The organism is Rhodopirellula sp. UBA1907, assembly GCF_002337565.1.
Classification (GTDB): Bacteria; Planctomycetota; Planctomycetia; order Pirellulales; family Pirellulaceae; genus Rhodopirellula; species Rhodopirellula europaea.
The window spans coordinates 1-57,671 of record NZ_DDGH01000073.1; the positions used below are offsets into that span (position 1 = coordinate 1).

The 57,671-nt window shown below is 55.9% G+C and carries 36 protein-coding genes (1 of these 36 running past the window's edge); 12 read left to right on the forward strand and 24 right to left on the reverse strand.

The features are described from left to right. Positions 1-180: 180 nt before the first annotated feature. Complete coding sequence (locus B2R17_RS15785; RefSeq protein ID WP_286764731.1) at positions 181-4,170, reverse strand: DEAD/DEAH box helicase; 3,990 nt, start codon at positions 4,168-4,170, stop codon at positions 181-183. A gap of 502 nt (positions 4,171-4,672) precedes the next feature. Between B2R17_RS15785 and B2R17_RS15790 the strand changes: the two genes are divergently transcribed. Next, positions 4,673-5,389, forward strand: a complete 717-nt coding sequence (locus tag B2R17_RS15790) for a HEAT repeat domain-containing protein (protein ID WP_339888476.1) — start codon at positions 4,673-4,675, stop codon at positions 5,387-5,389. A 79-nt stretch (positions 5,390-5,468) separates the two neighbouring features. Here the strand turns inward: B2R17_RS15790 and fae are convergent, their stop codons facing one another. From fae to B2R17_RS15820, 6 genes are all read right to left on the reverse strand, one after another. Further along, positions 5,469-6,017: a formaldehyde-activating enzyme gene (gene fae / locus B2R17_RS15795; RefSeq protein WP_286764733.1), complete on the reverse strand. Its 549-nt coding sequence runs from the start codon at positions 6,015-6,017 to the stop codon at positions 5,469-5,471. 235 nt (positions 6,018-6,252) lie between these two features. Beyond that, positions 6,253-11,436: an SdrD B-like domain-containing protein gene (locus tag B2R17_RS15800; protein ID WP_339888480.1), complete on the reverse strand. Its 5,184-nt coding sequence runs from the start codon at positions 11,434-11,436 to the stop codon at positions 6,253-6,255. Between the two features lie 158 nt (positions 11,437-11,594). Continuing rightward, positions 11,595-12,755 carry a WD40 repeat domain-containing protein gene (locus B2R17_RS15805; RefSeq protein WP_286764735.1) on the reverse strand — a complete coding sequence of 387 codons (1,161 nt, stop codon included), beginning with the start codon at positions 12,753-12,755 and terminating at the stop codon, positions 11,595-11,597. Positions 12,756-12,917: 162 nt separating this feature from the next. Beyond that, the gene (locus tag B2R17_RS15810) at positions 12,918-13,949 is read right to left on the reverse strand and encodes a hypothetical protein (protein ID WP_286764736.1); all 1,032 of its coding nucleotides are present in this window, start codon (positions 13,947-13,949) and stop codon (positions 12,918-12,920) included. Between the two features lie 16 nt (positions 13,950-13,965). Further along, a complete protein-coding gene (locus tag B2R17_RS15815; RefSeq protein ID WP_286764737.1) occupies positions 13,966-14,901 on the reverse strand; it encodes a 3'-5' exonuclease in 936 nt (311 codons plus the stop codon). 147 nt (positions 14,902-15,048) lie between these two features. After that, a complete protein-coding gene (locus tag B2R17_RS15820) occupies positions 15,049-15,852 on the reverse strand; it encodes a hypothetical protein (RefSeq protein ID WP_286764738.1) in 804 nt (267 codons plus the stop codon). Between the two features lie 295 nt (positions 15,853-16,147). On the opposite strand from B2R17_RS15820, the gene B2R17_RS15825 reads away from it, so the two are divergent. Then, a complete protein-coding gene (locus B2R17_RS15825; protein WP_286764739.1) occupies positions 16,148-18,757 on the forward strand; it encodes a hypothetical protein in 2,610 nt (869 codons plus the stop codon). Continuing rightward, positions 18,747-24,518, forward strand: a complete 5,772-nt coding sequence (locus B2R17_RS15830; protein ID WP_286764740.1) for a WD40 repeat domain-containing serine/threonine-protein kinase — start codon at positions 18,747-18,749, stop codon at positions 24,516-24,518. The genes B2R17_RS15825 and B2R17_RS15830 overlap by 11 nt, the downstream gene beginning before the upstream one ends. Positions 24,519-24,536: 18 nt before the next feature. On the opposite strand, the gene B2R17_RS15835 is transcribed toward B2R17_RS15830, so the two are convergent. The 3 genes from B2R17_RS15835 to B2R17_RS15845 are packed head-to-tail and all read right to left on the reverse strand — an operon-like array spanning position 24,537 to position 29,253. After that, positions 24,537-26,747, reverse strand: a complete 2,211-nt coding sequence (locus tag B2R17_RS15835; RefSeq protein ID WP_286764741.1) for an HlyD family efflux transporter periplasmic adaptor subunit — start codon at positions 26,745-26,747, stop codon at positions 24,537-24,539. Further along, complete coding sequence (locus B2R17_RS15840) at positions 26,744-27,868, reverse strand: efflux RND transporter periplasmic adaptor subunit (protein ID WP_286764742.1); 1,125 nt, start codon at positions 27,866-27,868, stop codon at positions 26,744-26,746. The genes B2R17_RS15835 and B2R17_RS15840 overlap by 4 nt, the downstream gene beginning before the upstream one ends. Further along, positions 27,868-29,253 carry a biotin/lipoyl-binding protein gene (locus B2R17_RS15845; protein ID WP_286764743.1) on the reverse strand — a complete coding sequence of 462 codons (1,386 nt, stop codon included), beginning with the start codon at positions 29,251-29,253 and terminating at the stop codon, positions 27,868-27,870. The genes B2R17_RS15840 and B2R17_RS15845 overlap by 1 nt, the downstream gene beginning before the upstream one ends. 260 nt (positions 29,254-29,513) lie before the next feature. Between B2R17_RS15845 and B2R17_RS15850 the strand changes: the two genes are divergently transcribed. Continuing rightward, the gene (locus tag B2R17_RS15850) at positions 29,514-31,370 is read left to right on the forward strand and encodes a TolC family protein (protein ID WP_286764781.1); all 1,857 of its coding nucleotides are present in this window, start codon (positions 29,514-29,516) and stop codon (positions 31,368-31,370) included. A 424-nt stretch (positions 31,371-31,794) separates the two neighbouring features. On the opposite strand, the gene prmC is transcribed toward B2R17_RS15850, so the two are convergent. The 3 genes from prmC to rpmE are packed head-to-tail and all read right to left on the reverse strand — an operon-like array spanning position 31,795 to position 34,013. Further along, positions 31,795-32,685: a peptide chain release factor N(5)-glutamine methyltransferase gene (prmC, locus tag B2R17_RS15855; protein ID WP_286764744.1), complete on the reverse strand. Its 891-nt coding sequence runs from the start codon at positions 32,683-32,685 to the stop codon at positions 31,795-31,797. Positions 32,686-32,688: 3 nt separating this feature from the next. After that, positions 32,689-33,771 carry a peptide chain release factor 1 gene (gene prfA / locus B2R17_RS15860; RefSeq protein ID WP_286764745.1) on the reverse strand — a complete coding sequence of 361 codons (1,083 nt, stop codon included), beginning with the start codon at positions 33,769-33,771 and terminating at the stop codon, positions 32,689-32,691. After that, positions 33,768-34,013, reverse strand: a complete 246-nt coding sequence (rpmE, locus tag B2R17_RS15865; RefSeq protein ID WP_007328932.1) for a 50S ribosomal protein L31 — start codon at positions 34,011-34,013, stop codon at positions 33,768-33,770. Before rpmE ends, prfA begins: the two co-directional genes overlap by 4 nt. A gap of 438 nt (positions 34,014-34,451) precedes the next feature. On the opposite strand from rpmE, the gene B2R17_RS15870 reads away from it, so the two are divergent. Further along, entirely contained in the window at positions 34,452-35,501 is a 1,050-nt protein-coding gene (locus B2R17_RS15870; RefSeq protein ID WP_286764746.1) for a DUF1559 domain-containing protein, read from the forward strand. 118 nt (positions 35,502-35,619) lie between these two features. Here B2R17_RS15870 and B2R17_RS15875 read toward each other — a convergent pair whose 3' ends face one another. Next, on the reverse strand, positions 35,620-36,069 hold the full coding sequence (locus B2R17_RS15875; protein ID WP_286764747.1) for a hypothetical protein: 450 nt from the start codon (positions 36,067-36,069) through the stop codon (positions 35,620-35,622). Positions 36,070-36,459: 390 nt separating this feature from the next. Here B2R17_RS15875 and glgX point away from each other — a divergent pair, with 390 nt between their 5' ends. Both glgX and B2R17_RS15885 read left to right on the forward strand, forming a co-directional pair. After that, a complete protein-coding gene (gene glgX / locus B2R17_RS15880) occupies positions 36,460-38,661 on the forward strand; it encodes a glycogen debranching protein GlgX (protein ID WP_286764748.1) in 2,202 nt (733 codons plus the stop codon). Positions 38,662-38,848: 187 nt separating this feature from the next. Next, on the forward strand, positions 38,849-41,914 hold the full coding sequence (locus B2R17_RS15885; RefSeq protein WP_286764749.1) for an FG-GAP-like repeat-containing protein: 3,066 nt from the start codon (positions 38,849-38,851) through the stop codon (positions 41,912-41,914). Positions 41,915-41,982: 68 nt separating this feature from the next. Here the strand turns inward: B2R17_RS15885 and ispH are convergent, their stop codons facing one another. After that, positions 41,983-42,933 (reverse strand): 4-hydroxy-3-methylbut-2-enyl diphosphate reductase, encoded by a 951-nt coding sequence (gene ispH / locus B2R17_RS15890; RefSeq protein WP_008664659.1) that lies wholly within the window; start codon positions 42,931-42,933, stop codon positions 41,983-41,985. Between the two features lie 241 nt (positions 42,934-43,174). On the opposite strand from ispH, the gene hpnC reads away from it, so the two are divergent. From hpnC to B2R17_RS15910, 4 genes are all read left to right on the forward strand, one after another. Next, positions 43,175-44,176 carry a squalene synthase HpnC gene (hpnC, locus tag B2R17_RS15895; protein ID WP_286764750.1) on the forward strand — a complete coding sequence of 334 codons (1,002 nt, stop codon included), beginning with the start codon at positions 43,175-43,177 and terminating at the stop codon, positions 44,174-44,176. Further along, positions 44,173-45,183 (forward strand): phytoene/squalene synthase family protein, encoded by a 1,011-nt coding sequence (locus B2R17_RS15900; protein ID WP_286764751.1) that lies wholly within the window; start codon positions 44,173-44,175, stop codon positions 45,181-45,183. Before hpnC ends, B2R17_RS15900 begins: the two co-directional genes overlap by 4 nt. Further along, positions 45,180-46,631 carry a hydroxysqualene dehydroxylase HpnE gene (gene hpnE / locus B2R17_RS15905; protein WP_286764752.1) on the forward strand — a complete coding sequence of 484 codons (1,452 nt, stop codon included), beginning with the start codon at positions 45,180-45,182 and terminating at the stop codon, positions 46,629-46,631. The genes B2R17_RS15900 and hpnE overlap by 4 nt, the downstream gene beginning before the upstream one ends. 86 nt (positions 46,632-46,717) lie before the next feature. Next, positions 46,718-49,231 (forward strand): FAD-dependent oxidoreductase, encoded by a 2,514-nt coding sequence (locus B2R17_RS15910; protein WP_339888189.1) that lies wholly within the window; start codon positions 46,718-46,720, stop codon positions 49,229-49,231. Here B2R17_RS15910 and fliO read toward each other — a convergent pair. The 9 genes from fliO to B2R17_RS15955 all read right to left on the reverse strand — a co-directional run bounded on the left by fliO (position 49,200) and on the right by B2R17_RS15955 (position 57,083). After that, on the reverse strand, positions 49,200-49,901 hold the full coding sequence (gene fliO / locus B2R17_RS15915; RefSeq protein WP_286764754.1) for a flagellar biosynthetic protein FliO: 702 nt from the start codon (positions 49,899-49,901) through the stop codon (positions 49,200-49,202). The genes B2R17_RS15910 and fliO overlap by 32 nt on opposite strands. Next, complete coding sequence (gene fliN / locus B2R17_RS15920; protein ID WP_007326461.1) at positions 49,898-50,323, reverse strand: flagellar motor switch protein FliN; 426 nt, start codon at positions 50,321-50,323, stop codon at positions 49,898-49,900. Before fliN ends, fliO begins: the two co-directional genes overlap by 4 nt. 16 nt (positions 50,324-50,339) lie before the next feature. Next, positions 50,340-50,897, reverse strand: a complete 558-nt coding sequence (locus B2R17_RS15925; protein WP_286764755.1) for a dihydrolipoamide acetyltransferase — start codon at positions 50,895-50,897, stop codon at positions 50,340-50,342. A 9-nt stretch (positions 50,898-50,906) separates the two neighbouring features. Further along, positions 50,907-51,662: an OmpA/MotB family protein gene (locus B2R17_RS15930; protein WP_008664651.1), complete on the reverse strand. Its 756-nt coding sequence runs from the start codon at positions 51,660-51,662 to the stop codon at positions 50,907-50,909. Further along, positions 51,662-52,423 (reverse strand): motility protein A, encoded by a 762-nt coding sequence (locus B2R17_RS15935; protein ID WP_007326458.1) that lies wholly within the window; start codon positions 52,421-52,423, stop codon positions 51,662-51,664. Before B2R17_RS15935 ends, B2R17_RS15930 begins: the two co-directional genes overlap by 1 nt. An 18-nt stretch (positions 52,424-52,441) precedes the next feature. Then, positions 52,442-52,687, reverse strand: coding sequence for a flagellar FlbD family protein (locus B2R17_RS15940; protein ID WP_007326457.1), 246 nt, complete (start codon positions 52,685-52,687; stop codon positions 52,442-52,444). Positions 52,688-53,031: 344 nt separating this feature from the next. Beyond that, positions 53,032-54,471 carry an aldehyde dehydrogenase family protein gene (locus B2R17_RS15945; RefSeq protein WP_286764756.1) on the reverse strand — a complete coding sequence of 480 codons (1,440 nt, stop codon included), beginning with the start codon at positions 54,469-54,471 and terminating at the stop codon, positions 53,032-53,034. A 64-nt stretch (positions 54,472-54,535) separates the two neighbouring features. Further along, positions 54,536-55,678: a hypothetical protein gene (locus B2R17_RS15950; RefSeq protein WP_286764757.1), complete on the reverse strand. Its 1,143-nt coding sequence runs from the start codon at positions 55,676-55,678 to the stop codon at positions 54,536-54,538. A 163-nt stretch (positions 55,679-55,841) separates the two neighbouring features. Then, entirely contained in the window at positions 55,842-57,083 is a 1,242-nt protein-coding gene (locus B2R17_RS15955) for a carboxypeptidase-like regulatory domain-containing protein (protein WP_286764758.1), read from the reverse strand. 216 nt (positions 57,084-57,299) lie between these two features. On the opposite strand from B2R17_RS15955, the gene B2R17_RS15960 reads away from it, so the two are divergent. Next, on the forward strand, positions 57,300-57,671 hold the 5' portion of the coding sequence (locus tag B2R17_RS15960; RefSeq protein ID WP_286764759.1) for a hypothetical protein. The gene runs 30 nt beyond the window's last position; only the first 372 of its 402 coding nucleotides appear in the window; it begins with the start codon at positions 57,300-57,302; the stop codon falls past the right edge of the window.

Below are 57,671 nucleotides of genomic sequence, written 5' to 3' on the forward strand. Positions count from 1 at the left end.
CGTACGCCTGAACGGCGTCGCTTGAGCTCTCCCCCAACTTCGTTTTGGGAGAGGTGCGACATTTCAAATCTGCCGAATTGCGGTGTCAGAAAACTGCACGACCTCGACGCTGGGAAAGAGGTGGCGGATTGATTCGAGTCAGGTTGGCAGGAGGCTTTCGGCAACCGGCGTTCTCTCTCTCTACAGAATTAACTTCATGAGTTCTTCGGCGGAGAGTTTCGCGGATGATTCGGTGCCTTCGAGCAGGCTGTCGGCGAGGTCGCGTTTGCTTTCATGGAGTTTTAGGATTCGTTCTTCAATGGTCCCTGTGGTGATGAATCGGTACACCGTGACGGGCCGCTGTTGTCCCATGCGGTGGGCGCGGTCGGACGCTTGGTCTTCTACCGCGGGATTCCACCAGGGGTCCATGTGGATCACATAGTCGGCTGCCGTCAGGTTCAGCCCCACGCCTCCGGCTTTCAAGCTGATCAAGAACACATCGCCTTCGCCGTCCTGGAAGGCATCCACGCTGGTCTTGCGTTTCTTCGCTGGCGTGCTGCCGTCCAGGTACTGATATGAAATTTTTCGCTCATCGAGCCGGTCTCGCAAAAGTTGCAGGTGGCCGACGAACTGGCTGAACACCAACACCTTGTGACCGCCCGCGATCAGATCCGTCACCGTTTCGGTAAAGCGTTCCAGTTTTGCCGCTTCCAAGCCAGCATTGGGGTCGACTAAATCGGGATGACAACAGAACCGGCGCAGACGCATCAATTCCGCCAGGATCTTGATGTGCATGGGGCGGTCGTCGTCACTGTCCTCCAAGTTTTGGAGTGCCTTTTGACGAATGGCTTCGTACATCGCGGCTTCGTTTTCACCCAATTCGATCGGCACGGTGATTTCGGTTCGCGGTGGTAGTTCATCTAAAACTTGTGACTTCGTCCGTCGCAGAATGAACGGTGCGATCAATTGCTTGAGTTGGCGTTGAACGTCGCGGCGATGATCGCGTTCAATCGGAATGGCAAAGCGTTCTTGAAACGACTCCGAGGAACCGAGTAGTCCTGGGTTGATGAATTGAAACAGGTTCCACAGTTCACCCAAATGGTTTTCCATGGGCGTGCCGGTGAGCACGATTCGGAAATCCGCTTCGAGCCCCATCGCCGCTTCGCTACGTTTGGTCTCCGCGTTCTTGATCGCTTGGGCTTCATCGAGAACCAGCGTCTGCCAACGTCGGGATTGTAATTTCTGGGCTTCGTTGGCCAGCAAACCGTAGCTGCAAATCAGCAGGTCTCGTTTTCCCAAGGACTCAACAACCGTTTCGCGATCCGCTTCGCTGAACAGGATCGGACGAAGTGAGGGGGCAAAGCGTGCGATTTCGGAAACCCAGTTGGCGGCCACCGAAGTCGGCGCGACCACCAATGCCGGACCTGACTTGCCGCGGTTGAGTAGGACCGCGAGGCACTGCAGCGTTTTCCCCAATCCCATGTCATCGGCCAGGCAGACGCCAGCGCCCAGGTGAGCCAAACGGGACATCCATTTGAAACCGTCAACTTGGTAGTCACGTAGTTCGGCGTTCAGAGTTTTGGGCACTTTCGGCCGGACTCGGTCGGCCGATTCGATTCGCTTGATCTGGGATTTCCATTGTTGGTCGGCGGTCAGGTCCGCGTTGCCAGTCAGTTCGGCGATCGCGGTGGTGCGAATGGTGGGAAACCGCACTTCGTTTTGGCGGCGATCCGTGTACGCGGCCATCGTTTCCAGTCGCTTGCGAAAGTGTTCGGTCAACGCCACAAATCGCCCGTCGTTGAGCTGCACAAATCGGGACGTGCTGGTGCTAGCTATCTCCAGCAGATCCATCATCTCGATGGCCAATTTGCTATCGACGTGCAGCTGCCCCGAAGCGGCGAACCAGTCTTGGCCCCCATTGATCTTGATCTTCCAGTCCGACTCATCCGCGGACCCAGCGATTTGAAAGGATTGCCCCTTGGGCCAGTGCAATGTCAAACGTGATTCTTCGACCAGCGATTCCAGTTCCAGCAGCGCTTCGAGAGCCTCCGCGGCGGTGGGCAGGTCGATGACATCGGCACCGGCTTGCTCACCCAAAAAGTCACAATCGTTTTGCACCGCACGAAGGTGTTCTGATTCCGCCTCCAGATCCCGGCGAGTTGATCGCATCTGACCGTCAATCTTGGTGACGACCGTTCGACTGCCTTGACCCGGAACGAAGAAACCGCCACTGTCGCCAAAGGGGCGAGTGAAGAACGCGATTTGCAGACCTTGATCGTAAGGAGTCAAGTGAGCGTGGATGGCGTTGTCGGCGACGACTTGTTCCGCACCCTCGGCAGCGACTTCGATCTCCGAATGCAACGGCGCGATCGGTGCCAGTGGCCGCACCGCGTCGAGCAGCTGATCGACGGCGGAATCGGGCACCGTTAAACCGTCGGACAACATGGATGCCAGTTTCAACTGCGCGTCGCTGAACTGAACAATCGAAAACTTTGACGTGCTTTCGCGATGGACCAGCAAATGACAGTCACGGGATGTTGGTCGAGGTGACAAGGAAATCGTTGCGCCACCCTCGGACGATTGCTCGACCACCAAACGAGCCTGACCCTTTTCGATTTCAATTGGCGATCGGGAGTCGTCGTCCATGAACAGACAAGGGTGATCGACCAGGGCATCGACCAACAACGCGGTTTCAAAGTAGTAGCGATATTCGGTGTACCCGTAGTGGTCACGTGAAGTGTCGCAACGCAGCGAGCCGCAAATCTTTCGGTCCGCTGGCTTCAAGAAATTAAACTCGGCGAGTCGACTCGGGTCATAGATTCGCTCCAAAGCAATGGGGCGACCTTTGGACCAGCCCTTTTTGCCATAGCTTTGGTGAACTGGCCGACAATCGAGGTGGTGGCCATTGGCAGCAATGGTCACCAACCATGCCAAACGGTCGCTCTCTCGCGGCGTTGCGGGGCCCGTCTGCTTCGCGGGGGAAGACGCGGGCTGGTAACTCGCCGCAAAAGCTTGCAAGGCGCCGAGCTGCTTTTTCCAGATGGGTGTTCGCTCGAACTGACCGGCCATCGGTGATGTGCCGGTGGCGTTGTACAGTTTCTCGATCGTTTTCTTCGTCGACTGATTTGGTTTGAGCTCGTTGGCGAGGGTCATCGCTTCGGCAGCCAGCCAATCCAGTCCCGAGGTGCGATACAACTTGCTGACTTTGGCAAGGTTTTTCAGTTCACTGGCTGCATTTTCGGCGTTGGAACAAATTTCACGCACATAACCGCTGAGCAACGTTGCCAAGGGGCGAGATGCATCATCGGTCCAACTGACTTGGATGTGCTGGATCAGTCCTGGGTCTTTTAAGAAGTCGCAGCCGCTTAAGACGGCATCACATCCAAGCAGCAGATCCTGATCCAATTTCTTGATGCGTCGCTGGATGATTTTTTCGGCCGTCGCGGTCGCCTGAGGATCGGACTGCCTGAGCAATAGCAGCGCGTAATACAGTCCGGCGAAGGTTTGGCATGCCGTCGAGGACGAGCTTTTTCCAAGCGATGCAGCTGGCATTGCGGTGGCAAATTGTTGGATCGCTTGATCTCGGTCACCTTGCAGAAGGCAGACCAGCCCGAGAATTTCGGGGCGTTGCTTTTTCAGCAGTTCCGCCAACGGTTGCAACGTCGAGCAGCGACCCGCGGCAAACAATAAATCGGTGCCCACGGAAACGGCGACTTCGTCGTCGGGAGAAGAACGTTTCAACCAAGCTTCGACATGATCCATCATCCCCGTCGAGCCATTCGCCGTGTGCAACAGGGACGGTCCGAAGACCGGCCAGTAGGCGTCTTGAAGTTCGATAGGCAGGCCTTCGTAGACGGTTTCGTCAAAGGGAGTTAGCAGGCCCAGTTTTCGTGTTTGGATCGCCTCATCAGTGACAAGCTCGAAATAGCTTTCCACATCGCCTTGATAGAAAGCCAGCCGTTGATTCTTCTGTTTTTCTGACTGGTAAGTTTGTCTCCACCGGAATCGGTGGTGAGTCGCAAATGTGTTCACGGTGACCAGCAGTTCCGAGAACGTTCCCTCGTGGATGGATGATCTCAGTACCGCGTCGGCCACGGACGGCAGAATGTGGAACCGCAGGTTGGATTGGGACTGAATGTAACCGGTGTCTTGCAACCGTTTCAGCACCGGTTTGAGGATTGTCTGGGTCACTTTGGGGGGCGTCGGTTTCCCGGCTTGGCTCAAGCAAGGTAACGCGTGCCGCACCATTTTCGTTAGATCCGGCAGGTCGACGGTGTCAAAGGCGATGGCAAGAAGCTGACACGCCAACTGCTCCAGTCCCCCGAGGGATTCAAATTTTGTTTTCAGACCGTGGGATGACAAAGGCAGGGCTCCACTTCAATCTAGTATCGGGTCGGGAAGTAGGTGTCAGGTGCCTCTCGCAAGAGCGGCCCAACGATGGGGAAACAGAGATCGAGAATCGAAACTTCGACTAGCAGGCGATATCTTCAAAGGGAAAAGGATAGCGTTCCCGCCGGACGGTGCCTAACCGACGCTGGTTCCACCTCTTTCCTGTTTCAACCTCTTTTGGGGACAGGCTCTATCAATGAGAAACACACCCGTGAAACATGGTGGGAATGAATTGGGGTTTTTCTCATCCGCTTGCTTTTGTTACGTCGAAGGTTGAATTGTTCAATGAATCTTCCCGTCTCGGATGAACCGCATGGCGAGTCGCCTTTTCCAGTCGATCGTTCCGTTGATGCCTGTCGTCGTGTTAGCACCCGTTTTGGTGCTGTCCGGGGGCTGTCACGATGGTCCCATGTACGCACTCAAGCACGCCAATCCGTACTTCACAATGCGGCAGTGGAAGGCGGACGAGGCGATCGGTGTGACGGATCACAAACGTCGCGAAGAATTGCAGACGCTGGCGAATTCGATGTACGGCATGCCCGCCGAGCGTCAACAAACCTGGACGCCGCACCTGGAACAGATCTACGAAAACGATCCCAGCGCTGAGATGCGTCGATTGGCAATCTTGGCCGCGGGACGTTCCAAAGACGCGACCACCATTGATTTGGTCGCGAAAGGTTTGAAAGATGACAACCTGAAGGTTCGCATGGAAGCGTGTCGCGCTTTGGGTGAGCGTTCCGAAGAAAGAGCGGCTCAGTTGCTGGCTTCGATCGCCGGTGAATCGCAAGACCAAGATGTCCGGCACGCCGCGATTGCGGCTCTGGGGAAACACCCCGGTGAGATCTCAAACAATTCGCTCAAACTCGCTCTTCAAGACCGGGATCCTGCCACGCAGGACTTGGTGATCGAAACGCTTCGCGAGAGCACCGGAAAAGACTTGGGCAACGACCCTGCGGAATGGATCGCCGCCCTGAACGGTCAGCCGAGTGAAGAACCTGCCAGCGGATCAATATTCCGGTAACGAGCCGGACAAGACGCTTCGAACTGTCGTTGGTGTCTTCGATCGGACGGTGCCAATTGGTGACAGGTCCACCGACAAATCAGATTTTGCCGTCGAGACCCATCTGGTAATACTTGTGGGTGATCTTGTCTTGGTTCTCTAGCAACCAATCGATCGATGGCTCGTTGTTCATCGCTTTGTTGATTGCCTGCGTCATCGCTTTGCGATGGATTTCGAACAAGGCTTTGTGGTCCAAGTTGTCGTCATCGATGACACCGGGATTCAACCACACGCTGCAGATGATGCCGAGGTCGTTAGCTTTTTCCTTGGGGATGTCGCCGGCACGCACCGCATCCAAAACGCCATTGGCGATCGCGGCTTGAACGGTGCCCATCAGGATGTTGGTGTAGCGGCTGCTTTTGACCGTTACTTTGCTGACGCACAACGTCACCGGGCGGACTTGGATGTCCGTGTTCAGAATTGCGAAGACTTTGGAGTGACCCATCGATTGGTCGCCCGTCAGCGTGGCCAGGGCGGTGCCAACGGGGCCGTCGAGTTCGCCGATGACGACCTCGGGTTCTGCGGCGGTGAAAGGCGGGCCACCGGCGACGAGAGATTCACCAGTGCGAAGGATGATGCGATCCGACATTCAATCAGCTCAATCATGGAGGAGGAGTGGGACTTCTTTCAAAGTCACGTTCAAACGGACCGCAGGGTAAGCGAATCCGTGCTCCTGTTCCAGGCAATGAAGGCCGCGGTTGGAGCGACCATCAAACGCCAATTTGGTTTGCTGACCGTAGGATGGACTTCCGAGTCCGTCACAAGTAGCGGGCACCGACGGACTTGGAAGTCCATCGTACGGTTTGGCCGGATGGTTTCAGGGATCAGCCGGCGTTGGTGTAGTAGCCGGGGTCATCCTTGTTGTCGCCATCGAAGTCGCCGACGATCGGTTGCGAATCGGCGGACTCTCGCATCACGACAATGCGTTTGTCATTGGCCGTCAGCTTGCGATCTCCGTCGCTGTCGATGATCCACACGTCACCTCGGACCACGCCGATTTCATCGATGCCGTCGCCATCGAAGTCACCGACGATGGGTTCGTCACCGGGGCGACCAAAGTCGTGAGGTTTGGTTTTGCCAGTCCAACGACCATCGGCATCATCATCGAGCAACCATTGGCCGCCGCGGAAGACACCGATTTGGTCGATGCCGTCGCCGTTCCAGTCACCCGCGATGGGCGTGTCGACTTGTTCGCCATACTGGAAGACGTGGTCCACCGCATCCGCCAGCAACCCGCCGTCTTCACCACGCATCAACATGCGTTGTTGGTCTTCGTTGGCGGTCGTTTCGCGAGGAACCAGTTCTTCGCGTGTCAGGCCACGTCGGCGAATGTTGGCGGGGTCGGGCAAACCAGGGTCGCGTCGGATACGAGCCCAGTCGTTTTCCCAACGGCGTCCAAAAATTCCGATGTCGTCTTTGCCGTCTCCGTCCCAGTCACCCACAACGGGGCGATCCAGTTCGGTCCCCAGACGGACCCACATGTCACCAGCGTCCCAGGTGCCGTTGCCGTTGAGGTCGACGAACCATTGTCCACCCATGTACAGCACGGCTTCGTCGACGCCGTCGCCATTGAAGTCGCCCGTGAGCGCCGTGGCGTCAGGGTGTCCCATTTGAATGTGTGAACCCGTTTCAGGTTGCGATGCCAACGTTCGAACGGTGGGTGTTTGGATGTGCCAAAGCCCCGCCATCAAATCATTCCGCAACAAGGAACTCGGCAGCTTGCCTTTTCGATCGCCTTCTTCATTGCCGTCGCCATCGAGACCCAGTCGATAGTTGGCGGGACGAATCAGATCACCGTCATCTGAGAACTCGTCCGCTTGCACGATCGCCGAATCGACACCGTCGCCGCGAGGGAAGCCACCGTTGATCACACTGAGGTGCCAACTGACCTGCCACTCATCGGCGAAGAAGAATTGCTGGTTGGGATCCAAGTGGATTCCAAATGCCATTGGCCGGATCAGAGTTTCGAACGTCTCGATGGGTGCCAACGGCCGGGTGATCGGATCCTCGGTTGGGTACTCTGGCGGTGGGAAGACTGGTGGGTCTTCGATCGCGATTTCGCTGAAGTTGTTGTTGGCGCTGGTTTGGCCCGCACCGACGAACAGTTGCAAGATTGCATCGAACTTTGGATCGGTCGATGCATCGGCCATCAAGTTCTGAACGGACGTAGGGAACGTCAGCGTTCCTTCACCACTGTCGGATACAAAGTCAGCAACGTTGATCGCCAGACCACCAAGTGTTCCGGGGGTGTCGAGTGAATCGATGAAGCCGGCAGGTTGGACTTGGTAGACCGAGTAAACCGTTTCAGGACGCAATCCACTGAAGACGTAGTAACCATTTTCGTCGGTGGTGACGCGAATGGTTTCGGTTCCATAGGTTCCCGCCAAGGCTCCAGTCGAGCTGTCGATGGGGCTGCCCAAAACGTTTCGCAGTTCAAGTGTGACGCCAGCCAAACGAGTGTCGTCATCGGTCAGTTCGCCATCGCGATACTCTCGCAAATCTTCCGGGCTGGGAGCTTCTCGAAGCACCAGGTTTTCACCGTCTTGGAAGACGTATCCGGTGATCGTTGCGGGTGGCAATTCAGGGAAGTCATAACCGATCGCGTTGATGCCACCGGGGATGGTGATCTCGCCGATCACATCGCTGCGAAGAATGCGACCACCGAAGTCGCCGACAACTTGGCCACCTTGGAAGTAGCCGTCGGGTTGTGATTCATGGACCGAATAGGTTCCCGGCGGCAACGAATCAAACGTGTAGCGACCTTCGTTGTCGGTTTGCGTTGTCGCGATGACTTGATCGGTTTCGTCACGCAACTCAATGATCACGTTGGACAGCGGAGTTTCGCCGTCGTCGAAGACGCTGTTGCGAACCGTGTCAGCCCAAACCATGCCCGAGATCGTGCTGGGCAAGACTTCGCAGAAGTCGTAATCGGTCAGCGTCTGGCCCCAACCAATCGGGATCGTCGAGATCACATCGTCAACGCTGTCGTCACCGCCCGCGCTGCCGGCCATTTGGCTGCCTTGGTAGTAGCCATCGGGCTGCGTTTCGCGAACGGTGTAAGAACCGGCTTGCAGGTTTCCAAAGTGATACGAACCGTCTGCGCTGGTCGTGGTCGTTGCGACCAGTTCATCAGCCGAGTTGAACAACTCGATCAGAACGCCGCCCAAGCCGGGTTCGTCGTTGTCTTGGAAGCAGTCGGCGTCTTTGTCGACGTAGACAACGCCTAACAACTCCGATGGCAAAAGCTCACAGAAGTCGTAGTCGGTGAGCGTTTCGCCCCAGCCGATGTCGATGGTCGATATCACGTCGGCGACGCTGTCATCGCCACCGCCCGAGCCCGCGACCTGTCCACCATGGAAATAGCCTTCCGGTTGCGTTTCGCGAACGGTGTAGACGCCCGATTTCAAGTTGCCAAAGTGATAGGCACCGCTAGCGTCAGTGGTCGTGCTGCCGACCAAGGTACCGTTTTCGTCAAACAGTTCGACAATCACGCCGGCCAGACCGATCTCGTCAGCATCGCGGAAGCAGTCGGCATCTTTGTCGACATAAACAATGCCGGACAACTCGGATGGCAACAGTTCGCAGAAGTTGTACTGCGTCAGGGTTTCGCCCCAGCCCATGTCGATGGTCGAAATCACATCGGCTTGGGAGTCGTTGCCACCGTGGCTGCCCGCTTTTTGGCCGCCGTGGAAATAGCCGCTCGGCTGAATTTCGCGAACGGTGTAGAAACCGGCTGGCAAGAAAGTGAATTTGTAGGAACCCGACGCATCGGTCAGCGTGGTTGCGATGACGTCCCCGGCTTCGTTGACCAGTTCGATGCGAACCCCTGACAGGCCTTCTTCGCCTGGATCGCGGAAGCAATCGGCGTCACGATCGACGTACACGACCCCGGAGATTTCCGATGGTGGTCGCTCGCAGAAGTCGTAGTCCACCGCGACTTCGCCCGACGTCAACGTGATCGAACCAATTCGGCTGCCGTTCTCGCTGACGCCGCCAGCCGATCCGGGTTTGGCTCCACCTTCGAAGTAGCCTTCCGGTTGCGTTTCGATGACGGTGTAGTTGCCGGGAATCAGATCGGTGAAGTAGTAGCGACCGTCGGCGTCCGTTTTCGTTTGCGCGACTTGATTGCCGCTGTCGTCGACCAGTGTGATGGTCACGCCTTCCAAGACTGGTTCGTCGTCGTCCTTGAAGCAGTCTTCGTCGAAGTCAACGTGCACGCGTCCGCTGAGCGAGGCGAGTTTGCGTTCGCCGAAGTCATAATTGACGCCGTGCAGACCCTGACGCAACGTGATGCCGACCAAGCTGTCTGAATCCGAACCCAGTCCACCGACCGTGGTTCCATTGATTTGACCGACCGAGTCGATGCCGTCGATGTAGCCGAGCGGTTGCGTTTCGATGATGCGGTAGGTGTCGGCCGCCAAACCGCTGAACTTGTACGCGCCATCGGGACCGGTGACGGTGGTGGCAACAACGTTTCCGTCCGATCCAACCAGCACCAATTCGGTGCCAGGGATCGCTTCTTCGCCAGCATCTCGAGTGCCATCGTTGTCGCGGTCGTGATAGACCTCGCCGGACAACGATCCTGGTGCGGCTTCGCAGAAGTTGTACTCGTGACCTTCACCGCCGGGTGGCAACGCGACGTTGGTGATTCGGCCGCCGTCGACGGATCCACCGACGGGAACGAAGATGTTCGATGCGATGGTGCGAATTTCCCCGGGATGCGACCCGCCATCGAGCAAGCCATCAGGAGTGATCTCGACGATCTCGTAAACACCGGTGCGCAGATCGTCAAAGAGGTAGCTGCCGTCCGCCCCGGTTCGCGTTGTTGCGACCAGTTTGCCTTGTTCGTCGATCAAACGAACTTCGACATTTTGCAGAGGCGTGCTGTCGCCTTCGTCGTGATCGCCATCGCAGTCTGCACCGGGTGCGGCCAAGTACACAAAGCCGCCAATCGATCCCAGCGGGACTTCGCCAAAGTTGTACTCCACCCCGACATCACCACCACCGAGAATGATGTCGCGAATTTCGTCGCCCGGGTTGATCGCTGAACCGACCACTTGGCCATCGATTGTACCGGCGGAGTCTTTGCCGTCTTCCAAATCAGCGGGCTGGTCGACTTCGACGATGCGATAGCGACCTGGCATTAAGTTCGTGAATTGGTACGAGCCGTCGGCGTTGGTTTTGGTTTCGAGCTGGTTCTGTGGCGCGATCGTGTCGACGGGAATCAACCGAACCGTGACTCCACCCAAGCCGACTTCGCCAGCGTCTTTGGTGCCCGAATCGTTGTCGTCTCGATAGACAAATCCACCAATCGAGGCGGGGATCGGAGTCTGGGTGGCGGTTCCGACCGCGGCGGCGGATCGGTTGGGCCGACTGTCGATGTCGGTGCCTTCGTCCGGCGGCAAATCCAAACCGTATTGCTGGGCCGGATCTCCAAAGTCGTTCAAGAAGATCGCATCGGCTTCGGCAGCGTAGTAGTCCGGAGCTTCGAAGAGAGCTTCCAAAATCGAATCTTGGAACTCTTGTCCCGACGTGATCACGTCGAGTCGTTGGTTGAACTCATCGAGGTCCGGGAGGTTGCGCAACACTTCGTCTACGTCGATCGTGAACTCCAACTGATCGCCGGCACTGAAGCCACGGAAGTTGAGTTTCAGGACTTGTCCACCATCATCCACCGTCGCGGTCACATCGGCGGGCGTCCCATCGAGTGTCTCAATCTTCTGAACCGTGAATGGATGCGCACCGTTCTTTCCACGGTTGCCCACCTCGGTATCAAAGATCGGATCGCCAACCGAGATTCCATCGCCGTCTTTGTCGGTGCGGATGATCAATTCCGTCAGCTCGGTGCCGGGGGCTCCGCCGGTGAACGAAAGCAAAAATCGGTCGCCCTTGGAGTCGCTGCCGACGTCTTGATCGGATTCCAAGTAGTCCGTTTCCAAATAGACCAATCCCACATGGATCGGATCCGCCACCATCAAACGACGATTCTCCAGCGACTCGATGCGCATCTTCCGCCCGGTCGAAGCAGAAGTGTTGGGTGTTAGCAATCGTTCGAGACGTTTCCAGATCACGTTTGGTACCTCCTTGTACCGCACATTGATTTCAGTTGGACGCGAGGGAGTTCAGGTCAGCTGAAGGAATGGAAGGATGAGATGCGGTCGATGGGTCAGCGAGGTGTCGGTTCGCTGGCCGGGGTCGACCCGTCGTTGCCGAGTGCAATCTTGCTGTCCGCCATTGCGTTTCGATTCAAATCCCAACGCCGCAAAGTCGCGTCAAATCCGCCGGAGAACACCATGCCATCGACGGCGGCAAGCGTTGCCACCGATCCGACATGGCCTCTGAGTTGTCCGGACACATAAAGCGATCGACCGTCGTCGGCCAAGTCGACCAAGTGAATCACATCGTCGCTGCCGGCCGCCGCGATGCGATGACTGTCGACGATCGCCAATGAGAACAAGCGTCCCGAGGTGATCTTTTGACGCGAAAGCACTTCGTTGGTCCGTGTGTCCCAGCGTAGGATCACGCCGTCTTCGTCGACACTGACCAAGATGTCCGAGTTTGGCATGAACGCCAAGTCGCGAACGCGTCGTTCGTGCAAATGCTGGTCCGCGATCAGTTTGCCCGTCTTGGGATCAAACAAGTGCAGGTGCCCGTCGCGACCGGCGACCGCAAGTGCTTCGCCATCGTGCCGGTAAACGCAGCAACGCAAATCGTTGCAATCGCAAAGCAGTCGATCGTTTTTGGTTGGTTCGTTCGAAATCAAGAACACTTCTTTGTCAAATCCAACTGCGACCATTTGGTGGCCGGTCGGTGAAAAATTGACGCACGCCAGAGCGGGCGCGGATCCGATTTCTTGTAACACGCTGAATTGTTGGTTCCGGTCCCAAATCACCAACCGACCATCGTTGCCGGCAGATGCCAATCGGCTTCCCGTTGCATCAAAGGCCAACGTGCGAATCATGTCGCTGTGGCCGATCGGGGATTCTCCAGAACGCTGGCCGTCGCCCAAGGTGCGAACGATTTGCAGTGTTTCTTGACGAAGCAAACGAATTACGTGGTCGTCGCCTGCAACAGCCAACCATTCGCCACGAGGGTCAATCGCCAGTGCGGTCACAACCACCTGTTTCACACGGTCATCAACCGGTGGAAGACGAACCACACGCGCCGCGGGCAGGTCGTTGGCGGTGATCAACTGAGTGGGCTCGCCCACCAATTGAACGCCATTGACGCCCAACGGCGGTGCCGCCAACGCATTCCAAGCCGGTGAGGCCATGGATGCCGTTGCCAGTGCGACCAAGAGTTGACGCCGATTGATTGTGTTTCTCATTTCGTATGCCCCCGCATGACGAACCAGGGTGAGACGACGCGTTCCTTGCGTACGCACTCCAATCGGAAGGATCGGCATGATCCGCCCAGGTCGTGAACCGAAATCCGCACGCAGCGTGTTTCGAGATCGGAATCAGGCGGGGGGAAAGGGCTCGAGCCCGTTTCACTCGGTCGAGTCGAGGGCCGATTGGCCGCCCGTCATCCGCAGATATGCCACCGCCAACGGCAGACTCGCGATCGGAGTGGTGATGGCTTGGCCGACGTACAACAGCAAAGCACCGATCGTGGATAGCAAAAAGTAGAACGTGACAACTTTCAGGCTCACCCGCCGATGTATCCACGATAGCGCGAAGCTTTGTTGCAGGCTCTGTCCGAACGAGGATCGACCGTCGGCGATCAAGCAAACGCTTGGCCAAAGGAGCCACTGCAATGCGAAGATCAGAACGAAGTAAACGCAGCCGACGGAGAAGGTGCCGAACAGTGTCGCTGTTTCACGCGGAAACGGAAGGACCAACATGAACGCAATCATGACCGCCACGCCCACCAACAACAGCATTCCCATCATCACGGCAACGAACAGCATGAACAAAGTCATGTGAAACAGCACGCGTGGGGGAACGGACAAGCTTCCCCGGGACGGCATCGCGTCCGATCCAGGAGCAAATCGAACGGGTGACTGGTTTCGGCCGCGGCCATAACGAGCCACGGCCAACGTCATTCTCGCCATCACGGAAGTTGTGTAGGCGGTGGTCAAAATGCCAACGCAGACCACCATGAAAGTCGCGAGAACAAAGGTCAGCATCTGAGTCGCGTCTTGTTGAGCCAAGGTCCAAAGATCGCTTAGCTTTCGGCAAGGCCACGCGACCAAGACAAACCAAATCAAAGTTGTCAGGCAAGACACGCCCAACAAGACTTTCCAATTGCTGCGAAACAATTGAAGTGCGTCAAACAAGACGCTCTCAACCGACGATTCAGTGGGCTGCAGCAGCGTGACGGCTCGTTGTCGGTTGGCAAACGAGTGCGGGTCGGCGGGAACTTGATTGCCGGCAACTCGCAAGTCAATCACGTGTGAGCATGCGGCACATGAACCGCTCTGGAACGGTTGGTTGTTCGATTCGTTGTCGCGTGAAACAACGGGAAATTCGATCAATGCCACACAATTCGGGCAGGTCACTCGCAGTGCTTGGTTGCTCATCAGGAATTCTCAGCGTTCATGCTTTGGATTCGTCCGGTTCAGCCGCGTCTTGCTCGCCGCCCGATGATGCAGTGCTTTTCGAACCCGTGTCGGCGGAGACGTCATTTTCGCTTTCAGTTTGCTCGGCGTCAGCCTCTTCCGATTCGGCGAGCCAAGGGTTGTCCCAATCCCCGATTTGCGTCATGTAATCGGCGCAGGCTTGGCAGGTTTCGCTTTCCTTTTCGATCCAATCACGCGTTTGCTGAACCAGTTCGATCTCTCGTTCCAATTCCAGTTTGCCCGTCAGCACCATGCACCGCAGAAACACGAAGTACGTGTCCAACACATCGCAGCGGCAATAATCACTGATCTCTTTCTGATTGCCGGCATCGTAAGACGCTTGGACTTGATCGCCACTGAGTCCCATCTTGCCGGGTTTGTTCAACGTTTGGGCGGCCAGGTTGAGGCCTCCGTTGAAGCGAGCGGCACCGAAGTTGGTCAACAGTTCCTGCAAGTCCAAATGGGCATGCGTGCTGAATCGATTGCGACGCGATTTGTAGCCGCTGTCGTCAAACCATTTGGGAATCGAAATTCCATACCGGAACGCTGACAGTTCCATGATCGGAATGTCAAACGATCGGCCGTTGAACGTCACCCACTGGGGCATGTTGTACATCTCCCAGCCTTGCCAAAAGTACTTGGTGATGACGTGCGGGCGAAACTCGGGTTCGTCTAGCGATTTGATGTCCACCAAGCGAAAGTCGGACGTGACTTTGGCGACCACCACCGCGATGGGAACCTGAAACGTATGGGGAATGAACGTCGACCCGGTTTGTTCCAATCGTTCGGTTTGATACTTCGCAATGGCCTCGTCTGGGGACAGGTCTTCACCCGAGTAACGGACGCGCGAGATGAGATCGCCATCCGCGATGCTTTCGACGTCAAAGATCAGGTGCGAGACTGCGTCACTCATGGTGCTTCCTTTTCAACGTTTGCCCGTGACCGGATGGGCCGAAATTGCCATCGCCTCGGGACATTTTGATCGGTGCGAACAAACTACCACAGACTCACCGAGATTGGGTGATTCGTGCCGCGATGAGCTGCATCGATCGAGGCCAATTCAGAGCACCAAAAAGGTGAAACCGGCGATCACGGCGGCTTCGGCCAGCACACCTTTCGCGAGTTCATGCCGAGTGGAATCGGTATGCAAAGGTTCGATCGGCAATGCGTAGCGTTGGCAAGTTTTGCAGTCGCCCGCTGAGTTGACGCACTGACAATGCGGTTCGCTGGCCATTCGATACGGCCAAACGGCGGTGTTGGAGAGGAACCAGAATGTGGAGACGGCGTTGGTCAGGTAGCCGTTTCCGTTGCCGCAGCGTTCCAAATTGCGTTCTTCAAAATGCAATGGCTGGTGGAAGAAACAAACCGGATAGCGATCATAAGTTGGGATCTCATGCCAATCGCTTTCGATCACGTGCGCGGCCATTGGTGCGAGCAACTCGGCGGCGTGGTTTTCGGGAAACGAACCCGCGACGTCCGCCTGAACCACGTGAATTTCGCGAACGGGTTTTTCGAGTGCCGCGAATCGTGATTGCAGCCTTTCCGCGGCGCGTTGCTGTGGGTCCGTTTGGGTGGCGTCTGGAGCGGATGATTGATCGGTCAATTGGTGCGAGACCGTTTGCGCCGCGTGCGTGCTGATTTGATCGTCCTTCAGCATGCTTCGAAACGAAGCGGACTGCGTCGCGGGAGCCAACGATACGGATTGCGATTGTTGGGCGTTCGCCGTCGCTGAGGCGAAACACGCACAACCAAGCATAAGCATCGCGATTCTCGAGACACGACCAGCCCACAGTGGCCTAGAAACATCGGCGACGATGATTTCGGTCGATCGCGATTGAGCCATCAGTGCTTGGATGAAGTTCATAGCTTCGCTTCAATTTGCGTCCAGTTCCGGAGGGAACTCACGCTGGTCCCTCAGGGTCTCAATCGGCGGAACCCATTCCTTTCCCCATTTTGATCGCAACAACCGCTAAACCGGGAGGAATCGTTGCAATCGGAACACCTTAACGTTGCGATTTGGGTGGTTTCTTCAACCTGAGCCAGTTCTTCGGTGCGGAGGAGGCTTTTGAATGTTCCTGAAGCAAGTGCGGATTAGAATATTTCTTCGCGAAATCGTCTCGATACACGTTCTCCACTCGGTCACCAAAGCCTCCAGAATCATGCGATTTCTCCAGTCCAAATTGGCTCGCGATTGGAGGCCAAAGGCGTCGCGAATTTGGTCGAGTTCGTGGACAAAATGGATCCGAGCGGATGTCGCCGAAGTCGGCACACCGGCCCGGTTTGTTCCGAGCATTCGTCCGCTTGAAAAACGGTTGGTTCTCAATGCGACCGCCGAGCTGACCGCGCTGGGTGAATTGTTGGTTCAAGGGGACGCGGGTTTTGACACCATCGAATCATCGCTCACCCCAGGCGGCGAACTTCAATTCACGGATTCGGTGACGGGCATCATTCCGATCACGATTGGCCACGACGTGATTGGGAATCCGATCCAGGTCGATTCGATCGGCATCGACGCGATTACTGGCGGTCGCGTTCGAGTGAACTTGGGCGGTGGAAACGATTCGTTGCACTTGCGATTGCCTGATGGTTTGGATGCGACTGTTCGTGGCGGGCTGGGGAACGACAGCGTGGATGTCGAAGTGCTATCGCCATCGACCATCGGAAATGATGTCGATGTCGCCGCGGAAATGATTTCGGTCCGTGGCAACGCAAACACATCATTCGCGTTGCTGCCTGAGTTGGGTATGTCGGTTGTCAATATCACCGAACTGACCACCGAAGATGTCGGGCGCGTTGACTTGGGAGAAGCAACCACCACGGTTCAAGATCGAGTTCAACTGCTCGGTCTGCAAGATGATCTGGTCTTGGAATCACATTTGACGACGCCGGTCTTGGAAGTGACTGGCCAAGGTGCGGTCCGTCAGTTGGTGACCAGCACGTTGGTGGTCGACGATCTGGACGTTTCGGCTGATGCGGGCGTGACGCTGAATCAAACCAGCAACCAAATCTCCAACGTCCGAATACTCACGGCTGATGCGGATGTGCAATTGGTCAGCCAGTCCGATTTAATTGTGGAGCAGATTGACGCGGGTGACGCGAGAATCGAGGTGTTTGCGAATTCGATCAATGATTCCGCCGTGGACAATTTGGCGGACTTCATCGCGGATGAACTCCTCCTCGAAGCAAACGACGGCATCGGCAACGTACGCGAGTTGGAGTTGCAATCGGTGACTCAATTGGACGTTGATGCCGGTGATGGAAATGTGGATTTGGTTTGGTTGGCGATGGATGAGCCGGTGGTCGCGCGAATCGAGTTTGGCGATGGCGATTTCCGCTTGGAACAATTCGGCGGGCTCGAGTTGACTCTCGAAAAAGTAATCGTTCACCAAGGTTCCATTTGGGTTCGCAACGATGGCGATGTGATCATCAAAGACGTGGTGGCCGGCAACGGGTTCGTCGACGTGCACGCGGAAGGCGATTTGATTTTGATGGACGATGAATCCATCGATGATGGTCCCGATCGCAAGTTGGATCCCGAAGTCGTGGCACTTGGGGCCGATGGCCGGGTGCGTTTGTCATCCTCGCAACGGATTGTGGCGTTGTATGACGTGCAGATCCAAGCGGCATCGATTGAAGCCGGTGCGGTGACATTGTCCGCACCCGCAATCGAACTTGGTCGGCAATTCGAGATCAACACCGGGGATGGCGTTGGAATTGCGAGACAATTCACACCGCGACCGGTGCTCGATCCGGAAGACCTCGTTCCACCCAATCCGGACCTACCGCCCCGTCCAGCAGCTCCGCCGGTCGCGCCGGAACCTGGTGAATTGACCGAAGCGTTCTATCAGCATGACTCCATTCGGACGAACATCCTTTCGCAGTTTGATGTCAACGATGCCGAGGGGATTCTGTCGGTCAACCTCGGAACCGAAGGTGAAAATGGTCTGACATTGATCATCGATTGGGGAGCCGAAACGGAACGGTTCCAACGCGTTGAGGATCTTCCGGGCTCGTTTCAAACGACCAGCGTCAGCCATGTGTACATGGAAAACGATATTCTCGAATCGACTTTGAATGGACGCGGAAGTGCAACCGACCCTTTGAATGTGTTGTTCGCAGTCGAGCATCATGAGTCGATCCAGTTGCTCGGCGAATCCATCACTCAACCCAACACGGATGGACTTCTTGTTTCGTTGGATGTTCCCGGAAGCGTGATTTCATCGACCGACAATCCTCTAACGCAAACATCAGCCGGTCCGATTTTGGAATCAGGAGCAGCGTTCTTTGTGATTCCTCGTGTGAACGTGCCGCTTGCTTTCTTGCCTGTTCGAGATGTGATTCCCGAGCCGGTTGATCCGGTGACTCCCGTCATCATGACGACCACCACAACGCTCACGAGCGTGACGTTCGAAACGTCCGAAGCTTCGTCCAGTCCAACGGCGATTCGAGAAGAGTTCTTTCAACTTCGTGCGCTCTCGCCGGATCCCGATGCGGAAGACTTGATCGAACCGGTGCGTTTGCCGGATCGTTCTTTGGAAAGTGATTCTTTGAATCGCCTCTTTTCGAAGCTTCCCGATGGCGAGTATGAGATTCAATATGTGATCGGTGAGTCGGATGAACGCACGATCCTGCAGGTTGAATTGAGAGATGGGCGTCCAATTCAAACCGGCGATGACCTGGAGGCTGGCACGTTGCGTTTGATTCCGCTCGATCTAGAAGAATTGGATTCGGATCAACTCCCAAACGAGGAGCGTGATCATGACGAATGATAAAGATCGCCAAGGTGAACCAGATCACGGTATGCCAGAGGATGAGAATGCGACCGAAAACCATTTCGACTTGGATGAAACGGTCGAGGAAACCGATTCGTTTCAACGAAACGATCATCGTGGACTGAGCGAGACGGTCGATCAAGTCGACTTGGATGCAACCCTGGACGAAGGCAACATCCTTCCGGTTGCTCCGTCGAACGACCAGGATGCAACGGTCGCTGATCTGGACAAGACCGTCGAAGAAACCGACCAGACGGTTCAAGATTCCGATCAAACCGTCATTGAAAATGAGTTCACCGTGACGGACACGGATGCAACCATTTCGGATGCGACATCGACTGTTTCAGATGTGAATGAAACCGTCGTGGAAGACGCTGACTTCGATCCCGATGAGACATTGCTGGAATCGGACCAAACGGTCTCGGACGCCAATGCCACGGTTGTCGACGAAACGTTGAATGACGTCGATGCAACCGTCCAAGAGTCTGATCTGACCGTGGTGGAAACATACGCCACGGTCGATCTCAATGCGACGCTGGATGAAACGGCGGACAGCACGATCCCCACCATCCACGCGAATTCGAAGACTCAAGGGGATGAAAGCGAGGCGACCGCGGGAACGATTCTGACAGACGAAGACATTGGTCAAACCATCAACCCTCGCGAATTGACATCCGAGGATGTGAGTTATTGGTCCAAGCTGTCTCAGGAATTTCACACCGGTGCTGCGACGGTTGCTTCGTTCAGTGAGTTTGGATCGGCGGTTGCCGGTTCATCGTTGCCGTTGCGTGGACGACAAGTCACGACTCCGCAGGAAAGCGAAACCGAAGCGTCGGATTACCGATTGGTTCGATTGCTCGGCAAAGGTGGGATGGGCAATGTCTTTGTTGCTCGACAAGGATCTTTGGATCGATTGATCGCGGTCAAAATCATCAAGCCGCTGGAAGACGACAAACGCGAGGCACTTCGAGAACAGGGGCGTTTGGAGTCCACCGAGAACAGTCGGCGTCAGCAGTTTTTGACCGAAGCGGTGATCACCGGCGATTTGGATCACCCCAACATCGTTCCGATTCACGACGTGGCGGTGACCGGCGAGAACACTTTGTTCTATGCCATGAAACGTGTGGTCGGCACGCCTTGGAACAAAGTCATTGGTGAGAAGTCGCGGGATGAGAATCTTGAGATCTTGATCAAGGTGGCTGATGCGATCGCGTTCGCTCACACGCGAGGGATCATTCACCGAGACATCAAACCCGAAAACGTGATGCTGGGTGACTTTGGTGTCGTGATGGTGATGGATTGGGGCATCGCGTTGGCACTGCCTCAGTTTGAAAAACTCAATTCAATCACGCCCGCGAAAGGATTGGGCGGCACGCCTTCGTTCATGGCGCCTGAGATGGCGACGGGACCACTGGAGGCGATTGGTCCGGCGGCAGATATCTATCTGCTCGGCGCGACGCTGTTCATGATCGTCACCGGCAAGGCCCCGCACCATGCCAAGAACGTTCGCGAATGCTTGCGAGCGGTTGCGACCAACGAGATTCGGGAGGTCGATCCACGTCACGAAGGCGAACTGCTCAACATCGCGCGCAGGGCGATGGCGACTCGCATCGAAGACCGCTATGCGAGCGTGATCGAGTTCCAAGACGCGATTCGTGAGTATCGCTCGCACTCCGAAAGCATCTCGTTGGCGGCCAGGGCGACAGATGATCTGAACAAGGCCGAGCAGACTCTTTCGTACACGTTGTTCTCACGGGCGACGTTTGGTTTTGAAGAGGCATTGCATCTTTGGGATGGAAACCAAACCGCGCGAGACGGCATGGCTCGGGCGCGGTTGGCTCATGCTTCCGCGGCCCATGACAACAAAGACTTTGATCTTGGCTTGTCGTTGCTAAAACCGGAGGGCGTGTTGCTGCACGAGTCGCCCGAGCACGAAGCCATGGCGATGAAGCTGGAACAAGCCATCCAGGATCGAAAGGCTCGTGAGTCACGGTTCAAGTTCTTGAAGCGTGCCGTCGCTGCGATGTTGCTGTTCATCTTTTTCGGCGGTGCGTTCGCATTGGTGACGATCAATGCGAAGGAGAAAGAGGCTCGGCGACAGGCAAGTAGAGCCGAGGAGCAAACCCAGATCGCGAAAGAACAGGAACAGGTCGCGCTGAAAGAAAAAAGAACGGCCACCGAGCAGAAGGACATCGCTGAGGAGCAAAGAAAAAACGCGGAAAGTCAGAAAGCGGTGGCTGAAAAGCAGAAGGCCCTTGCAGATGAACAACGGAAAAAGGCGGAAGAGCAGCGGGAGATCGCGAAAGAGCAAACTGCGCTCGCGAATCAGCGGTTTGTGGAAGCCAATGAAAGCAGGGATCAAGCAGTTCGGGAGAAAGCCAAAGCTAAGGCGAGCGAAAAAGCCGCTCAGATCGCTCGAGCCGAAGCGGAATACGAGTCGTATGTTTCTCAAATTGGATTGGCTAAAGCCCGTGTCGATCGCAACGAGTTCTCTGACGCTCGACGGATTCTTTCGGAGTTGACCGATAGCTATCGAGAGCGATTCCCCAAGGAGCCGTTGCCATGGGAACTGCGTTGGTTGTCAGCTACCGTTCGTCAATCCAAAACGGTCGCTTCGCTACCCGTGATCGCGGATCAATTGTTGTTGGCTCAGGCTCCAACGAGTGAGACTCGGCGTGGTTTGATCGTTCAAGATGACGGGCGGATCGCGACATTCTCTCTCGCCAGTTCCGGTCGATTGACAATGGCGGAAGCGTGGGACGATCCCAATGGCGGATTCGTCACGGCGTCTGCGATGAATGCATCAGGCGAACAAGTCGCAATTGGAATGCTGGACGGAAAAATCGAAATTTGGAACGGGGATCTGTCCAAACGCATATCGCGTTTGCCGACGCATGACGGACCGGTCAGCGACCTTGGTTTTGCCGACTCAAACACGTTGGTGTCATCATCCACCGATCGTACGGTCCGGATTTGGGACCTGATTTCGAATGGCGATGATGGCTTTCCTACTTTCAGTGAACACTGGCACGTCGGTCCAGTCACACAAGTCACTGCCGTTCGCGATGGGGAAACGGTTTGGGTTGCTGCGGCGGTCAACGATTCGGCACGGGGACGTGTGGCGGTTTGGAACATCGGTGTCGGTGGAGCAGATGCTGGGACTCGGGTTGGCCGTTTCATGCGGCATGATTCGGAAGTGTCTGCGGTGTCGGCTTGGATGGAGAATGACTCTCCCGTCTTCGCGAGTGGTGACACCGATGGAAACGTATTCGTTTGGGATCAAGAAGATCTGGTTGATGCGGATCCGAAGAAAAACATCGAAAGTGCGGTTCAGAACTTGGCTTCGGTTGATGCTTCCAAAAGCAATGTCGATGTCTCCGCAGCGTTGAGCGAAACCACACCAATTCATCGCGGCGGGGTGCAGGCCATTCGATATGACGGGACGCTCGATCGACTGATCACCGCCGGTAAAGACTACGTGGTGAGAACATGGGCGCGTGCGGACGTTCCGAGCGAAGCCGAACTTGGGCCTTGGACTCGCGAACGATCGTTGCGAGGCCACGGCGGGGCGGTGAAGTCAGCGGTGTTTGTTCCTGCATCCGGTGGTGACGTGCTGTCCCTGGGCGACGATCAAACGCTTCGCTATTGGGAATCAGAAACGGGACGGTTGGACAGTGGATTGGAAGACGATCTCACATCCACTCAGCCGAAGGGCGATCAGAATCTAGCGGCCGATGGTTTGGACGCATTCGAAACGGCCGCCCACGAGGACGAAATTTGGTCGGCTCGATTTAGCCCCGATGGAACAAAGGTTGTGACATCCAGTCGCGATCACACGGCGCGAGTGTTGTCGATTGATCCCAATACATCTCGATTCGATACTCGTCTGACGATCTCGTCGGAGGAGCGATCGTCGTCCGCAGAGGATGGTGGCACACTGGAAGAAGGCAGCGAGTTCGGTGCGATGTCCATGAGAATGGACTCTGTGCATCGTCGATTGTTTCTCGGCAATGCCGACGCGACGGTCCGCATTTGGGACATCGATCGCGGAACAGAGCTCGGCAGCGTTCGTGGGACGGGACTGAACGATGTGTTGGCGGTTTCGAAAGATGGCAGCCTACTTGCCACCGGTTCCAGTTCCACCGAATCGGATGTTTTGGTTTGGAAGTTGGATCCGTCCAAGCAAGTTTCGCCTCGGTTGCTGCATCGTTTGAATGGCCATGAAGAATCCGTCGCCGCACTGGCGATTTCTCCTGATAGCCATTGGTTGTTCAGCGGCGATCGAGCGGGCCGAGGCCGTGTTTGGGATTTGCAAACAGGCGAACCGGTCGGTGGACCAATCGATGATCTCCTTGGCTTTCGCATCAACACCGCATCGTTCGCGGGTGATTCAGAAAGCGTTTGGGTTGGATCCGATAATCAATCTTTGATGCGTTGGCGTTGGTCCGATCGGAGTTGGGCGGACCGCTATGACACCGATGGCTTTGTGATGGGCCTTGTCGTTTCGCCCGATGGACGGCAGGCAATCACGATCGATCAATCGAAGCGAACCGACCGAACCATTGCCAGTGTGACTTGGTGGGATCTTCCCAGCGGCAGACAACAACGATTGCTTTCGGAAACATTTTCAAAGGATCAGACCAGCGCCTTTGGTGGCCGTCCTAACTTTGGCGGAGTGGCATTTTCAACAGACGGTCGGTTGGCTCGGTTGGTTGTGATTCCAGCCGGAGATCGTTCCAGTCGCGTTGAGACCTGGGACCTGTCCAGCGAAATCGGTACGGCGAAACGAGTCGCCGCGGTTGAACTGCCAGAACGCATTGGGGAATGCACCGCGGTGGCGTCGCTGCAAGGTGATCGCTTCGTGACCATGCACGGCAATGCGGCGTTTCGATGGGACGGTGACTCCAACACGCATCTGATGAGCTATCGAGCTCACGGTGCGGTCACACGAGCCACCTTTGCCGATGGTGATCGCCGTGTGATCACGGCCAGTCGCAGTGTCAAAGTTTGGGATGCGGAGACTGGCAAGACAATCGGCAAATTAGAGTCGCCTCACGAGGGCACTGTTCGCGCGATTGCGATCTCTCCTACGGAAACGTTTCGCTTGGCAACCGGTGGTGACGATTCACAAGTTCGCGTTTGGGACTTTGATGAGAACTCAGGGACATTCCAGTCCGTCCGTCAGTGGAACGATCCAGTTTTGCAAGGCGGAATTGCTTCGTTGGACTTCAGTCCGGATGGTTCGTGTTTGCTGGCGACAACCAATCAAGGTGCGGCGACGTTGATGCGAATGGATGGGGAGGCGACGCGTAACTTGGTGGCGGATCCATCGCTTGGCAAACTGAACGTCGGCCGCATTTCCAAAGATTCCAAGTGGGTCGCGGTTGGTGGATCCGACAACGTCGCGAGAATGTGGGACGTGGAGAAGTGGTTCGCCAATCCAAAGCTTGGAACGGCGGACATTGAGGCCCCGATTCAGTTGATTGGACATGCGGAACCGATCTCCGATCTAGCCGTGTTGTCCAATCCGCTTCGGTTGTTTACCGCCAGTGAAGATCGCTCGGTGAGAGTGTGGGATCCGATCGCACAGGGAGCGAATCGTGACGAACAAGCCAGGTTTGGACGAGAGTTGCTGGAACTGCGAGGTCACAAGGATGCCTTGTCCGCGTTGGATTTGACCGAGAAGGGTGATCTGATGATGACCGCGTCCGAAGATGGCACCGTGCGGTTGTGGCCGGCGGCGACCGATTCCGACTGATGACCGGTTGGTCGATGGTCAGCTATTCGTACGGAAGTGGGTGGCCAACCAGTGTCGGGTTCGTTTCCACAGCGAAGCGGGCTCAACGTGCACGCTCACTTTGACCGTCCAGTTCAATGGCGGAGGGAAGTCAAACGGTCGCTTGTCAGGATCAAGTGAAACGGTGACTTCGTAGGTCCCATCATTCTCAGACGGACGCGTGCCCACTTCACTGACATACCCATTCCATGCGGTACCGGAGGGGAAGGTCGTGACGGCCGCTTGGCCCTCTCGCACCCATGCGATCTGCGATGCATCGATGGACACCGAGACCGTTTGCTGATCGTCTGAAACGACATTGCAAATGGGAGTTCCGCTGTTGATCCAAGCTCCCCGGTTGATCGCTTCGGTTGGTTGCCCACTCCAACCAATTTGGGATCGTGACCGCTGCCTTGGTGTGATGGGTTTGGCCGAGACCGCAACGACCCGGCCCGCGTGAGGCGAACGAATCTCAAGGTGCTCCGACTCTTTTTGGATCGTCCACAGTTCTTCGCGTTTGGATTGCAGTGCGAATTCGATGGTCGGGATATTGGCCAAGGTGGGAGTTTCGGCGTCCGATCGAATGCGGCTCATGCGAGTCCCTTTCAGGCGAGCTTCCAATTCAGCAATCTCGCCCTCGAGGCGTTCGATTTGGAGGAAGGTTTTCCAATCCGACAACTTGGCGATCGACTCGTTGGCTCGTACGAAATGTCCCGTGGAGGCAATGGATTCCAAACGTCCCGCGGTCAATGCAAAGATCTCGGTTTGCTGGATCGGTTGAACCTTCGCCGTCGCATTCACGCGATGAGGAAGCGGGATCGAGAGAACTGCCACCGATAGGGCAGCAACCAGACCAATCATCAATCGAGATCGGCGACGAGCTTTCACGGGAGCGACCTCGGATGGCGTTCGCAGGATGGGAGCGGTCCAAACTCGCATCACGCGATACAGAAGGATCGCAATAGCGGCGATGCCGATGGTGGTCGCACCGATGGACGCGAGATGATTGAGGAGCAACCAGCCGATGGTTCCGAAGACTACTAAGCGATAAGCACTGCTGGCAGTTGCATAGGCGAGCAAGCCGAGTGAGTTGCGATCGTTTTGCACCGCGGTGGGTTGGGACTGCGATTCCGTTTGAATCGATGACGCACCCCAGAACCAAGACCGCAATCGCATTTGCAACGCGACTCGGGAACGTGTCGCCAGATTGGGAATCGAAACCGCGTCGGACAGCAGGTAGTAGCCGTCATAACGCATCAGTGGATTGCCGTTCAGAATCATCGTGTTGACCGATGTGACCATCAACACAAACAACAACACGTTTTGCGGCAGTCCAGGCATCGAATGGGTCCAGGCAACCAGCGCGAGGGATCCAAGCACACACTCAGCCAGGATTCCTGCGGCGGAGACGAGCATTCGTTTCCATGGTTGCGGGATCAACCAAGCGTCGCTGACGTCGCAGTACAAGCAAGGGATACCAAACAACAGCATGACACCCATCTCGTGACAGCTTCCTCCAAACCATTTGCATGCTATCGCATGAGCGAGCTCGTGGATCAGCTTGACCCCCGAAATCACAAACGCCAGAACGATCCACGTGGATGGAGATTGTAGCGCCGAAGCACTCTGGCCGATCGCTGGAATCAAGCGTTCCCAGTGCGTAAGAAGAATGGCTCCTGCGAGCACAGTCCACGCGGAACCAATCACCGTGCATGTACGTTGATTTCTTGCAACAAAGTTTCGAGCGATTTGTACAGGGCGATCGAGCCATCGATCGGGATCCACCAATGGGATTCGAATGGCCAAAGGGTTGTGTAGAACCCGTCGCCAAAACGACTCGCCGAGTTCATGTCGCTGAGTTCCTGCTTCATTCTGCGAGAGCAGTGGAGTGCCATGAGCAGACGCGGTTGTGACCCAAGCGTTTCGGTTGGCTTGGTCTACGAAGGCCGCAAAATCTTCTCGCGAAAGTTCGACTGGAGCGAGCAAACGTTGGCAATGCAGGTGGGCTTGATCGAATGACCGACGTCCATCCAGACTTTGAAGAATCGCGAATTCTTGCTCGTTGACCATCCATTGCGCCGAGAAGCGGTCGTGAGAGCCTCGCGTCGATACGACAGGATCTCGGATCACCCATTGAAAGGATTTCCCAATGCGGATGATGCGGCAAATCAAATCCGGACGCAATCGAGGCTGGATGGCCGCGGAACTCATCGTGTCGTTCCGTGATCGTTGTGCGGGAGTATCAGTCGGGCTGGCGAGCCAGGAAGCAGTTTCCCGTCGGCGTTGTCTATTTCAATCCAAAATCGCGTTTCTCGCGTGAGCGGGTCGACTTCGGGACTGATGAATTTCGCTTCGCCAATTCGTTCGGTTGTCTCACCCGTCGCAAGCTCGATGATCAGCTTGGGTTTGGATTCGTCACGAAGCCAATGGATCCATTTGGCGGGCAGATAGCCTTCCACTCGCAGACGATTGAGCCGCACAACACGCGCGATCGATTCGCCCGGTTGGACCCAGTCACCCACGCGGTGCGAAACCTCGACCACGATGCCATCGATCGGCGACTTCAACGAGTGTTGGTCGACGTTCACCGTTGCCAGTTCGAGTTGTTTCTCTTTTAGTTTCGTCTTGAGCTGGACAACGTTCGCCGCGGCTTTGGCTTGTCGGACTGCGACTTCGGCCGATCGGATTTTGTTTTGCAGAGATGCCGCCGTGGCCTGATCGACCGATTGTTCCAAGCGAGCGTTCTCTTGTTCAAAGATGGCTTGCTGGGTTTCCAAGCTTCGTTGTTCATAAGCGAGGCGGAATTGATCAATCTCGGATTGCGAAACCGCGTCGTCGAAATCTTTCTTGGCGTTGACCGCACGCGTCCATTCGCTTTTGGCAACCGCTTCGGCTTTTTGGGCGGCCAGCACACGGATGTCGTTTTCGGCCAGACGTTTTTGAATCGCTGCGCCGGCATCGTGTTCTTTGGCTGCGCTCTTTTGTTCTTCCAGAAATGCGAACGCCGCATCGAGATCCAGTGTTTGGTCGCTTTGAAATTGGATGATCGCGAGATCTTGTTCGGCCGACTGTTGTTGCAGCTTGGCGACCTCATCGTCGAGGCTTGCCAGCAGTTCGCCTCGAGCAACCGCGTCGCCTTCGGTCACATGAATTTGGACCAACCGTCCGGGATGCATGGCAACGGCGGAACCTGATTGCGAGGGTGTGACGATTAGATCGCCAATCCAAGTTAGCTGTTGTGAGTCGTTGGAGTCTCCTCGTTTCGCATCTTGGGCGAATACGGGGAAAGCGACGACAAGCGAAAGTCCCGCTGCGATCAGTGCTCGATGCATTACCAAATCTCCCGAAGGGAATCGAAGAAGGGATGAAAGAGGACGTACGCGAGACTTCGTCGTCCTGCTTCTACATCGCCAACGACCGTCGAGCCCATGGGTTGGTCGGTGACGCCTTCCAGTGTTGGCGGCACGGTCGCGCTGAGTTGGACGACAGGTTGTTGTTCAGCATTCGGATGCACCGCGGATGCGATTTGTTGAACTTCACCGGTCCAGCTGACATCAGGCTGGGCCCGCAGACGCAAGCGGCACGTCAAAGGCTGGCTTTCGGATTGAGCCTGCAGGATATGCCCTACGTGTTGCTCTGCCAGTTCCAGGTCGGCGATCATTCCGGCGGACGAATCCACTACGTCAAAGAGCCATTGTCCTTGGAAGACATCACGGCCAACCAGGGTCTCTTCCTCATCCCAACGTCGGACTTGGCCTTGGACTGTCGATCGAATCGACATCGATGCTTGCACGGACTGCAGTAGCTCAAGTTGTTTCTCGTACGACCGAATGCGCTCTCGAAGAACCAATTCGTTCGTCGATGACTGCAGGCCACTTGAGTCGGTCGATGAGTTGGAAGAGCCCGATGGCGTCGACCGATCCGATCGGATGGTGCGGCGTCCGGCCAGTTCCGCTTTCGCGGTCGCCAATTTGCCCGCGACCATTTGGGTTTGCAGGTCCAGTTCGTCGCTTCGCAGTTCGATGAGCAGGGTGCCTTGCTCAACTTGTTGTCCATCTTCGACGTGTACCGTGACCACTCGGGCCGCAGTCGGTGCAAAGAAACGTTGTTGGTGGATCGGTTCCAGGCTGCCTTCCACGGGGAGTCGCAAGGGAACCTGGACGACCCACAGAACCAACACGACTACCGCAAAGACGGCCGCCAAAATGGCTCGCGAAAATCGACCTTTGGGTCGTGGCGAAGTCGTTTGGAATTGGTCGACAGCACGCTGGAGTGCGGGAGCAAGCGTGTGGCTGATCGATTCCCAATCCGCTCGCAGGTCCGCCGAGTCGACTTGTTGTGCCGATGAGTCGAAAGTTTCAAGAACCAAGAACGATGTCGCTTCGGTTGCCTCTTTGGCACGCAGCGGCAGAATCAGAATCGTTTGCGCACCTGAGGTCTCGCGATATCGATCCAGCTGGTTTTGAAAGACCGTGTCAGTACTGGTCTCGGTCGATTCGTGAATGTGCGAAAGGATCGAGGACCAATCGCGAGCGACGGGCGAGTCCACCGCGATCTCGGATTGCACGGAGGAGCCCATCGGAACCCATTGGTTCTGTCGTCGGGCAAACCACAACGCTCGGTCGGCGCGAGTGTGAGCGACGATGTGATGACACAGTTGATACGGTGTCAGTTCATCGGTCGACACGACGGTCTGAGATGGAATGGCGGCTGTCATGGTTGCGATTTGGAGCCGGTTTCACGGTCGAAACCAGCTGCCTAGTTTAACCAGCCGCTGTAAAGTCTCAGCGTCGTTGTTTGGGTGTACTTGGAAACCGTCGCTGCTCCATTTGATTGAGATTCGCTCAATCTCGATGCATCGATCAGTCGAAGAATCCGGATAGTGCGGGTCGCATCAGTTGTGCTTCCTACGCCCTCATTTAGCGGATTCATCGAGGGGAAAGTGTGACCAAAGGTCGACCCAGTGCAGGTCGTTCGATGGTTCGATGGGCTTTGGGTCATCGAGCTCGGCGGATTTTGTGCGCCGGCGGAATGGTCCTGACAATGGCACCGGCGATCAGTTCGTTGGGTTGCCGTGCTTCGCGGGCATTGCCTGAAACGATCGGCAATCGCACTGCTCATGTCGATCAGATCATGTCGCGAGTGGACGCCGGGGCACCGCCAGAGACTCTCATGACTCCCGTCATCGCACCACTGACATTGCGAGATCCGGAGGCTCTGGCCGAAGCGGATTATCGAGACCTGACGCTGCAGCAGGCTCTCGATCAAGCGATGAGCAACAGCGAGGTTTTGCGAGACCTGAACGCGACGGTGCTGCGAGCACCCGAGACGGTCACGACGGATGAGAGCCCTGGTTTGGTTCAAACCGACCCGCAGTTGGGAATGGAAGCCGCGCTCTCGGCGTTTGATGCGCAGCTCACCGCTGTTGGAACTTGGCAGAACAACGACCGTCGATTCAACAACCGGTTCTTTGGTGGTGGTGCCAACGCGTTCAAGCAAGATGTGCATGATTACGTGTTGCAGTTGTCCAAGCGAACGGCAACGGGTGCGGAGATCAGTCTGCGAAGCATCACCGACTACGACGCAAACAATGCGACGGGCAACTTGACGCCCAGTGCTTGGCAGACGCAACTGCATGCCGAATTGCGACAACCATTGCTGCAGGGCGGCGGGTTGGCGTTCAACCGGATCGCCGGGCCGGCGGCTTTGCCGGGCGTGTACAACGGTGTGTTGATTGCGAAAACAAACAGCGATATCTCCAACGCACAATTTCGCGAAGACGCTCGCAACTATCTCAGCAACGTCGTCAATGCGTACTGGGATTTGTACTTCGCCTACCGTGATGTTGACGCCAAGCAAGAAGCAGTCGCTCGTAGCTTGGAGACTTGGCGAAGCTACGACGCACAGAAGTCGTCGAACCGTCGTGGCGGTTCGGCGGAAGCACTGGCAAGAGAGCAGTACTACCGGTTTGTGTCAGAGCTACAAGACGCGATTGCGGGCAAACTGATTCAGCGAACTCAAACCAACAACTCCACCTCTGGCGGCACCTTCGCGGGCGTCACGGGAGTCCAAGCGGCGGAGCGTCGTTTGCGGTTGCTGATTGGATTGCCAATCGCAGATGGGCAACTGCTGCGTCCTGTCGACGAACCCTTGTCGGCTCCGTTGATCTTTGACTCTCAATCGTTGGCCGTTGACGCGTTGCGAATGCGGAGCGAATTGCAACAGCAACGGTTGCTGGTCAAACGTCGCGAGTTGGAAGTCATCGCGGCGAAGAATTTTCAGCTGCCAACCTTGGACCTTGTCACCACGTATCGACTGCGTGGCCTCGGCAAGGATTTGGCGGGTAGCGATTCCGCGTTCAACGAACTTGGGACTGGCGACTACCAAGAGTATGAGGCCGGAGTCGAGTTCCGAATGCCAGTTGGTTTTCGTCAGGCACACGCGGCGGTGCAGCACGCCAAGATCCAGGTGGCGCGTGAACGGGCGGTGTTGCGAGAGCAAGAGCGGCAGATCACTCACGATTTGATGGCCGTCATCGCGGAGACGGAACGGGCATACGCCCAGATGGAAACCAACCTGAATCGCTACCTGGCTTCGAAGGATGCACTGGATGCTCTCGAGGCCAACCGCAAGGCAGGTTTGCCGATCAGTTTGGAGCAACTGCTCGACGCCCAGCGAAGGCTCAACGAATCACAAACTCGTTATCACTTGGCGATGACCGAGTACATGATCGCGGCCAAGAACGTGTACTTCGAATCCGGCACGCTGCTCGAAAACTGCCACGTCGGAATCATCGGCGAAACGGTCAAAGCAATGCCAGCTATCTCGGAGTAGCCGACAGAGGGCCTCTGTCGGCGACATGATTGGCGTGGCGAGTGTAGCCGACGGAGGTTCTCCGTCGGCCTGAGCGCAACCCAACACAGAAAGGGATTGGTTTCCCCAGCAGGTCCGCGGCGATGAGTTTGCCGACGTCTGCTGCATTGCCGGCGTGTTTTGCCGACAGAGGGCCTCTGTCGGCGACATGATTGCCATGGCGAGTGTAGCCGACGGAGGCTCTCCGTCGGCCTGAGCGCAACCAGCGCCGGAAGGGATTGGTTTCCCCTGTAGGTCCGAGGCGATGAGTTTGCCGATGTCGGCTGCATTGCCGGCGTGTTTTGCCGACAGAGGGCCTCTGTCGGCTACATGATTGCCGTGTCGGGTGTAGCCGACGGAGGCTCTCCGTCGGCAACTCGATCAGAGAGCCTCAACGCGGAACGGTTCAGGCTTTTTGCATCGAGAGGATGCGTTCGTGACCGGCGAGGTCTTTGATCAGGTGGATCTCTTTGTAGCCACCGTTTTGCTCGGCAAGCGTTTTGCAGGCACCCGCGATCATGGGGCTGAGTTCGATGATCAGCTGACCGGCATCGTTCAAACGCTCGACTGAATCGTTGAGCAACCGGGCGATGATTTCGGTTCCATCGGGACCGGACAACAACGCACCGCGAGGTTCGAATTCGCGGACGGTGGTTGGCAGTTCGTCGTACTCAGATTGGCTGATGTAGGGCGGGTTGCTGCAGATCACGTCGAAGGTTTGGTCGGGTTCCAGCCCATCAAACAAATCGCTTTGCAGTAGCGTGACACGATCGGAGAGCTTCAAGTTCTCAACGTTCCACTTGGCGATGTCGAGAGCGGTCAAGCTGATGTCGACGGCGGTGACTTGCGTCTTTGGCAGTGACTTGGCGATTGCAACCGCGATCGCCCCGCTGCCGGTTCCGATGTCCAGCACCGTTGGGTTCGGCCGGTCAGACATGCGACCTTTGATTTGGTCGATGGCTTCGATGACCAAGTGCTCGGTTTCGGGCCGAGGCACCAACACATTCTCGTCGACGCGAATCGAGATCGAATAGAACTCTCGATAGCCGACTAGTTGGGCGACGGGGGCGCCTTCACCGCGTCGCCGGACGAGTTCGCGAAAAGCGACGCGTTGTTCTTCTTCGGGAACTTGGTCGAACGACGTGTAGAGTTCGATGCGTTGGCAACCACGCGCATGGGCGAGCAGGATTTCCGCATCCAATCGCGGTGATTCGCTGCCCTTTTTCCGGAAGAAGTCCGTGGTCCATTCCAGCAGACGCATGACGGTCCACGGAGTGTCGTTGCTGGTTTCAGCCATAAATTAGTCAATCATGTCGCCGCGGAGTTGATCGCGATCATATTCGATCAACGCTTCGGTAACAGGATTGAGATCGCCCGCGATGATTTGATCGAGTTTGTAAATCGTTAGGTTGATGCGGTGATCGGTCAACCGATTTTGCGGGAAGTTGTAGGTTCGAATGCGTTGGCTTCGGTCGCCGGAACCGATCAATCCCTTGCGAGCCTCGGCTTGCTTGGCCGCTTCTTCTTCGCGTTTCTTTTCGTAGATCCGAGCCTTCAAAACGCGAAGGGCTTTGGCCAGGTTCTTGTGTTGGCTTTTCTCGTCCTGGCATTGCACGACGATGCCTGTTTCGTGGTGAGTCAGTCGCACGGCCGAGTCGGTTTTGTTGACGTGCTGACCACCGGGGCCGGATGCACCGAAGAAGTCCTTGCGGTAATCGTCTGGTTTCAGATCGATTTCGACATCTTCGGGTTCTGGCATCACCGCGACAGTTGCGGCGGAGGTGTGCACGCGACCTTGCGTTTCCGTTTCAGGAACGCGTTGGACACGGTGACCACCTGATTCGTACTGCAGGTCACGGAAGACATTGTCGCCCTCGAGGGTCAACGTGACATCTTTGAAGCCGCCCATTTCAGTGGGGCTGGCGTCCATCAGTTCGGTCTTCCAGCCCACTTTTTCGGCGTAGCGGGTGTACATTTCGAACAAGTCACGTGCGAACAACGCTGCTTCATCGCCGCCGGTGCCGGCGCGGATTTCCATCACGCACCGTGTACGGTGAGAGTCTTCGCCGCCAACGGTCAACGAAAGCAGGTCTTCCCAGATGGTTTCGCGCTCCTTTCGAAGCGTATCCATCTCGGCCTCTGCCATTTCACGTTCGTCGGAATCCTCGGCATCAGCGACCATCGTCACGCACTGATGGATTTCATCCGTCAGGCGTTTGAAAGTTCGATATTGATTGGCCAAACGGTTCAGTCCGCCGTGTTCTCGTGCCGTCGCGCTCATGCGAGCACCATCGGAGAGAACTTCCGGGTCGGACATGTCGCTTTCGAGTTTCTCGAAGCGCGCCAGTTTTTCCTCGAGGATATCGCGGATAGATCCGCTCATTTGGTGGCTTTCTTAGCCTTCTTCTTTTGCAACGATCCGTAGGTACCAGCAGCGAACTTCTTCTGGAACTTGTCGATACGACCAGCGGTGTCAACGTATTTCAGTTTGCCGGTGTAGAACGGGTGGCACTCGCTGCAAATGTCGATTTTCAGCTCGGGACGCGTGCTGCGGGTGGTGAAAGTGTTGCCGCAACCGCAGGTGACGGACGTTTCTTGGTAGTTGGGGTGAATGCCGTCTTGCATGACGTTCAAACTCGAGCCAATGAGGGTGTTACGACGGTGGTTTTCGACAGAACCGTCGGTCAAGTGAATTCGCTGTCGGTCGAATCCCAGATATTACGTTAAACCAGGTGAAATGTTCAAGGGCGAGGGGCTCAAACACGGGCGAAATCCCCTTCGTGCGGTTCGCGTTGCCGATTGCACGCCGAAAGAGGGGGCTGCGTTTTGATCGTTCTGGCCGCGAAGGGTTTGATAATGCGAGTCGATCGCATTAGAGCCCCCCGTTCACCTTCAAAAGCTAGCCAGCCATTGAAGAACGCGACGATGCCTCCGAGTCTCTGACAAGCCAAACGAAATCAAGTTTCGTCGATCGATTGTTTGTCAGATTGCTCCTTTCATCGGCCGCGAATTCTCGCCAGCCATGCTTGTTCTTCAACGAAAACCTGTTTTCGGGACAATTGCATGCGCACGCTCGCACCATCGAAACTCATCACCGCCCCCTCGACGAATCAATCCCCCGCAACGATGCGGCTTGGGTTCACTTTGGTGGAACTGTTGGTTGTGATCGCCATTATTGGCGTTCTGGTCGGATTGTTGCTGCCCGCCGTTCAAGCCGCCCGTGAGGCCGCTCGCCGGATGAGCTGTGGTAACAACCTCAAACAAGTCTCTCTCGCCATTCACAACTACGAGTCGGCCTACAAAAAGCTGCCGCCGGCTTGGACGAACCCTGGCCAAGGATCGGGATGGTCGATGCAGGCTCGCATCCTTCCGTTTCTCGAGGAAGCGGCTTTGTCGGAAGGGGTCGACTTCAGCCGGGATTACGGCGAATCCTATCTGACGATCGATGGCGTCCAGGTTCCCACGTCGTCTTTTCGGGTCCCTGCCTACCAGTGCCCCAGCGACCCGCGGGATAACCCTCGCTCTGGATCGTCCGGTCCACAGTATTACAAGCTGAACTACGCCACCAACGAAGGTGTTTGGTTTGTGCTGAATGAATCCACGAATCAGGTTGGCGATGGAATGTTCGTTCCCGGTCGCTACCTCGGTTTTCGCGATTGCTTGGATGGGACCAGCAACACAATGGCTCTGGCGGAAGTCAAGGGTTGGACACCGTATGCTCGTGACGCGAAACACACCGGAACGATGACGATCGACACGGACGAGATTTGTGCTTTGGGTGGCGATTTCAAAACCGAAACGGGACACACCGAATGGATTGATGGCCGTGTGCACCAGGCCGGTGTGACGACGGTCTTTTCACCGAACAAGAAAGTTCTGTGCGAGATCTCTGGCGTGGAATACGACATTGACTTCACGAACATGCGAGAAGGCAAATCACCCCCGGCAGGTGTTCGCACCTACGCCGCGGTCACTTCGCGAAGTTATCACCAGGGTGGCGTTCATGTGTCGTTGCTGGATGGTTCGGTTCGCTTCATCACGGATTCTGTTGAACTTGAACTTTGGCAGTCGATGTCGACGCGAGCAGGGCACGAAGTGATTCAGATTCCTTGATCGTCGAGAATTGGTTCGCTTCACTCGGTCAGGCAGAGGATGGGCGAAAGTTCCCAGGCCTTTCTGCCTGAAATGGTCGTTTGCATCAATGGAGGCGAGTTGGCTAAACGGTGAGGCATCACATCGAGAAGACGAAGAAAAACATTCCGATGAAGCCTAGCAACATGATAAACAGTACCAGACCGATGACCTTGCCAGCGGTGTCGAGTGTTTTGGTGTCCGCATAGCCTTCCGGATAGACCATGCAGCGCAGGAAGACAAGCAGGTTGACCAGCGGGATGATCGTCGCGAAGGCCCAGAATCCACTGCTGCCTTGATTGATCATTCGGTACCACGACAGGGCAATCGTGGCCACTCCCGCAATCAGTGTCAGCGGGACTTCAACCGAAACCACCCCGGCCTCGGTCATTGAGTAAGCGACTGAGGCGAGAATCCACTGGACCGCTGTGATCCCAAAATAGCCGAGTGCAAAAGCCAATCGGCCGATACCACCGTACCGCATGCCGGCGATGGCGTGCGAGTCTTCGGAAATTTTGATGGTCGTTTGGTACGGGTTTTGTTCGTTCATAGACCTGTTCAATGTGTCAGGGCGGAATCCGGACCTGTATTTGTACACAAGGGGAGATCGATAACAGGGCCGCCTGCGGGAGGTCGTGTTTGTAACTCTGGCGCTTGGATGCACGATATCATGGTGCAGTCACACGATTCTAAATTTCCTCTTTGGGAGACGTTTGAGAGCGACTGAAATGAAAGGTTGTCGGATTCGGCCAATCCTTTTGGCTGAGCCCGGAATAGTGTTCTGATCTGCATCATAAGTGGTGCCGGAACAGCTTGCCTTGATGAATCGATCGATTCGTTTGATGCAGGGAGTTTCGTCCAAGGTCAGATTTGATCCGTGGTGGTGGGTTTCGCCTGCCGATCCGTGATCGAGTGCTAGGGTTGAGCGGACAACTGGAAAATGCCTGACCGGTTCGTCACAAGTGGGTTCAGCGAACTTCGCCGAGCACACGATGGTCTCGAAGGACCACGGCAACCGATTCAGGCCAGCGACTCAAGGAGCGATCTCTACATGCTGATGCGACAACCGTGCCCCGATCTTCAGTTCGCCTACTCCCCGCCATTCGGAGCGACGCTCACGGAGAAGGGAGTGCAGTTTTCGGTCTTCAGCCGTTCCGCAACCGAAATGCGGTTGTTGTTGTACAACAAGGTGACCGATCGCGAACCAGCTCAAGTCATTGACTTCGATCGGGGAACCGACCGTTGGGGTGACGTTTGGAGCTTGCACGTACCCGGCCTGGAAGCAGGCCAACTTTATCACTTCCAAGCCAGCGGACCCTGGGAACCTGAAAACGGTCACCGGTTCGATTCAACGGCTCGGTTGATCGACCCTTATGCCCAGGCTTTGGCGGGAACCTACCAAAAGCAAACCGATGGTGTTGTGCGCCCGCCAAAGTGCGTGGTCGTCGATGGAACATTTGACTGGGAAGGTGATCGTCACGTTCGTCGTGACGTTAGCGAATCGATCATTTATGAAATGCACGTTCGAGGTTTCACCAAGAGCAAGACCGCCAAGGTCAAGGCTCCTGGCAGCTACCTCGGTGTGATTGAAAAGATCCCGTACCTGAAATCATTGGGCGTCACTTCGGTTGAGTTGATGCCTGTGCATGAGTTCCCCATCAGGGACCCGCAGGGCAAAAAACTTTCGCGGCCGAACTACTGGGGTTATGACCCGATGGCGTTCTTCGCGCCTCACCGCGGTTACGCACACGACTCGGCTCCTGGTGCTCAGGTCAACGAGTTCAAACAGATGGTCAAGGCTCTGCACTCCGCAGGGATCGAAGTCATTCTCGACGTGGTGTTCAACCACACCTGCGAAGGCAACGAACAAGGCCCAACTCTGTCGTTCAAGGGACTTGAAAACCAAGTCTATTACATCCTTTCGGAAGGCCAGCACTACTGCAACTACAGCGGTTGCGGCAACACGATCAATGGAAATCACCCTGTCGTTCGCGAGATGATTTTTCATTGCTTGCGACACTGGGTCCACAACTACCACATCGATGGTTTCCGGTTCGACCTGGCCAGTATTTTGAGCCGCGATAGGAGCGGGAACTTGATTCCCAATCCGCCAATGGTGGAGCTGATCGCCGAAGATCCAATGCTGGCCGACACCAAAATCATCGCTGAAGCATGGGACGCAGCCGGGGCCTACCAAGTCGGTAGCTTTGGCAACCACCGCTGGGCAGAATGGAACGGTCGATACCGCGATGACGTGCGAGGTTTCTGGCGTGGTGATGCTGGAACGCTCGGCCCATTGGCGACCCGTTTGGCGGGCAGCAGCGATTTGTATCAACACGCCGGGCGTCCGCCGTCCTGCAGTGTCAACTTGGTGACCACGCACGATGGTTTCACCATGAACGATTTGGTTTCGTACAAGGACAAGCACAACGAAGCCAACGGTGAAGACAACAACGACGGTGACAACCACAACATCAGTGACAACTATGGCGTGGAAGGCCCGACGCGAAAGAAGGCGATCAGCACGATTCGCAGCCAACAAGTTCGCAACATGTTGGCAACGTTGTTGACCAGCCAAGGCGTGCCGATGATCGTCAGTGGTGACGAAGCCCGCCGAACGCAGAAGGGCAACAACAATGCGTATTGCCAAGACACCGATATCTCTTGGTTTGATTGGCGGCTCGTCGAAAAGAACGCTGACTTGGTTCGTTTCGTCAGTGCGTTGATTGAGTTCCGTAAGAACCAGCCAACGATTCGTCGCCGTGAATACTTGACCGGGCAACCGGTTGATGGACGCAAGGTGCCGGACGTGTCTTGGTATGGGCCGTCGGGTGACCCATTGAATTGGGATCAAGGTGAGTTGGCGATGGCTGCGTACATTGCTGCTCCCAGCCGAATCGATGATCCGGAAGGTCTCGGCCGAGACGTGATTTTGATGTTCAACAGCACCGGTGATCACCGCGAATTCCACTTCCCGGCAATTGCTCGGGGAACACAGTGGAATCTGTTCGTGGACACCGCCGCAGCACCACCAGAAGACATCTACCCGGATGTCGATGGTCCGATGCCTCCGAACAATCGAATCGTCGAAGTCGGCCGTCATTCGATGCGGATTTATGTCTGCAACGCGGCACCCAAGTAGTCCGTTCAAGGACGCAGGATGAAATTTGAATCCACCTTCCGCGGTTGAGTGTCGGGAAGGTTGGAGGATTGGCCGCCAGTCGGCCGCACTTCTCTTCGATGCTTATCGCAAGCTTCTCAATGATCCGCGGCGGGAGAAAACCCGTCGCGGATCGCTTCGTTTGTGGCCGTTCGGCTATGATCGAGGCATGCAGCCATTGATACTTTTGACGAACTTTGCCAAGGCGACTTTCTCGCTACCGACGACGCTTGATCGTCGCAGTGGCGATTGGTGCTTGGGGCTGTTGTGTCTTTGCTGTTGGATCGGCTGTAAACCATCCACACCAGCCAATTCAGTCGTTCCAGAGGATGAGCCGAAATCCACCGTCAGTGAACCATTGAGCCCGCGAGAACAGATTGCACAGCAGGTTCGGGATGGCCGACTGTCGGAAGCGATCGAGTTGTTGGATGAATTGATCGCAACCAAACCATCTGACGAGATTGCACTCGCGTCGCAGGCCGCCAGCTTGGCTTTTGAAGCGGGCGATGCGAGCGAAGCGATGAGGCGGTTGCGGGAGTTGATTCAGGCTCATCCTCAGAAGGTCGAATTGCGAAGAGACTACGCGGGGTTGTTGGCTCAGCGTGGCTATCGGTTCGATGCGAACGAGCAATACCGTTTGCTTGCGGGACGTGTTGTCTTGAGTCCGCCTGAGTTGATCGGTTTGATCTATCCGTATCGGCCTCAGGTCAATTTTGAAGCCAAGCCCGACATCCAAGATCAAGCGGCGGTGAATCGTAAAGGAGTGCTGAGTGTTGTTGCCGCGCTTCGCAGTCGTGGCGATTTGCAGGAAGCCATCGAGGTGCTGGAGAACAGTGCGGAAGTCAAACGCGATGATCCTGCTGCCGTTGCAATGCTTGGTTGGTTGTTTGCATCGGCCCAGCAAGAAACTTCTTGGATTGATTGGGCGATTGAGGCCAACGTCAAACGGCTTCGTCGTTACCCGGCCTATTGGTTGGCGTGGGGCACCGCACTGCGCGATGGCGTGCTCTCATCGCAAACGGAAGTGACGCAAGCAGATTTTGATCGCCGCAATGACTTCGCCGCTCGCTGTTTCTTGGAAGCGATCCGTCGCGAACCGCACAGCCAAGTGGCATGGGATAGCCTTTCCGCCGCATTGGATGTTTTGGGCGCAGAAGCGGGGGCTAATTCCGCGAAGCAACGTACGCTCGAGGATGCTCGCGAACGACTTGACGAGCGATTGCTGCAGTTGGACGAGACGCAGTGGCTCGCGAATCAACTCTGGAATGCACAATCCAACCCGATGTCTCGACAGGAACAAGCGGAGATGTTCGACCGTTTGGCAGACATGCTTTGGAAGCAAGGTTGTCTCGGAGAATCGCTGGGTTGGAAAACGCTTTTGGCATCCATGCATCCGATAAAGGACTGGAGCACCCTCAGACGAACAACGCAGGAAACGTTCGCGAAACACCCCAAAGGGATCGACGAGCAAGTTTTGTTGGTGGGATTGGAGCCCAAACAATTTGCAGACCAAAGTTCCGTTTGGATGGAAGCACTGGCCAAGCGATCTCGCAGCGAAACTCCGGCCGGCAGCGAATCGCCAACCAGAGTCGAGTCGACCCAAGCTCGTTTGGTGAACGTGGCATCGGAGATGGGCATCCATTTTCAATGGTTCAACGCGGTTGATCCCGTCGAGTCGGAATTTCGATTGCACGAGCCGTTGGGTGGCGGCGTAGCTTGTTTGGACTTCGATGCCGATGGACGAGTTGATTTGTATTTTAACCAAGCTTCAGGCGAGGCTGCCAAGCGTGCGGGCGTGAAGGCCAATGCCTTGTATCGTCATCTGGATGGGATGTTCACTGACATCGTCGATGCGTCGATGAGCGGCGATCGCGGATATGGGCACGGGGTGACCGCTGGCGATTGGAATCAAGATGGTTGGCCGGATCTCTTGCTTGCCAACTTTGGTGAAAACGCATTGCTGATCAACCAAGCAGACGGGACGTTTGAAAAACACCTGCTCTCGGAATTGAGCGAAACTGAATCGGTTTCTTCAGAATCGTTCACCCTTTCCGCGGCCATCGCTGATGTGACCGGTGACAATCTGCCAGATATTGTCGAGATCAATTACGTCGATGATCCTGCGGTTCGGAAGCCAATCGAAAGAAACCCGGATGGGACACCGGTGAAGTTGCCCGGTCCGTTGCATTTTCAACCGGCGTTGAGCGAGGTGTTTGTTTCAGGCGGAAAGGGTGCCGGACGGCGACAATCATTGGGTGATTCAGAACAAGCTCGCAGCACCGGCATGGGGGTGATGATTGCCGACATCGATCAGAAGCCGGGCAATGAAGTCTTCGTCGCGAATGATCAACGAGCCAACCATCTTTGGTTTCAATCTGGCGATGCAAACGGAGAGCACTCGTGGCAAAACCAAGCTGCGATACGAGGCGTCGCCGTTGGACCTGGTGGAGACAAAAACGCTTGCATGGGCATCGCGATGGCGGACTACAATCGTGATCAGAAACTGGATTTGCACGTCAGCAATTTCTACGACGAATGGGCCAACCATTTTTGCCAAACCAGTGTGGGCATGTTTGCTGATCGTGCAGTCGCGTTTGGGATCGATCAATTGACGTCACGCACAACAGGGTTTGGTGTGCAGGCCTTGGACTATGACAACAACGGCTGGATTGATTTGTTGGTCGCCAATGGGCACGTCGAGGATTTGACTGACCGTGGGACACCCTTTCGGATGAAGACGCAATTGTTGGTCAATCAAGGCAACCGTTTCGAAATCGCGAAAATGGACGATCCTGACGGCCAATGGGGACGCGAACGTCTTGGTCGTGGTGTGGCGACGTGCGACTTTGATCGCGATGGGCGTCTGGACGCGGCGGTGACGTACGCGGATTCCGCAGCAGAACTCTTGCGAAACGAAACGGAGGCCGTTGGCAACTACATCCAGTTGCGACTGATCGGTACGCGATCCGAGCGGGATGCCATCGGGGCTCGCGTCGAGTTGACCGCGGGTGACCGGGTTTGGGCAAGTGCGGTCACGGCGGGTGATGGCTACGCTTGTCACAACGAAGCGATCCTGCATCTTGGCCTAGGTGACGTTGCTACGTTGGATTCCATCACCGTGCAGTGGCCAAACGGAGAAGTTCAGCGATGGGAAGCTATCGAGAGCAAGCCCATCAAAGTCAATCAACGCATTGGCATCGTTGAAGGATTGGCGGAACCGTTCGAAGATCGGTGAGAGCGTACTCAGTGGCTTCTATTTCGCTCGTTGAGCTGGGCTTGTGCCTCTGCCATTGATTCAGGCACTCATTTTGCAGCGGCTTGTTCAGCCGCGAAAGCTCGCAAGGGTTTGGGCAATGGGAATTGCACGTCTTCTTCTCGGACGACTTGTGTGTCCACCGATGCATCGAAGTTTTCTTTCAGCCAATCGATGGTCGTCTGGACCACTGATTCGGGAGCACTTGCACCAGCGGTGATTAGCACCCGGTCGTCGTCAGAAAACTGATCGACCGCGAGGTCTTGTGGTCCATCGACCAGCAATGCACGTTTGCCTTGTTCAGCCGCCAGTTCGCGAAGTCGTTGACTGTTGCTGCTGTTTTGGCTGCCGAGGACAACGATGATGTCGGCATCTTCGCGGAGCAGTTTGACGGCTTCCTGCCGGTTTTGGGTCGCGTAACAGATGTCGTCTTTCGGTGGCGAATGAATTTCAGGGAACCGTTCGCGAAGTCGTCGGATGACACGTCCGGCATCATCGACCGACAGGGTTGTTTGGGTGAGGTAGGCCAGTTGAGTGCCTGGTGCGAATTCCAATCGATCGACGTCGGATTCATCTTCGACCAACACGATCGCTTCGGGTGCTTCGCCCATCGTGCCAAGCACTTCGTCGTGACCTTCGTGTCCGATCAAGATGATTGTGTAACCGGCTTTGGCGTACTTGATCGCCTCCAAGTGCACTTTGGTGACCAATGGGCAGGTGGCGTCGAGTGCATGCAACTTGCGAGCTTGGGCCGCCTTGCGAATTTCCGGCGATACGCCGTGAGCCGAAAAAAGCAACACACCGCCCTCCGGGACTTCGTCGATGGTGTCGACAAAGACAGCCCCTTTTTCGCGAAAAGTCTTGACCACGAATTGGTTGTGGACGATCTCGTGGTAAACGTAGACCGGTGGCCCAAATTTTTGCAGCGTCAGATCCAGCGAATCAATTGCCATGTTGACCCCGGCACAGAAACCTCGGGGAGCCGCCAAAATGATTTTCATGGGTGTCAATTTTTGAGGTCGCTGACGGCGTGAAAACGCAGGCACTCAGCGTGTTTGTTCTTGAGGAGTTGGTCATCCGCTAGAATAACCGCAGAAGCCCCAAAACGTCCAACGGCCCAATTTTCGTTGTTCTCAGCCAGGTATCTCGTTGCCCCCAGCCACCACCTTCGATCGCACGGATGAGCCCAATCGAGGATCGCGGTGCGCTGATTCGGGTTGCGAAGGTTCGAGTCGCGAAGTTTTGGGGCGTTCAGAGTCGGCGTACTCCGGGGCCGCGGATTCGGAGGCAAAACGCACCTCCATCATCCAGGGCAAGGACGGACGCGGATGTTTTCGCGACGGATTGGCGGATTCGCGGGCCGAATGCCGGGCGATCGCGAAAGCGAGTCGGGAAAACTTTCTGGTGGCGACTTGTTTGCTGCCGCGGGCCATTCGGCAACCTTTCTACGATTTGTATGCCTTTTGTCGCACGGCGGATGATCTTGCCGATGAATCGGGCACGCCAGAGAAAGCCGTTCTAGCGTTGGCAGAGTATCGACGGGCGGTTGCGGCGATGTATTCCGCCGAGCGGCAGGATGGCCAAATCGCCGGCATTTTTGTGGCGTTGGCAGACACGGTGCATCGATTCTCGATTCCTCGGCAACTGCTGGATGATCTCTTGGACGCTTTTGTTCAGGATCAATCGATCGTGCGCTACCGCGACGAGGAACAATTGCTCGATTACTGTCGCCGGTCGGCCAATCCGGTCGGGCGAATGATCCTGCGACTCGCGGATGCGGATAGCGATGAAAACGTGTTGTTGTCCGACGAAATCTGCACGGCGCTTCAGTTGGTGAATTTCTGGCAAGATGTTTCGCGGGACCGGTTGATCGGTCGGGTGTATATCCCTGAGTCGATCATGCAGCGCTTTGGATTCGAAGACGAAACCATCCGACGGGGATTGGAATCGGGGCAGACCACTCCAGAGGAAGTTCGTGATGCGATCAAGTTTTTGTGCAAGCGAACACAAGAACGCTTTCACCGAGGGATGCCTTTGGTGGATCAGGTACCGGGTTGGCTGAGTGCGGACTTGAAGCTTTTCGTTGAGGGCGGTCTGGCAACCGTCGACGCGATCGAGGCAATTGATTTCGATGTGTTGCGAGTTCGTCCGGTTGTTCGTCGTTCGACGCAATTGCGATTGCTCGGTCGGGCGATGTGGCAACGGTGTTGGCCAGGACGTGTCCGTGGAGGAACATCGCGATGACATCTGATCACAAGCAACTGATGTCCAGCTACGCCGCGGTGCGACGAATCTCACGTCGGTCGGGAAGCAGCTTTTATCGCTCGTTTTGGTTGTTGCCGAGAGCGAAGCGGGACGCGATGTCCGCGTTGTATGCCTTCGCACGCGTGACCGACGACTTAGGAGACTGCGACGAACCGCTGACTTTGCGAAGGAGTTGGCTGCAATGGTGGCGACAAACCACCGCGATGAATCTGATCGGCGAAGGCAGCCAGCCAATCCGATTGGCGGATGGTGTCGAAGACATTCCTCCCAATTCGTCAGTCGATTTGGTTCGTCACGCTACGGAGATCATGCCAGCACTGCGGCATGCGGCAGATCGCTACCAAATACCGTCTCGATATTTGCTCGAGATCGTTGATGGCGTGATGGCGGACCAGCAGAAAAATCGGTTCGATACGTTCGAGCAACTCGAGCACTATTGTTACTTGGTCGCCTCGGCGGTTGGGATCGCGTGCTTGCATATTTGGGGCTTCCGTTCGCCATTGCCGATGCAGGCTGCCGTGGATTGCGGTTTGGCATTTCAGCTGACCAATATTTTGCGAGATGTCAGTGAAGACGCCGCTCGTGGCCGGATCTATCTTCCCCGTCAGCACTACGAACAACATGGTTTAGAGGAAGATGATCTGTTGAATCCGCGAAAAGACGCACGGCTACGATGTTTGTTGCTTGACGAGACGCGGCGGGCGGCGGAGTTGTTTGATTCAGGATGGCGTGTTTGGGATTCGTTGCACGATGATGGTCGGCCAATGTTCAGCATGATGTGGCGGACGTATCGGAAATTGTTGCAGCGGATCATCGACGATCCGGATGCCGTGGTTTCTCGCCGCGTTTCGCTGGGAATGCGTGATCGAATTGGCATCGTGTCTCATCATTTTGTTGGTCCTCTGTACCGTCGTTTGCCCGTTCCGCCGCTTGAGTTGATCACGGTAAAAGAGCCAGTTCCGACTCGTGGCAACGAACCGGTATGACGAGTCGAGTCGTCATCGTTGGTGGAGGAATCGCCGGGCTGGCCGCTGCGGAAGCACTTTCGCGGACGGGTGTTTTTCAACGTGGTGAAATGCAGGTCGTGGTGGCGGAATCGCGACGGAACACGGGCGGGAGAGCTGGATCGTTTGTGGAGCCAAGTACCGGTCAAACAGTGGATTATTGCCAGCATGTTGCGATGGGGTGCTGCACGACTTTGTTGGACATGCTCGAGCGGATGAATCTGCTGGATCGCTTTCAATGCTACGACGAGTTGACGTTTTATCATCCGCAACATGGCTTCAGCCGGTTCCGTCCAAGTCGTTGGTTGCCACCGCCGTTGCATCTTTCATCAGCGTTATCGTCGCTGAAGCATTTGACGAAGAAGAACCAACGAGAAATTCGGGCCGCCTTGTGGCGTTTGATGAGGACGTCCGAGTTTGATTTGATCGACGTCACCGCTTTGGATTGGTTGCGATCCAATGAGCAATCCGAAGACACGCTGGAAAAGTTTTGGGATGTGATTTTGGTCAGCGCATTAGGGGACGTTCCAGAACGGGTCTCTATGGCCGCTGCCAGGAAAGTCATGATTGATGGATTCGCCGGTGCGAGGCACGCGAGCGATGTTTGGGTGCCTCGGCGCCCTTTGTCTGAAATTTTCGGCGATGGGTTTCGGGAGCCGTTGGCTCAGCGTGGAGTCGCGTTTGAACTGGGGCATGCCATCCGTGAATTGAACTGGGACGCTGAAACCAATCGGTGGAATGTCGAACGCTCCGGCGCCGATCCTCAGGTTGCTGACCATGTGATCGTGGCAACGCCGTGGCATGTCTGTCGACGTTGGTTCCCGCAAGTTTGGGGCGATCAACCGACAGAGGGGCGTTCCGATCGCATCGGTCCAGCGACCGCATTCGCGTCCTCGCCGATCACTGGGTTGCACCTTTGGCTCGACCGTTCGTTGACATCCAAGCCTCATGTGGTGATGGTGGGAACTCTGGCTCAGTGGTTTTTTCAGGACCCAATCAAAACAACCGAAAACATGTCGCCTGCGGAAGGTGTCTATCATCAAGTTGTGATCAGCGGTCGACATGCCGGCAGCGATTGGCCGAAAGACAAACTGGTTTCCGAAGTGGTACGAGAATTGTCTGAGGCGTTTCCGGAAGCGGGAACGCCGAAAGTTTTGAAGAGTCGTGTGGTGACCGATCCGCATGCCGTTTTTTCGGTCAGTCCAGAGACTCAAGTTCGGCGGCCCGCATCGAAGACGTCTCGTCCGGGGCTTCATTTGGCCGGGGATGCGGTTGCGACGGGGTGGCCGGCGACGATGGAAGGAGCGGCGATCAGTGGGCAAATGGCAGCCAAGTCGGTGTTGGGCTCGTTGGTCGCGACGGAGGATCAGAAGCTGAGTGTTCCAAGCGAATTGAAGCGAGGTTGGCTGGCCCGCCGATTGATCCGGTAGCCAGCGTGATTGGATGCTGAGTGACTTTGTTTGCCGTGCGTCTACCGTATTGAATCGACCGACCTATTTTTCTGGAGTAAACCATTGTGGATCAAATGATCCCCGCACATTTGGCTGAGCGCCGGCGTTGGGTGGTTGCACCCAATGAAACCGATCATCCACCGGGTGAAATGGTGCTGTACTGGATGCACAACGCCTTGCGGGGGCATGAAAATCCGGCTTTGGATGCTGCGATTTGGATGGCGCACAAAACCGGATTGCCGTTGTTGGTTTACCACGGCTTGTCGGAGAAATATCCCTACGCGTCAGATCGCCATCACGCGTTCATCATGCAAGGGGCACGTGACGTCCAGCGGGAATTGCAGGCACGGGGAATCACTTACGCGTTTCACCTGGAACGTCATGGGCATCGTGGGCCACACCTGAGGGACTTGTGCCGTCGAGCTGCTGTGTTGGTCAGTGAGGAAATGCCCGTTGCACCAATAGCATGTTGGGTTGAGCGTTTGCGCAGTTTGGTGACAACGCCGATCATGTTGGTCGACACGAGTTGCATTGTGCCATCTCAATCTGTCGAAGCCGTGCCTACGCGAGCGTTTGAGTTTCGGCGGTTGATCCAAAGTGAGCTCGAGAATCGACTGGCTCATCCGTACGAAGAATTGCCGGCCAACCTGCTGCCAGCCAAGTTCACTGGATCGTTGGGGTTTGAGCCGATTGATTTGCAGGACGTCGACTTAGCTGGCTTGATCAGCCAGTGCAAGGTCGATCATTCGGTTGGTCCCGTCGCTGATACGCCCGGTGGCACGCGGGCTGGGTACGCTCGTTGGAATCGCTTTCGCGAAAAATCTTTGAGTAAGTATTCCAGGCAACGCAATCATCCTGATGATCCGTTGGGTGTCAGTCGTCTGAGTGGTTACCTGCACTACGGGATGATCAGTCCGTTTCGCATCGCTCGGGAAGCCGCTGCGATGGGTGCTAGGAAGTACGTTGACGAACTGGTCGTATGGCGTGAAATGGTGTTCCGATTTTGCCTGGAGCATGTGGAAGACCTCGACACCATGGCCGTGTTGCCGAAATGGGCACGCGAGACGCTCGAGAAACATGCTGACGATCCTCGGGAAGAAGTTCTGGATTGGGAGACACTTGCACGTGGGAAGTCGTCGCAATCGTTGTGGAACTTGGCTCAGAAGAGTCTGCTGAGACACGGCGAGTTGCATCACAATCTGCGGATGACTTGGGGCAAAGCTTTTTTGGCAATGACATCGCAACCCTGTCAGGCACTCGCTCAGTGCATTGACTTGAATCATCGGTATGCGATCGATGGACGAAGCCCTATCAGCTACAGCGGCATTCTGTGGTCCTTTGGTCAGTTCGATCGTCCTTCGGAACCTGAACAACCGATTTATGGAAAGGTGCGTTCACGGACCACTGATGAGCAAGGCAAACGCATTGATCAGCCTCAGGTGTCCGAATGGATCAACCGTCCGGTCGCGGCAGGGTTGCCGCGAGTCGCGGTGGTGGGCGCGGGGTTGGCCGGGCTGATGGCCGCACGCACTCTGCAGGATCACGGGTTGGACGTTCAGGTGTTTGAAAAGTCACGCGGCGTTGGCGGTCGAATGGCGACGCGACGTAGCGATTCGGGCGGTGGGTTTGACCATGGTGCCCAATACTTCACCGTTCGCGACGATCGATTTGCCAGGCACGTGAGGAGTTGGATTCAACAGGGGTTGGTCGAGCCCTGGCTTCAACCGATTGTAGAACTGCAGCCGGGCGGGAAGGTGGTGGAAGAGAAGTGTGGAACACCCCGGTACGTGGGGGTGCCAGGAATGAACGCGATTGGCAAGCACTTGGCAGCCGACCTCGATGTTCAGTTGCAAACGACCGTTGTTTCGTTGAACCAAGTCGGAGAACGCTGGAAGCTGCAGATCGAGAACGCTGGTGGTTCTTCCTCCAGTGATCAAGCAACGAGTGTTGAAAGCGGTGAATTCGATTGCGTGATCATGAACTGCCCGCCTGCCCAAGCAGCCTCGTTGTTGGCAGGACACTCGGATTTGGAAGCCACTGCCAAGCAGGTCGAGATGTTGCCGTGTTGGTCCATGATGGTTCGCGGCGAGGGTTTGTCTGACCTTGGGTTTGTGGGCGCTTTTATCAACGAAGGTCCTCTGTCATGGATTGCACGCAACGACGCGAAGCCAGGTCGCGAGCGAACCGACGAATCGGCCAGTTCGTGGGTGTTGCATGCCTCGACGGATTGGTCGCAGGAGCATCTGCAACGGCCGGCTGATTGGGTCGCGAAAGAATTGCTTGGTGCACTGGAGCAGGCGACGGGGCGACGTTTTCAGCGAGTGATCGAGAGCCAGGCTCATCGTTGGCGATACGCGAATCCTGTGTCGCCGTTGGACCACGATTGTTTGTGGGATCGAACCACCGGATTGGGTGCCTGCGGCGATTGGTGTGGCGGGCCGCGAGTCGAAGGTGCCTTCTTGAGTGGGATGGCGATGGCGGGAGCCATCTTGCGGCACGCTACGATTGATCGAGCGGCACCGGATCGCGACAGTTTGGCTGGCGCTTCTACGCGGAAGCAAACAGTCGACGTGGTTTAGAAGGGACGGGTTCGGAAGCGGCAGGCCGTTCAACGAATCCCGACGCAACTGGTTCGCGTTCGATTTGACGCATCGTTTGCTCAAAGACGGCACGAGCTTCGCCGGAACAACTTGCGATCAATTCGCGAACTTCGTCTGGATCGGTGACTTCTGAGATCGGTGTGACACCAGTCGACGTTTGGCTGAGCACGAGCACCCGACGGCCGCATTTGACTAGCAGCAGTTTGGTTCGTGGATCGAGCATGATGTGCCCGAGAGGGCTGAGTGTGGCGGGCGAAAGCGGTTTGGATGCGGCTGAACCGCCACCGAACCGACGACTAACCCAGACCAATCCACAGAACAACGCGAGTACGATTGCGAGGCTCGATCCAACCGTGACCAACGGAGCAATGGTTTTCGAACGCGAAGATTCATCATCCGGGTTGAGTTCGAGTCCGGATGTTGGGTTACCGGATGGCAATTGGTAGGCGGAGGATTCTTGCTCCTCCGCACGCATTGAGAGAGCGGGGAAACCACGCCCGACGACTTTGGGTGGTTCCGGTGAAGCGTTGTGCGTAGGAAGCGTGTCGCTGAGGTAGGTTTGATCCGCGACGGCGGTTTCGCCAAAGCAAACAATCGCGATCAACGCCAACCACAGATGTCGATTCGTACCGGTGATGCGACGGATCATGAAGAAGCTCCGACCAATTCAGTCACCCGCACGCAGAAGTTGTCGTTCATGACTAAGACTTCGCCACGTGCGATCAGTCGACCGTTGACGTAAATGTCGACGGGGTCACCGGCTAGCTTGTCCAGAGCAACGACGCTGCCTGCACGTAGACGCAGGACTTCTTCGAGTCGCATTTGGGTGCGTCCCAGTTCGATGCGAAGATCCATCTCGACTTCGCCGAGAAGATCGACATCGTGGGCGGCTTCACCGAGTGAGTTTGGCGAGAGATCGCCAAGGGCGAATGGTCGCGGCACATCGCGTTCGGTGGATTCTTTGTCGCCGGTTGCGGCAGCGAGGGATTGCGATGCTTCATTGAGCAACGCCTCAATATCATCCGTATTGAGTTGTTCGCTGGATTCCGTTTGATTCTCCGTCTCGCTCACGATCGTGCACTCCGTGTCACTCCTCGATCAGCTGGAATTCGTGAAACCCGACACCCAGCAATAAATCTTCATCCAGAAGATGGTTACATGTCGTCAAAATTCGACGCTGTAGCAAGCCCAATTGGTTTTCGGTGAGCTCATTCAGTTCGCTGTTTCGGACCTTCATTCGGATCGCATGACTAAGACGGCCCTTCTTGGAGTCGAACTCCTTCGTCATTTTATCGCGGTTTTTCTTGCGAATCAGCCCGTAGAGCCTCAATTCCACTCGGAAAGACCGTTCGGTTTCGATCGGGCTGAAGGTCTCGCCGAACGCACCCAAATCAAACTCAATTTCTTGGTTTTCGTCGGACTGTTCCTGTTCAGCTTTTTCGGCCCCCTCTTGGACCGACTGGATCAGTTCCGCTTCTGCGAGAGCGCTGACCTGTTCCGCACTCGGGACGAGGAAGAAGAACATTCCTGTTTCGAGGACGACCACCATTCCCACGAACAGAACGATCAGACTGGTGTTACTGCGAGGTTTTGACGGAGCATCCTCGAGTTCAGGTTTGTCGTCGGTTTTGTTTTCGGCGGCCATCGGATTGTCTTAAGCCTGAGGACTTTGGTCGTTGGAGTCGGAATCAGAGGTCCCTTTGGGGTCCTCCACTGTTTCATCGAGCAGGAACACTTCGACACGCGAGTCGTTGCCGAATTTGGTGATCGTTGCGTTACGGGTGATTGGTTCGGTTGCTTCGGCTGAGGAGACTCGGAAGCGATCCGAGGCGATCCCTTGCTTGGAAACCAAGTAGCGTTTGACGGCAGCGGCACGACGAATGGCCAACAACATGGCCTCATCGGTTCCAACGGTACGAGCGGCAAACTCTGCCGAAACGTGACCGCGGACTTCGATGCGTTGTGGTTTGCCACGAAGCTGCTGTGCTGTTTGCTCCAAGATGCGTTGGCTGGCGGGAGTCAGCAGATCGCTGCCGACTTCAAAGAACACGACGCTGCCAACCGCGGTCATGTGACCTGGCCGAACAATACGAACGTGATGCTCTTCACCAATCGGAGCCTTCTCGGGAACGCCACCTCGAGCGGTGTCCTTTTTCTTGGCTCGGCCAGTGGTCGAGAGCACTGAGAATTCCATTGAACGGGGTTTGGCATCGCCCGGCGCCAACGCTTCCAGTGTGCGTTTGTAGCCGAACTGTTGCTGCATCGAATCGACGAGCGCTTGGTAAGTTTCCTCTTCTTTGATCTCACTGAGCGAGACCAACATGATGAAGAACGTCAAAAGCAAACTCATCATGTCACCGAACGTGACAACCCATTCGGGAATGCCGATTTCTTCTGGTTCATCGTCCATTACTGCAGTTCCCTTTGTTTGGCAGGCAGATAGGTCTGCAGTTTCTGGTCAATCGCTCGTGGGCTCTCGCCAGACTGAATGGCCATGACGCCACGGATGGCGATCTCCATGCTGAGTTGTTCGTTGCGGCTCATCAATCCCAGCTTTTCAGCGAAGGGGCTGAAGAACACGTTGGCCACGATGGCTCCGTACAGCGTCGTGATCAGTGCGACCGCCATACCGGCTCCAATCCCCGAAGGATCGGACATGTCTTGGAGCATCATGATCAGTCCCATCAGCGTCCCGATCATCCCGTACGCCGGAGCGAACCGACCGAGTTGATCCATGATGGATTTGCCTTCGCGGTGACGCATCGCCATCCCAGCGACCTCGGTGCGAAGAACTTCTTCCACGATCTCGGGTGCCGTTCCGTCGACTGCCATTTGCAGTCCGGTCTTCACGAGTGAGTTGTTGATCTCGCCGATCTTTGATTCCAATGCCAGCAATCCATCACGGCGTGCGATCTCTGCGAGTTCGACGATTGATTTGATCAAAGCCAGACGATCTTCGCCTTTGTTCAAGATCACTTTCAATGCGATGATCGGGCTCTTCAAAATCGATCCCATTGGGAAGCAGATCAAAGCGGCCGCAAATGCACCACCAACCACCACCAATCCCGACGGAATGTCGATGAAGGCCGAGAAGGGTGCGTTGCCAAGCAGGATGGAGACGAGGATCAAGCCGATCGCGAAGATCAGACCGAGCAGACTGGCGATGTCCATTGGATTGGTTTCTTCGAACTAGGAAGTCGTGTGAGGGATGGAATCCGTTGGTGCTGACTGAAGCACGGCTGGCATCGGCGGCAAAAAATGTTTGCGTTGTTGGTAGGCGATGGATCGGTCGACGACCTCGTCCATCGTTTCTTTGACGGCCAGACGTTCGCCGTTGGTCAGCGTGACGAACGTGTCGCCGCGTCGTTCGACATATCGAATCAGTTCGGCGTTCAAGACGAAGGCTTCGCCGTCGAGTCGAGTGAGCTTGATCATGTTTGGCGTACCCCGCGGTTTCAGTGGACCGTTCGCTACGGCGATTGTGCTCGCCGACCGAAAACCGTGCTGACGATCGAAATTGGTCTGCTGAAAGGTAGGTCACGTTTGTGGGCAGGCTGCAACGACCGCTTGATTCTTGAGGTGTTTCCGCAACACGCCGGCGAAACCGGAACAATCGATTCAACCCGCCCTTCGCAGTCCTGCGATTGAGGGCGAAGGCATCGCCAAAAGCGTTTCAACATTGGACTAGCCCAAAAAAAAACGCCGCGAAAGCAAATTGCTTTCGCGGCGTTTGGAAGCTGTCGATGAGCTCGTGCGACTCAGATCACGTCTGATGCAGGTCAGACGCTGGTGGTAGCTGGCATCGGTTCGATTTGATATGCACGGTTGGCGAACAGGAACTCGATGATGTTGCCTTCGTGCGGTTGCAACCAATTCAGTCGGTTGGTTGGCAACGGGCCAATGTTCAGCCGATCGATGTCCACGCAGCGTGACGCATCTTGGATGAATTTCTCATCCGATGTGATCACTGTGCCAATCAGGCTGGTGCCGATGCGAGAAAGCATTTGATCCTGCGGGCATTCGACGACGCTGACAAACGGGAACATGTATTCCTTTGCCGCAACGCCTCGGTCAGGCGAATCCGCATGGATGACCATCGGACGAAGGTAAGCACAGTGATCACGTTCGATCAGCTTCTCACCGTACTCGGCCGTCATGTCCGTCACACCGCTTTCGGCCAAGTCTTGTTGGACCATGGCGTAAGTTCCGGTCGCCATGGCGGGGACCGTGAAGGCTGCCAACTGGGCCTCGGGGTCGCTTGGTGGGCGAACATCGACTGGTCCGATTCGCTCCGCGATCGCAGCTGCGATTTCTCGTGTATGACGACTGGCCCAGATGCCGGAGCAGTTGATGCAACTGCGACCGGAATTGCTCAGCACACTTTCCACCATCACATCCAAGAACATCTCCCAGTCGTCGACGATGTCGTCGCCGAGCAAGATCTTGGAGAATCCAGGACCGTGCGGTTGAACCTTTGGGTTGCCCGCGTGTTGAGCGATCGTTTGGGCGCTGCCGAAGATCATGCTGCGTGCGGTCTTCGCCATGATTGCTCCACCGGCGTCGTGACCGCCGGGGTACAAACCAAACGCGGCCGAGGGGACACCGGCTGCGATGAACGCGGAGACCATACGGTATGGCGTCCATGGCTCTTGCGAACCTGGTTTGAGTGCTAATCCGATCTGCATCGGAATCGCTGGTAGCCATAGCGTGTGGACACCCGGCGAGTTGTTTGGAAGGATCGCGCCGAGAATCGGTGTCTGAGCTTGGTAGCTGACCGTGACGCCGCGACCTTCTTCTCCGTAGCCCTTGGACAAAATCGACAAGTCCAAACCACGCGTCAGGCAGTCCAGAATCTGTTCCATGTTGCTAAGCACGAAACTGTTCTTCGACATGTTGGACCGACACATGTGTTCGGGCAATCCCGTGCTGGCCGATTGCTGGTGGATGAAGTCGTCAACGGTTTGTTGCGAATCACCAACCGACAGCGTCTCTTTCTCGAACAGTTCGGCTGCCTTGCGGCACATCTGCAACAGTTCGTTGGTTGGCACCTCGAGCAGTGCTTCGCGGGCCTTGTGAGCCACGCGTAGATCGCGGCCGACGATGCCACCGCCCACTGTGCCAATGCGCGCGATTGGTTCGCCCGTGTCAAAGTGAACGACGTCGTTGAATTCGAGGGACTCGTATTGTTTGCCCCAACGAAGTGGATTCAGTGTGATCATGGAAGTCGAAATGAAATCAGAGGTGGAACGAAAGTGATGTCGAGGGGCCAAGCGGCATCGCGAATTAATAGACGCCGACAGTTGTTGCACTCGCCAGTTCGTGGAACGGACGCACGCCGCTGACCCCATCCCAGGGATAGGTTTCAAATGGTTGTTCGCGTTCACCTTCGTCGCGTTCCATGAATCCGGGAACAAAGAACTCATCCGTCAGCGTGTAAAGCTTCACACGCCCCGTCTCTCCGTAGCCGACTTTGGTGTTGTAGTCGTCAAACTGAACGACCTCAGTGACCGCACGGGGTTGCGGTGCGTAGTAACTGATCTTGTATCCATCCGCGGCAGTAATGGGCTTGCTGCAGGCAAGTCCCATTAAGGTGTTGCCGTAGGTGGGAGTCATGAACACGCCGCCTTCTTCAGGAGGTCCGCCGAGCATTTCTTCCACAGCGAATCGAGTCCACTGAGGGGTGAATTCCGTTCCGCCAGAGAATATCCCCTTGATTCCGACCGCGGCCAGCGAAGTTCCTTTCTCTTCGAGAGCTTCGCCAAGTGATTCCAGCAATTTAGGAGTCGCGAACATGCACTTCACATCGTGGCCAGCGGTCAAAATAGTGACAGCCTGATCAATGCAGTGTTTCTTGTACTCTTCCAGGTGGTCCATCCAACCTTTCTTGATCAGCTTCACTACCCAACGAGGGTCAAGGTCAATGCAGAAACAGATCCCACCTCGGTGCTGTGCTAGGTGTTCCACCGCCAAACGCAGACGACGTGGACCGCTGGGGCCGAGCATCAACCAATTGGAGCCTTTCGGAAAGTGTTCGTCTGGCAGGGTGTCGCTGAAGAGCTCGTAATCCTTCCAGTGGTCTTCGATCACCATCCGGCTTTTCGGGATACCCGTTGTGCCTCCGGTTTCAAAAACATACACGGGTTTGCCCGCGTGACCTTTGGGAACCCAGCGATTGATCGGCCCTCCGCGCAGCCATTCGTCCTCAAAGTGGGGGAATTTCTTTAGGTCATCGAACGACTTCACATCGGTGAGCGGGTCGAAGTTGAGTTCCGCCTTCTTTTCCAACCAGAACGGAGATCCCGTGTTGTCGCTGAAATGCCAATGAACGGTTTTCAGCGTGTGTTCATTGAGCTGATCGAGTGCCTTCGCCGCGGCGGCTTGGACTTCGGGATTGATTGGAGCGGGAGCACCTTCAACAAGACTCATAGGGTCCTCAGGTGGGAATGGGGCGAAAGGCGGGGACAGGAGTTTGGGGTTTTCAGCATTATGCCAGAAAGGGAAGCCGCCGACGATCGGCGCACGAAAAAAGGCCGCGGGTTGAGACGGTCCCGCGACCTTTTTTGAGTGAGTCCGAATCGAACGAATTCGATCAGGGAACGATTGGGCTGGCAGGTTGTGGTGGGAAGACGTTGTCGTTGTCGTCGTCATCCAGCGATGCTGCGATGATGCCCAACCCAGCGAGCGAAGCGATTCCGCCCAGTCCGCCGCCGAAGCCACCGCCTCCGCCGCCACCAAATCCACCGCCGTAGCTTCCGCCACCACCAGCGAATCCGCCGCCACCGATTGGGTTACCGAATGCGTCGACTGGGTTGCCGAAGGCATCCACAGCGGTTCCGAAGCCGTCGTCAACGATCATGCCGTCTTCGACAATGGTTTCTTCAACAACGATTGATTCGCCGATCACAACTTCGTTGCAAGCTTCGATTGCCATTGGCAATGGAGCAACTTGCATTGAGAATTGTGGGCAACAGCAGCAGCAAGCGTCGTTGTTGTTTCCGAAGCCGACAAAGGTTTCACCGTTGTTGTTGAGCAAAGCGGTTTCTGCGTTGGCAGTTGCTTCGTCAACCAGTTCGAATCCAGCCATTCCCAATCCCGACAGGCCGATTGCCAAGATCGAGTATTCGCCGGGAGCGACATCAGCGAATTCGAACGATCCGTCGCGATTGCTGACGACTCGGTCAACTGTTTCGCCATCGTGGATCAGGAAGATGTTCAAGAGTCCGGCATCGGTGAGGCTGCGGCCTTCGGCACCAGCCATGTGGATGCGGCCTTTCATGCCACCGTTGGATTGTGCAACGCGGAAGAGGTTCTCGCCAACAACTTGGCTCGAAATTCCCTTCAGGTCAGCGTTTGCGATCGAAGTCAGGCTATCTTTGCCAGCTGGTGGCAAGTAGCGAATGATCGACGATTTGATGATCGAGTAGTCGATGCCAGCGGCAGCGATTTCGGCCGTCTTAGGATACATTTCCGAAGAAGCCATGTCGTTGCTGACAACGTGCATCGCACAGCATGCGAAGGCGCCATCTGCACGAGCGGATAGAGCGTAAACGCCAGGTGCAACACCGGTGAAAGTGAAGTCGCCTTCTTCATTGCTCTTCGAACGCAAGGTCTTGCCCGATGCGTCGGTCAAAACAATGGTCGCGTCCGCGATCGTTTCGGAGGATCCGTCTGTCGAAGGAAGGATCAGACGACCGGTCAGTTCGCCGGCAACGGCTGGGTTGACCCATTGAGGAACCGTCAGGTGATCATTCAGTTTGACGTTCGAGTCTTGAGCGACGGCGATGGTCATCGTCATCGCAAGCATGCCGGCAAAGGCAGCAAAGCGTTTCATGGTGTGTCTCTGGTTAGGGTGTCTCAATTGCCTAAAATTCAATTCTAGTCTGACTCGAAATGGAATCCGCGCTCAGACGAACAACAGTTTTGTCCGAATCCCCCCGGAAGTCACGGCAAAATCACCGAGAAAATCGAAAGTGTGGGAGATTGGGTAAGTTGTGCGAACGAAGTGTAGGCAGGATGAGGGGCAAGGACAAGATTCGTTGTATGAAAGATGCGTGAATTGGCTCAGCTCAACCCTTACAGCGTTTCTGCGCAAAGCTCGCTCGAAAAAGGCGTGTTTTCAGAGTGCGCGACACTTCACCGACGCTCGTTTCTGTACCGCGAAATCCAGTTCGAAAAGCCGTTCCAGGGAACGTTTGTATACAACGGGTGGTGGTTCAGGCAGGTCATCACGATCAATGCGGTGCCCTGTTGGTTCAGAATCAGCTGGCTTCGCATTCACTCTCGGTTTCAGTTCGAATTGCCTGAAGAACTGACCCCGGCCGGCGATTTGTATTCCGCCGCAGAATCTAGCCAGACCGTTCATGGAGAAATTGAGTTCTCTCGAACTTTGGCAATTCGGCGTTTCCGGGTTTGGCTGGGC

Coding starts and splice junctions, on each gene's coding strand:
- rpmE (WP_007328932.1), bottom strand. CDS start 34,013: ATGCAAGACGGCATTCACCCCAACTACCAAGAAACGTCCGTCACCTGC.
- ispH (WP_008664659.1), bottom strand. CDS start 42,933: ATGAAAATCATTTTGGCGGCTCCCCGAGGTTTCTGTGCCGGGGTCAAC.
- B2R17_RS15875 (WP_286764747.1), bottom strand. CDS start 36,069: ATGAACGAACAAAACCCGTACCAAACGACCATCAAAATTTCCGAAGAC.
- hpnE (WP_286764752.1), top strand. CDS start 45,180: ATGACGAGTCGAGTCGTCATCGTTGGTGGAGGAATCGCCGGGCTGGCC.
- B2R17_RS15805 (WP_286764735.1), bottom strand. CDS start 12,755: ATGAGAAACACAATCAATCGGCGTCAACTCTTGGTCGCACTGGCAACG.
- prfA (WP_286764745.1), bottom strand. CDS start 33,771: ATGAGCGGATCTATCCGCGATATCCTCGAGGAAAAACTGGCGCGCTTC.
- B2R17_RS15845 (WP_286764743.1), bottom strand. CDS start 29,253: ATGACAGCCGCCATTCCATCTCAGACCGTCGTGTCGACCGATGAACTG.
- B2R17_RS15935 (WP_007326458.1), bottom strand. CDS start 52,423: ATGGACATCGCCAGTCTGCTCGGTCTGATCTTCGCGATCGGCTTGATC.
- B2R17_RS15790 (WP_339888476.1), top strand. CDS start 4,673: ATGAACCGCATGGCGAGTCGCCTTTTCCAGTCGATCGTTCCGTTGATG.
- B2R17_RS15815 (WP_286764737.1), bottom strand. CDS start 14,901: ATGAGTGACGCAGTCTCGCACCTGATCTTTGACGTCGAAAGCATCGCG.
- B2R17_RS15870 (WP_286764746.1), top strand. CDS start 34,452: ATGCGCACGCTCGCACCATCGAAACTCATCACCGCCCCCTCGACGAAT.
- B2R17_RS15930 (WP_008664651.1), bottom strand. CDS start 51,662: ATGGACGATGAACCAGAAGAAATCGGCATTCCCGAATGGGTTGTCACG.
- glgX (WP_286764748.1), top strand. CDS start 36,460: ATGCCTGACCGGTTCGTCACAAGTGGGTTCAGCGAACTTCGCCGAGCA.
- B2R17_RS15825 (WP_286764739.1), top strand. CDS start 16,148: ATGCGATTTCTCCAGTCCAAATTGGCTCGCGATTGGAGGCCAAAGGCG.
- B2R17_RS15820 (WP_286764738.1), bottom strand. CDS start 15,852: ATGAACTTCATCCAAGCACTGATGGCTCAATCGCGATCGACCGAAATC.
- B2R17_RS15955 (WP_286764758.1), bottom strand. CDS start 57,083: ATGAAACGCTTTGCTGCCTTTGCCGGCATGCTTGCGATGACGATGACC.
- B2R17_RS15800 (WP_339888480.1), bottom strand. CDS start 11,436: ATGCGCATCGAGTCGCTGGAGAATCGTCGTTTGATGGTGGCGGATCCG.
- prmC (WP_286764744.1), bottom strand. CDS start 32,685: ATGGCTGAAACCAGCAACGACACTCCGTGGACCGTCATGCGTCTGCTG.
- fae (WP_286764733.1), bottom strand. CDS start 6,017: ATGTCGGATCGCATCATCCTTCGCACTGGTGAATCTCTCGTCGCCGGT.
- B2R17_RS15830 (WP_286764740.1), top strand. CDS start 18,747: ATGACGAATGATAAAGATCGCCAAGGTGAACCAGATCACGGTATGCCA.
- B2R17_RS15950 (WP_286764757.1), bottom strand. CDS start 55,678: ATGAGTCTTGTTGAAGGTGCTCCCGCTCCAATCAATCCCGAAGTCCAA.
- B2R17_RS15840 (WP_286764742.1), bottom strand. CDS start 27,868: ATGCATCGAGCACTGATCGCAGCGGGACTTTCGCTTGTCGTCGCTTTC.
- B2R17_RS15925 (WP_286764755.1), bottom strand. CDS start 50,897: ATGGCCGCCGAAAACAAAACCGACGACAAACCTGAACTCGAGGATGCT.
- B2R17_RS15810 (WP_286764736.1), bottom strand. CDS start 13,949: ATGAGCAACCAAGCACTGCGAGTGACCTGCCCGAATTGTGTGGCATTG.
- fliO (WP_286764754.1), bottom strand. CDS start 49,901: ATGATCCGTCGCATCACCGGTACGAATCGACATCTGTGGTTGGCGTTG.
- B2R17_RS15850 (WP_286764781.1), top strand. CDS start 29,514: ATGGTTCGATGGGCTTTGGGTCATCGAGCTCGGCGGATTTTGTGCGCC.
- B2R17_RS15900 (WP_286764751.1), top strand. CDS start 44,173: ATGACATCTGATCACAAGCAACTGATGTCCAGCTACGCCGCGGTGCGA.
- B2R17_RS15835 (WP_286764741.1), bottom strand. CDS start 26,747: ATGAGTTCCGCGGCCATCCAGCCTCGATTGCGTCCGGATTTGATTTGC.
- B2R17_RS15945 (WP_286764756.1), bottom strand. CDS start 54,471: ATGATCACACTGAATCCACTTCGTTGGGGCAAACAATACGAGTCCCTC.
- B2R17_RS15940 (WP_007326457.1), bottom strand. CDS start 52,687: ATGATCAAGCTCACTCGACTCGACGGCGAAGCCTTCGTCTTGAACGCC.
- B2R17_RS15885 (WP_286764749.1), top strand. CDS start 38,849: ATGCAGCCATTGATACTTTTGACGAACTTTGCCAAGGCGACTTTCTCG.